The sequence below is a fragment of the Chromobacterium piscinae genome, from assembly GCF_021129175.1.
GTDB classification, from domain to species: Bacteria; Pseudomonadota; Gammaproteobacteria; order Burkholderiales; family Chromobacteriaceae; genus Chromobacterium; species Chromobacterium piscinae.
Map to the genome: position 1 here is coordinate 1 of NZ_JAJOHV010000092.1, position 57,671 is coordinate 57,671.

Below are 57,671 nucleotides of genomic sequence, written 5' to 3' on the forward strand. Positions count from 1 at the left end.
GGCCAGCTCCGCCACCTGGGCGCGGCGGCCGCCGGACGCGGCCGCGCCGGACTCGCGCTGTTGAAGCGAGTGGGTGACGTCGAAGATCACCGGGCGGTTGCCGCTGACTTTCTTCATCACGCCGAAGCCCAGCATGTCTACCACCAGGTTGTCGTAGCCGAGGCAGGTGCCGCGGTCGCACAGGATCAGTTGCTCGTTGCCGGCTTCGACGAACTTCTCCACCACGTTCTGGATCTGCGCCGGGCTCATGAACTGCGGCTTCTTGATGTTGACGGCGCGGCCGGTCTTGGCCAGCGCTTCCACCAGGTCGGTCTGGCGGGCGAGGAAGGCCGGCAACTGCACCACGTCTGCCACTTCGGCCACCGGGGCGGCCTGCCACGGTTCATGCACGTCGGTGATCACCGGCACGCCGAAGGTATCTTTCACCGCCTGCAGGATCTTCATGCCTTCTTCCAGGCCCGGGCCGCGGTAGGAATGGATAGACGAGCGGTTAGCCTTGTCGAAGCTGCCCTTGAACACGTAGGGGATGCCCAGCTTCTGGGTGACGCGAACGTATTCCTCGGCGGCGCGCAGCGCCAGGTCGCGGGATTCCAGCACGTTGATACCGCCGAACAGCGTGAACGGCGCTTCGTTGCCGACGGTGACGGACGGGGAAAGTGTGACGTTGATCAAGGGATTCTTCCTGTGTTCGTGCGCGGCCGCAGGCAAGCGGCGGCCGATTGGGCAAAGCGACATGATATACCCGCGGCGCGGCGCGGGCCATCCTGGCGCTCAGGCGCCGCCTTGCGCCACCGTTTCGGGTACCGCGTCGCGCGAGCGGACACAGGCGTCGATTGAGTCGGCCGCGCCGCTTTTCTTCAGCTCCGCGCACCATTTCTTTTTCAATTGCAGATTGATCGCGCAGGCGTTAGCGACCGGTTTGCCTGGTTCAATCTTGTACGATTTTGCGGTCGAGAAGATGCAGGACTGCATCTTGGGGCTTTCGATCTCGTCCGTTTCGTAGCGCTGCTGGCAGATGGCGATGGCCCAGTGCAGCGGCTCGCCCGGGGCGTTGGCCGGACAGGCGGCGAGGGCTGGCAGGCTGGCCGATGCCAGGGTGAGGGCGGCGAGGAGGCTGCGCATGGTGTGTTTCCCGGCGGGTACGGATGATCGAGGGCGGGATGGTAGCATGGACGGTTTGTCGCCGCGAGAGACGCAGCAATGCCGAGCGGGTATAGTGGGCGCTTCGCTGTTTTACCAAGGATAACGCCATGGCAGACCTGTCCGCTTTCCCGATCGCCGGCAAATGGCCGGCCAAGCATCCCGACCGCCTGCAGCTGTATTCGCTGCCGACGCCCAACGGCGTCAAGGTTTCCATCATGCTGGAGGAAACCGGCTTGCCGTACGAGGCGCATCTGGTCAGCTTCGAGCGCAACGATCAGCTGTCGCCGGAATTCCTGTCGCTGAACCCGAACAACAAGATCCCGGCGATCCTGGATCCGGATGGCCCGGAAGGCGAGCCGCTGGCCTTGTTCGAATCCGGCGCCATCCTGATCTATCTCGCCGACAAGACTGGGCAGCTTCTGCCCAAGCATCCGGCCGCGCGCTACGAAGCCATCCAGTGGCTGATGTTCCAGATGGGCGGCGTGGGGCCGATGTTCGGCCAGCTAGGCTTCTTCCATAAGTTCGCCGGCAAGGATTACGAGGACAAGCGCCCGCGCGACCGCTACGTCGCCGAGTCCCGTCGCCTGTTGCAGGTATTGGAGGGCAGAATGGCCGGCTGCGCCTGGATCATGGGCGACGAATACACTATCGCCGACATCGCCATCTGGCCGTGGGTGCGCAATCTGGTGGGGTTCTACGGAGCAGGCGAGCTGGTGGGTTTCGATGACTTTCCCAACGTACAGCGCGTGACGCAGGCCTTCGCCGAGCGGCCGGCGGTGGTGCGCGGCCTGGCTATTCCGGCGCGGGATTGAGACGGAAGAGATACGGAGCGGCGATGAGATTCCGATAACTCGCGGTGCTGGCCGCATTCTGCTGCGCCGCCGCGCAGTTGGCTGGGCGATGTCGGCAAGGTGGAGTTAGAGGAGGTCCATCAGCTGGCGCTGAAAGGCGGCGAGAAGGCCTATCTGGCGTCGGCGGAGTTTCCCCGATCGGGGGCGCAACTTCATGCAAGGCTATGTGTTAGCCCGTCCGGCGCTGGGCAAGGCCATCGTGCTGGATGGCTTTGGCGGACAAAGCAGCGATGTGACTGTACTGTCCCATGACGGCGGCAAAGGCTATATGGTGATTCTGGGCAGTTCGATCTCCGGCCAAGGCAATTTCGACGCCACGTATAGCGTGGTGCTGTTCGACGGCTGGAAGCCGCGGATGCTGTTCAAGGCCGAGGAAGGAAATAATTTCGGCGATTGCGGCGACGAGGGCAAGGTCTGCGAAGGCCGCCAGGTGTTCCAGAACCCGCTGGCGGGGCCCGGCGGCCAGCCTCAGCTGGCGGTGACCGCCGTCCGTTACTCCGGGCCGGATGGAAGACGGACCAAGGCCAGCGTCAGTTCGAAGGTCGTCACGCTTGCCTACCCTAACACCCGCCAGTCCAACCCAAGATGTTCCACTCGGTTCTGTCAGAGGGGCTGAGTGATGCCGGAAGGACCGGCGTCCCAGCACAGGCCCGCTTCCGGCGGCGTCAGCGCAGCGAGCTGCGCTTCACGTGCGGCTCGCGCATGCTGTCGCTGTCGATCTTCCAGCCGCCGCCCTGTTTGACCACCACGTAGCGGGCCTTCTCCTCGCCGCCCTTGGGGTGGGGTTTGGCCTGTTCATCGGACTGCCGGGTCGGGTCCAATTGATAGCGGACCACGAATTCGCAGCGGCGCGGGCCGCATTGCCGCGGCTGCACGCCATAGCCGGTGATCAGCGTCACCACGTCCCAACCCGGCTCGTCCTGATAGTTGGCGAAGTAGCGAGCGGCCGGATATTCCTGCAGCCGCATGCCGGCGGCGTCCTTGGCCAGATAGTTTTTCAGCATGGTCTGCGGCGAACCGGAGGCAGAGGCGAATGGCGCGGCCAGCGCCAGGCAGACCAATGAGGTGCTTGCGTTCATCATGGAACACTCCTTGTCATTATCATAAGGCCGAGTGTCAGGCGATGGTGAGCATGCTGGCGTAGCAGCGGGCCATGTCCATGATCGCGACTCGGCCGAAGCGGTCGAACATCAGCCAACAGTCCCCATGCATTTTCGTCCGGATATGGACGCCTGCAGGCCAGGAGAACGCGATATCCGGATACTGTTCGCCGTCGCGGGCCAGCACCACGCAGGCATCGTTCTCCTGCCGCAGCGATACGGCTAACCCTGTTCGGCCCAGAGTGGCGTTGATCGCTGCTCCAGACATCTGGGGCGGCAGAGCCAGACCATGTTCCTTCTCTTTTCCCTGGAACTGGACGACCAGCCAGGGGCTCTCCTTCTCATCCCACGCCATCCAGAAATAGCGATAGCCGCCCCATGGCGAAGGAATGACCGAGACCTCGGCCTTCTTCTCCAGCGCTGGGATATGGCCGCGCGACTCGAGCCGCCTGCCAGGCAGGCTGTATTGCCACAACAGCATTTTATTGTCTGGGTCGGCCAGCTCGTACTGTTCGCAGGACGGACTGCGCAGAATGCGGATTGCGCGGCCCGGCAGCTTGTCTATCTGCCATAGCACGCGGCTGAGCCCATGTCCGGTATCTAATATCCGGATCGCGTCTCCCTGGCCGACCGTCCAGCCGACGCCGTCGAAGCTTGATGCGTAGCAATCGACGAGGATGGCGCCCAGGTCGCGTTGTTCGCGCGTTACCAGGTCCAGCCGTTGCACGCATAGCATCTCGCCGCGGTAGATCGCGGCAAGGGCGACATGGCCGCTGTCGGCAAGCACGATGTTGTCCGCCGGCGCCGCGAAATGGTGGAGGACCTTGCCTCTGTCGTCGCGCAGGGTTACGCCGGCCTCGCCTTGCGCGACTAGCAGGCGGAGATCCGGCAGCAAGGCGATATCGGATACTGCTTGGCCGATGGCGGCGGGAACGGATATCCAGGATACCTCCTTTTTGTCGGCAAAGGGGTTGGGTTTGGGCGATGGCAGCTTCCCAGGCAGATCCGCGCACAACAAGGGATCCTGAGCGATGTCCAGCAGACGTTGCAGCTGCTGAGCGCTGAGTCGGCCCATGCCCTTGTCTTGATCGACCAGCCAGGCGTTGAACAAGGCGCGCGCAAGCAGACGGGTTTCATCGTTATGGCTGTCCAGCGCCAGCAAGGCGTGGGCGATCGCGGCGCGTTCCATTCCGCGGTCGTCGTCGTCGCGTATCGATAGGACGTGCTGCTCCTGGCTGTCCAGAGAATGAGGCAGCAAGCGAGCCCGTCTTACCAGCGCTTCGGCGGCCAGGCTGCCGCCGGCCTCTTCCGCACGCTGCAGCCATTCAATCGCGCGTTCCCGCATCGACTCTATTGGCCAGATCGCCTGCGCGGCGTCCAGCCAGCGGCCCTGGTCGACCAGAGCTAGAGCCCACTCCTCGCGAAGCTGCCGCGCGGCTACCGGCCAACGGGACTCCAGCAGGGCGATGGCTTCGGCGAAGGCGTTGTCGCGCCTCGCCACCGCCATCGCGCGCGGCAGATCGCCGGCTTTGCACATCAGGCGAACGATCAACCCGGCTTCCATGTCCCAGAGCAGGGCCAGTTCCGCAGCCTGGCTGTAGCGTTCGTGCCGTTCCAGATAGTTGATCGCTTCTGCGTGGGATTGCAGCAGCTCGGCCAGCACGAATACCGCTTGGTCGACATTGCCTTCCCGGTCCAGTTTTTCAAAGGTCTTGCGGTAAAGCTGGCGCAGATGGCGGCTTAGATCATCGCCAAAATACATGGAGGGACCGGCGGCGCCGTTTCTTATCCCCAGCTTAAAGTCATGGCGGGCATGCGGCACGCCGAAGGCCTGGCCGGGGCTGCCGCCTTCTCCTCCCAGCGGGATGGCATGGCGCAATGCGTCCTGCAGGCGGCCATTTTCAAACATCTCCAGCATCTGGCGCATATAGGCGGCCTGGCGGCGGCCCAGAATGCCCGACAGATGGCTGGTCATCGCCGCGCGGGCCAGCCAATCGCGCCAGGCTTGGGGCATCGCGCGCTCCACAGTTCGCCTGGCGGGAATCAGGGCTTGGGCGATGGCGCCGGGCTTTCCTGTCTTGCCGGTTCTGCCAGCCTGTTCCGGACTGGGGGGCCGGGCAGGGGTAGATGCCTTCTGCGGGGCGGATTCTTGTCCTTTTTGCCATGAACGAACGGCCAGCGCGATCAGCATCAGCCAGGGGAAAAAGTGGGGGGAGGATGAATCAGATACTCTAGACGCGGATCCGCCGTCGTCACCGGAAGAGGCGATGAAGGCGCCCAGAGCCAAGCAGGCGCTGAGCATGGCCACCACGATCAGCGGTTTGCGCCAAGCGGGCGTGCTGGCCATGGCGGCCGGCGGTGGAGCGCTTTCTCCTTGCAGGGAGCGGAGAAACTGCTTTTGCTCGTAGCTGGCGACGGGCACCTGTTTTCCCAGCAACTGGCGGATACCTTGCGTGGTGGCGGCCAGCGGCTGTTCCAGTTTTGCTTCGGCGATGCGGCAATCGTACATCGCATGAATGACGGGAGCCGAAACGTCCAGCCATTCACCAGGTTTGAGGATTTCGGCGTTGGCCAGCAGCATGCCTTGCACCTGGCCGCCCCGAACCAACCACAGGTCAGCCAGGGGCAGTTTTTCATATTCGTCGGCCTCTATCTGCGCAGAGGACAACGTGCGGCCTAGCCGTTGCAATGGCCAGCCAGGCACGCGTTCGCAATCCTGTTCCATGGGCGCTGCATAGCGCAGCAGATCGCCTTCCGGAAAACGGTAAGCGGCGGCGCCCGCGTGCCAGTTGGCCAGGATGCGCATTTTGCGCTCGGCCTCTCCGTATTGATCGGCGGGGAGCCAGATGCCGGACAGCCATGCGCGGCCGCGCAATACTGGGTGGCGTATTTCGGAGCCGAAGGCGGGGGTTTCAGCCATGTCCTTTCCCTTCGGTCTGGTTTTGCAGATGGAGAATCACGGCGCGTGCGGAGAGGGAGTACACAATCAGCTCTCTTTGTTCGGTCAACAGAGCGATGCCGGCGCATGACGGGGTATAGCTTAGCCGGACGATCGGCGATGCGGTCTGGTGCAGGGGCAGTATTTTGTCCTCGTCCAGCAGGGCGATCTGATTCTGTTTGTCGTGTACCAGCAGCAAACGGGGTTTGTCGGTCAATTGCACGCCTATCGCGCGCCAGCCTGGGGGGAGCCGGCATTCGCGGCCATCGATCGCGCCGCCGGCGCCTCCGGCATGGAGCCGCCAGGTTTCCGGTTCGCCGCCGTGGGCCAGGACCGCGCAGGCGAAGCGCCGGTCTTGCGGCAGCGCGTGCAGCAGCACCCGGCTATCGGCGAGGCAAGGGATGCCGGGCGCGGCTTCCGCCGTTTTCCGGCCGGGACTGGCGTCCAGCCTGCCTAGACGGAGTTGGCCGTCCTGGCTGCGGGCATACAGCAGGGAGACGGCATCGATCTGGCAGAGGGCCAGCACGCCGTCGCATTCTCGCCGCATGGGGCCGGTTTCGGCTGAGCGTCCGCTTTCCCAATAGACAAGGTTGCCGCTCAAGTCGCGCAGATACAGCCGGCCGCCGGATTTGCCGGACAGCCAGGCTGCATCCAGCAGGGCCGCGGAGCCTGGAGAGGCGTGGAATTCGGCTTGCGGCGGCAGAGGTACCTTGCCGATCCGCGGAAACTGCAAGCAGCTAAGCTGGGCGCCATGCTGAACCACGGCGCCTAGGGTCTTGGAGGTGAATGCCTGCGCCAGCAGGCAGCCGGCCTTGTGCCATTGCAGCTGGCGCGCTTTCTGTTTTGAAGTTTGTCCCGGTTTGGATACCGGCAGCATCAAGGCCGCATAGCCGCCCTGAAGCGAGACGGCGACGTGGCGGCCATTGGGAGACAGCAGCGGCGCGTGGCGAAGGGAAAAACGCCGCGTCTCGGTCTGCACGATAGCCTGGCCGGGTTGGAAGCGGCCTTGCAGCAGCGCGGCGCCTGCATCGCCGGACGGCAGCGGCAGGGTCAACGACCGCTCGCCGCGGCGATCGCGGATGGCGACTCGCAGCGCTTCGCCGCGCAGAGTGGGCGCGATGTCGACCTGATGGGTGAACTGCGGCGCGAGCAGGCCTTGTTTGTCCAAGGGGTAGCCTATCAGCCAGCACTCGTCGACTAAGGGCAGTTCCGACAGGTTTTTATGCCATTCCTGATACAGCGGCTGGTCAAAATTGCGGTAGGCGCGCGCGCGTAATAGCCGTTTCAGCTCATCGGGTTCGGCGCCTACCCGCCATTCGCCTGGAGCTTGCAAGCTGCCCCAATGGAATTCGCCGCCGGCGGCCTTCGCGCGGCGATCCAGCAGGATGCACAGCGCCAAATGGGCGAGCCTGGGGGCGCCTAGTTGCCAGTTTCCTGCATGGAAGAGCGCGACGATGCGCCGGTCAGCCTGGCGTTCGCGAGGCGTGGGCGACAGGAACAGATGTTCGCCGCTGGCAGCGCGGCGCAGGAATTCGTCAGGGATTTCGTCGGCCAGCAGCCATTCAGATGCCAGCAGATGTTCATAGGGACCGCGGCGGCGCAGGTCGTCCAGGCCTTGCGGGGCCAGCTCGTCGCCGCGACTGGCGTCATGATAGCCGCCCAGGGCCGGAGCAAGGCGCCGCAGCAGTTCGCCCAGCTCGGCAGCGAGCTCGGCGGAAAAGCCGCTCAGACAGTCATGCCACGGCATGAGCGCTTCGGGTAATCGCATAGGTATTGTCAGCTGGAATTCAGGAGCGGTATGCGCCGCTCCATCGACGGCGGATGTCGGCCAGCAAGTCGTCGCTGGCCGGCAATTGCCGGTTCAAGGGAATGATGAGCGCAGGCTCGCGCCAGATCAGCATCGGCCAGACCGGGGCGCGGGCGTCGAGCGCGCTGGCCAGCGCGTCGGTGGAGACGTCCGGCTGCCACTTCGTCGGCAGCCACAGCTGTCGGATCGAATCGTCCGGACGGGCGTATTCGACGCCCTCGACCCATGGCAGCGCGGTTTCCGGCCCCAGCGCTACCAGCAGCCGTTCGCCGGCAGTCAGCATCAGCGCGCTGCGCCGCTCAGCCGACATGGCTTCCAGCCGTTTCAGCAGGCTCTCGGCGACATCCCCGAAAGCGACCGCTGCCTGGGGGGCGGCAATGCCGCTCTCCGGAACAGGCTGCCAGCGCCAAGGGATGGTGGAACCGTTCATGCGGGCTCCGCCAGGCGCGCGGTCAGCTTTTCTCGCGAGGCGGCCAGTTCATCAGGCATGCCATCCGCGCTGAAGTTAGCGTCGATCTCGCGCAGCAGGGCTTCGATGGCAGACCGGTCGGTCTCCGCGTTCAGCGCGGATTGAGCGTTTTCCATCAGGCGGCTGACGCGGGACAGCGGCTGCACGGCCGCGGTTTCCACCGCGCTGGCCAGCACGCCATTGGCGCAAGCCGCCAACTGTTCGCGCAAGACTTCCCGGGCTTGCTGCTGAGCTTCCTGGGTCGGCAGCGCGTACAGCAGCGGCCACAGGTCGGAGGCATCGGCGCTCATGCGCCCGGCAAGCACTGCGGCGGCGGCGATCAGACGTTGGGATTTGACGATGCGCCGGTCAGACAAATTGATGCCGGCGCCGCGCAATTGACGGATCGCCTGCGCCAGGATGGGGCGGACCGCGCTCATGTCCGCTTCGCGCGCCGCCGCGCACAGCAGGTCGATGTCTGCGAGGCTGATTTCGGTTGCCGCAGCGGGCTGATCGGCTTGCCAGCCGCCCTCAAGCATCGCTTCCAGTTGATGATCCGCAGCGGGCTCGACGAAGGCGTGAAGCAGGAAGCGGTCGCCGAAGGCAGCCAGCGAGGCGTCGTCAGGCAAACTGTTGGCTGCGCCGATGCAAACCCGCAGTGGGCAATGCAGCTGGGTATGGCCTCGACGGAAGCGCCGCTCGTTCAGGATGCCCAGCAGGGTGTTGAGGATGGCGGTGGAACCGAGGAATACCTCGTCGAGGAAGGCGACTTCGGCCTCCGGCAGCATTCCGGCGGTGTCGGTCTCTACTGAGCCTTCGCGCAGCTTGCGCAGGTCTACCGGGCCGAACAGCTCGGAAGGCTCTGTGAAGCGGCCGAGCAGGTATTCGAAGTAACGGCCGCCCATCGTCTGGGCGACCCGGCGCACAACGGCGCTTTTGGCTGTGCCGGGAGGGCCAATCACCAACAGGTGTTCCTGGGCAACGGCGGCCAGCATGATCAGTTCTGCCAACTGGTCCCGGCCGACCAGGCCACGGGTTGCGGTGCGGATGCCGGCTCGCACCTGTTGGGCGGCCTGTTGTGACGGAGAGGTCATGATGTTGACATTTAAAAATTAGTAATGATCCCAAACTTTCCGCATCGCGTCAAAATGTTAATGTATTGTAACGATATGTTAATTGGTGTGTTCGCGAGCGGGGCTAGACCGGCGCGCGACATGCCTTGATTTAATTAAGTACTTAGTGTTTTAATCGAGCGACCGCTGAAAGATTTAAATAGGCGGCAATAATATGCGGGTTAATGTATCAAATCAGCCTGACACAAGGTGCAGGCAAAACACTACAAGGTGCATGCATGAAACGAAAGATTGCTGTCTTGCTGGCCGGCCTGGCTTTTTCTTCCGCCGCGGCTTCGGCGGCTCCGATGGTGCTGACTTATTACTCGGATTATCAGGGTAATTATGCAGCGCTGACCAAGTACTACTCGAACTTCAACGCGGTTTCCGTCGACTTCTACAACATCACCAAGGAAGGCGTGATCACCGGCAATGGGGCGGCCACGCCGACTAATGCGCTGTCATTCTTGCGAGACAGAAAAATCGCCGCCTATGGCTGCATTTCCAATGTCGACAGCGATTGGAGCGCGGATATCGCCCATGCGGTTTCGACCACCGCGTTGAATCAGTCGGTGGCCAATCTAGTGAAGTTCGCCCAGGCCAATGGCTTTGCCGGCATCAACATCGATTTCGAGGCGGTGGCGCAGGGCGACCGCAACAATTTCAGCAACTTCATCCAGGTTTTAGGCCGGGCATTGCATGCCAATGGGCTGAAGCTGATCGTCAGCGTGCCGGCTTTCTCCACCAAGGATGAGAACCACGAGGCCAATTATGGCTACGATCTGCGCGCGCTGGGCGCAGCGGCCGATTATCTGCAAATCATGACTTATGACGAAGCGATTCCTACCTGGCCCCCGGGGCCGGTGGCGGGGTCTGACTGGATGGAAAACGATCTGGACTACGCTGTATCGCTGGTGCCGGCGAGCAAGATATTGAACGGCATTCCCGCCTATGGCTATGACTGGAAGTCCGACAACAGCGGCAAACAGCTGTTCTGGAGCAAGACCCAGGCCTTGATCGCCCAGTATGGCGCCAAGCCGCGCTACGATGCCGGCACTCATTCCGTCAAATTCACCTATGCGGCGAAGGATGGCAGCGGCCTGCATACCGTCTGGACGGAAAACGCGCGCAGCGTGGCGCTGAAGGCCAGCCTGGTGAACGCTTACGGCCTGGGCGGCACTTCCTTGTACGCGCTGGGTATGGAAGATGCCGGCTTCTGGGCCGCGGTGAAGCAGGGCCTGGCGCAGCAGTAGCCGAGTGTCGGTAATGAAAAACCGGGCCTAGGCCCGGTTTTCTGTTTGGGGCGGCGGGATTACCAGCGGCCGCCCAGCGCGGCGATCAGCGCCACGCTGCCGGTGTACTGGCGGTTGACCACGGTCCAGAGGTTGTTCTCTGCCGCGATGCGGGCGTTTTGCGCCGACAGCACGTTCAGGTAGGCGACGGTGCCGGCCTGGTACTGGTTCATCGCGATGGTCTCCGCCCGCTTGGCCGCGGCCAGCGACGCGGTCTGCATGCCATACTCTTCCTTCAGCAGGCTCTGCGCCGACAGATTATCCTCCACGCCTTGCAGCGCGGCGAGCACGGTCTGGCGGTAGCTGGCCACGCTGGCGTCGTAGCTGGCGATCGCCTGGTCGGTCTGGGCGCTGCGCAAGCCGGCGTCGAACAGCGTCAGCGCCAGCGAGGGCCCGATGGACCAGATGCGGTTGGGCAGCGTCACCCAGTCGGCGAAGCTGGAGCCGCGGTAGCCGCCGCTGGCGCCCAGCGTCAGCGTTGGGAAGAAGGCGGCCTTGGCGATGCCGATCTGGGCGTTGGCGGCGGCCATATTTCGCTCGGCCGCGGCCACGTCGGGCCGGCGCTCCAGCAGCGCCGACGGCAGGCCAGCCGGAATCTGCGGCAGGTGGGGCGTTTCCGTGGCCGGGGGCAACCCGAAGCTGGCCGGCGCCTGGCCCAGCTGGGCGGCGATTGCGTGCTCCAGCTGGGCGCGGGTCAGCCGCTTGTCCACCACCGCGGCTTGCGCGGTGTGCCATTGGCTTTCGGCCGAGGCCACGGCGTCGTCGCCGACGATGCCGGCGGCGAACTGGTTGCGCGTCAGCTTCAGCGCTTCGCCCAGCGCCTTCTCGCTGTCGCGCAGATTGGCCAGCTGCCGGTCGGCCACCACCAGCTGCAGGTAGGCGGTGGCCAGCTGCGCCTGGCTGCTCAGGCGGATGGCGGCCAATTGGGCTTCCGATGCCTGCTGTTTTGCCTTGCCGGCCTCCACCTCGCGCCGCACGCCGCCCCACAGGTCCACTTCCCAGCTGGCGGACAAGCCCAGGTTGTAACTGGTGGATGCGCCGGCGCCCGGGGAGGAGACGCCGCGGTTCTGGGAAGCGTTGGCCGACAGCGACGGGAACAGCCCGGCCTGGGCCTGGCGCAGCTGGGCCTGGGCCTCGCGGTACTGCGCCTCGGCCTGGGCGATGGTGGGGCTTTGTTTATTCAGCGTGTCCATCAGGCCGTTCAACGTCGGGTCCTGGAATGTCGTCCACCAGTCGCCGCGCGGCATCGCGTCCTGCGGTTCGGCGGTTTTCCAGCGGCCGTCTTCCTTGAAGCTGGCTGGGATGTCCAGCTTGGGTTTGACGTAGTCGGGGCCGACGGCGCAGCCGGCCAGCGCGGCGGCGATGAAGATGGCGCTCAGGCCGTGTTTCAGCGGTGTTGTTGTTCTATTCATGGCAATCATTCCTCTTTGCCGCCGGCCAGCGCGTGGCCGCGGCTGCCGCGCCATTTCAGGCACCACAGGCGGAAGCGGTCCAGATACAGGTAGACGATGGGGGTGGTGTACAGCGTCAGCAACTGGCTGAGCAGCAGGCCGCCGACGATGGAGATGCCCAGCGGGGTGCGCATTTCGGCGCCGTCGCCATGGCCCAGCGCCAGCGGCAGCGCTCCGAACAGCGCCGCCATCGTGGTCATCATGATGGGACGGAAACGCAGCAGGCAGGCCTGCAGGATGGCCTCCTGCGGCGGCAGGTTCTGTTCGCGCTCGGCGGTGAGCGCGAAGTCTATCATCATGATCGCGTTCTTCTTGACGATGCCTATCAGCAGCAGGACGCCGATCAGCGAGATGATGTTGAACTCGCCGCCGGTGGCCATCAGCGCCAGCAGCGCGCCGACGCCGGCGGAGGGCAGGGTGGAGATGATGGTGATCGGATGCACCACGCTCTCGTACAGCATGCCCAGCACGATGTAGACCGCCACCAGCGCCGCCAGGATCAAATAAGGCTGGCTGTCCAGCGAGGCCTGGAACGACTTGGCTGTGCCCTGGAAGCTGGCGTGGATGCTGCTGGGCAGGCCGATGTCGGCGATGGCCGCGTCTATGGCCAGGGTGGCGTCGGACAGCGAGTAGCCCGGCGGCAGGTTGAAGGAGATGGTGGTGGCGGCGAACTGGCTTTGGTGGTTGACCGACAGCGAGGTGTTGGTCGGCTTCCAGCTGGCGAAGGCCGACAGCGGCGTCGGTTGGCCGCCCGGCGTTTGCAGATAGATGTCGCGCAGGCTCTCCGGGCTCTGCCAGTACTGCGGCGCCACTTCCAGCACCACGTGGTACTGGTTGAGCGCGTTATAGATGGTGGAAACCTGGCGTTGGCCGAAGGCGTCGTTCAGCACCGAGTCCACCTGCGCCTGGGTCAGCCCCAGCCGCGCCATCGCCGCGCGGTCGAAGTTCAGCGTGGTTTGCAGCCCCTTCACTTCCTGGTCGTTGTTGAGGTCGGCCAGGAAGGGGATCTTGCTCATCGCCTGCTGCACCTTGGGCGTCCATGTGCGCAGCTCGTTCAGATCGTCGCCCTGCAGCGTGTACTGGTATTGCGCGTTGCTGGAGCGGCCGCCGATGCGGATGTCCTGCACCGACTGCAGGAACAGCTGGGCGCCGGGTTCCGCGGCCAGCTTCTTGCGCAGCCGGGCGATCACCTGGTCGGCGTTTTCCTTGCGCTCGGACAATGGCTTCAGGCTGACGAACATATTGGCGCCGTTGCGCTGGCCGCCGCCGGTGAAGCCCACCACCTTGTCCACCGCCGGATCGGCGCCGACCACATTGATGAAACGTTGCAGTTTGACCTGCATCGCCTGGAAGGAAATGCTCTGGTCGGCGCGTATCATGCCGGTCAGGCGGCCGGTGTCCTGCTGCGGGAAGAAGCCCTTGGCGATCACCACGTACAGGAACACGTTGAGCGCGATGGTGGCGCCCAGGATCGCCATCATCAGCCGGCTGTGGCGCAGCGCCCAGGACAGCGAGCGGCGGTAGCCGTCCAGCATCGCGTCGAACACGCGCTCGCTCCATCGGAACAGCTTGCTCGGCTCCTTGCGCGCGTCATGCGCCTTCAGCCAGCGCGCGCACAGCATGGGCGTGGTGGTCAGCGACACCACCAGCGACACCATGATCGCCACCGACAGCGTGACCGCGAACTCGCGGAACAGGCGGCCGATGATGCCGCCCATCAGCAAAATGGGGATGAACACCGCGATCAGCGAAATGCTCATCGACAGCACGGTGAAACCCACCTCGCGCGCGCCTTGCAGTGCCGCCTGGAACGGCTTCATGCCGTCTTCGATGTGGCGCGAGATGTTCTCCAGCACCACGATGGTGTCGTCGACGACGAAGCCGGTGGCGATGGTCAGCGCCATCAGGCTGAGGTTGTTCAAGGAAAAACCGGCCATATACATCACGGCGAAAGTGCCCACCAGCGACACCGGCACGGTGATGGCTGGAATCGCTGTGGCGCGGCCGTTGCGCAGGAACATGAACACCACCAGGATCACCAGCGCGATGGAGATCGCCAGCGAACGCTCCACTTCGGACAGCGAGGCGCGGATGGTGGGCGTGCGGTCCATCACCTGGTTGATCTTGATCGCCGACGGGATGGAGGCTTGCAGTTGCGGCAGCATCGCCTTCACCCGGTCCACCGTCTCGATGATGTTGGCGCCGGGTTGGCGGAACAGGATCAGCATCACCGCCGGCTGCTTGCCGAGCATGCCGGCGTTGCGCAGGTCCACCACCGAATCCTTGACCTCGGCCACGTCGGAGATGCGCACAGCGCTGCCGTTCTTGTAGCTGACGATCAATGGCAGGTAGTCGCTGGCCTTGCCGGCCTGGTCGTTGGCCTGCACCTGCCAGTGCTTGTCTTCGTTTTCCAGAAAGCCCTTGGGCCGGTTGGCGTTGGTGCTGGTGATGGCGGAACGCACCGTTTCCATGCCGATGCCGTAGTGGTTCAGCTGCGTCGGGTTCATTTCCACCCGCACCGCCGGCTGGGCTCCGCCGCCGATGATCACGTTGCCGATGCCGTCCACCTGCGACAGCTTCTGGCCCAGGATGGAGTCCGCCGCGTCGTACATCTGGCCGCGGGTCAGGCTGTCCGAGGTCAGCGCCATGATCATGATGGGCGCGTCGGCCGGATTCACCTTGCGGTAGGTCGGGTTGGACGGCATGCCGGTGGGCAGCAGCGAGCGGGCGGCGTTGATCGCGGCCTGCACGTCGCGCGCGGCGCCGTTGATGTCGCGGTCCAGGTCGAACTGCAGCGTGATGTTGCTGGAGCCCAGAGAGCTGGTCGAGGTCATCTCGGTGATGCCGGCGATCCGGCCCAGCGCGCGCTCCAGCGGCGTGGCCACGGTGGCGGCCATCGTCTCCGGGCTGGCGCCGGGCAGCTTGGCCGACACCGAGATGGTGGGGAAGTCCACCTGCGGCAGCGGCGACACCGGCAGCAGCTTGAAGGCGATGGCGCCGGCCAGCAGGATGGCCAGCGTCAACAGCGTGGTGGCCACCGGCCGGCGGATGAAGGGGGCGGACGGAATCATGCGTCCACCTCTTCCGCCAGCTTAGGCTTGTCCTTGCGGCCGAAGCGCCGCGCCAGCCGGTCGAAGGCCAGGTAGATCACCGGCGTGGTGAACAGCGTCAGCACCTGGCTGACCATCAGGCCGCCCACCATGGTGATGCCCAGCGGCTGGCGCAGCTCGGAGCCCATGCCGCCGCCCATCATCAGCGGCAGCGCGCCCAGCAGCGCCGCCATCGTGGTCATCAGGATGGGGCGGAAGCGCAGCAGGCAGGCTTGGTAGATCGCTTCGCGCGGGCTCATGCCCTGTTCGCGTTCGGCCTCCAGCGCGAAGTCGATCATCATGATCGCGTTCTTCTTCACGATGCCGATCAACAGGATGATGCCGATGATGGCGATCACCGACAGGTCGGTGCCGGACACCATCAGCGCAAGCAGCGCGCCGATGCCGGCCGAGGGCAGGGTGGAGAGAATCGTGATCGGGTGGATATAGCTCTCGTACAGCACGCCCAGCACGATGTACATGGTCACGATGGCGGCCAGGATCAGCCACAGGGTATTGGACAGCGATGCCTGGAAGGCCATCGCGGCGCCCTGGAACTTGGTGTCCATGCTGGCCGGCAGGCCCAGCTCGGACTCGGCCTGGCGGATGGCGTCCACCGCCTCGCCAAGCGACGCGCCCTGTTTCAGGTTGAAGGAGATGGTGGCGGTGGGGAACTGGCCCAGATGGTTGATGGCCAGCGAGGCCGGACGCTCCTCTATGGTGGCCACCGCGTCCAGCGGCACCGGCCCGCCGCTGGCGGTGGGCACGTAGATGCCCTTCAGCGACAGCGGATCGCGCTGGTGGTCCTTGTCCACCTCCAGCACCACGCGGTACTGGTTGGTCTGGGTGAAGATGGTGGAGATCAGCCGCTGGCCGAAGGCGTCGTACAAGGCGTTGTCGATGGCCGCGGTGGTGACGCCCAGGCGCGAGGCGACGTCGCGATTGATGTTGACGTAAGCCTGCAGGCCCTTGTCCTGCAGGTCGCTGGCGACATCGGCCAGCGCCGGCTCCTGCTGCAGCCGGTGCACCAGCTTGGGCACCCAGGCGGACAGATCGTCCTGGCTGGTGGCCTGCAAGGTGAACTGATACTGGGTGCGGCTGACGCGGGCGTCGATGGTCAGATCCTGCACCGCCTGCAGGTACAGCGACATGCCCGGCACCTCGTCGGCGCGTTGCTGCAGCCGAGAGAGCACGGTGCGGATGTCGTCGCGCTCGCCCTTGGGCTTCAGATTGATCAGCAGGCGGCCGCTGTTCAGCGTGGCGTTGGTGCCGTCCACGCCGATGAAGGACGACAGGCTGTCCACCGCCGGGTCTTTCAGCAGTTGCTCGGCCAGTTTTTCCTGGCGGTCGGCCATCGCGGTGAAGGAAATGGACTGCGAAGCCTCGCTGATGCCCTGGATGGCGCCGGTGTCCTGCAGCGGGAAGAAGCCCTTGGGCACCCAGACGTACAGCGCCGCGGTCAGCGCCACGGTGCCGACGGCCACCAGCAGCGTGGTTTTTTGGCGATCCAGCACCCAGGTCAGCATCTTGCCGTAGCGGGCGATGACGTCGTCGAAGAACTTGCCGCTGGCGTGGTAGAAGCGGCCCTGCTTTTCCTCCGGCACGTGCTTGAGCAGCCGCGCGCACATCATCGGCGTCAGCGTCAGCGAGATGAAGGCGGAGATCAGGATGGACACCGCCAGCGTGACGGCGAATTCGCGGAACAGCCGGCCCACCACGTCGCCCATGAACAGCAGCGGGATCAGCACCGCGATCAGCGAGATGGTCAGCGAGATAATGGTGAAGCCGATCTGTTTGGAGCCTTTCAGCGCCGCTTCCATCGGCTTCTCGCCTTCCTCGATGTAGCGGGCGATGTTCTCGATCATCACGATGGCGTCGTCGACGACGAAGCCGGTGGCGATGGTCAGCGCCATCAGCGTCAGGTTGTTGATGGAGAAGCCGGTCAGGTACATCACGCCGAAGGTGCCCACCAGCGACAGCGGCACCGCCACCGCCGGAATGATGGTGGCCGGCACGTTGCGCAGGAAGACGAAGATCACCATCACCACCAGCGCGATGGCCAGCATCAGCTCGAACTCCACGTCCTCCACCGAGGCGCGGATGGTCACGGTGCGGTCGCTCAGCACGTGCACGTCCACCGAGCCGGGCAGGGTGCCCTGCAATTGCGGCAGCAGCGACTTGATGCGGTCGGTCACCTGGATCACGTTGGCGCCCGGCTGGCGCTGCACGTTGAGAATGATGGCCGGCGTGGCGCCGGACCAGGCGGCCAGCCGGGTGTTCTCGGCCGACTCCACCACCTTGGCGACGTCCCTGACGTAGACCGGAGCGCCGTTCTGATAGGCGACGATGACGTTGCGGTACTCCTCGGCCGACTGCAACTGGTCGTTGCCGTCCACGGTGGAGGCCTGGTTCGGGCCGTCGAAGCTGCCCTTGGCCTGGTTGACGTTGGCGGCGGCGACGGCGGTGCGGATGTCTTCCAGCGTCAAGCCGCGCGAGGCCAGCGCCTTGGGGTTGCTCTGGATGCGCACGGCCGGCCGCTGGCCGCCGCTGATGCTGACCAGACCTACGCCGGGCACTTGCGACAGTTTCTGGGCCAGGCGGGTGTCGACCATGTCCTCCAGCTTGGTCAGCTCCAGGGTGGGCGAGCTGATGGCGACGGTGAGGATGGGCGTGTCGGCCGGGTTGACCTTGTTGTAGACCGGCGGGCTGGGCAGGTCGGACGGCAGCAGGTTGCCGGCGGCGTTGATCGCCGCCTGGACTTCCTGCTCGGCCACGTCCAGCGTCAGGTCCAGGCTGAATTGCAGCGTGATCACCGAGGCGCCGCCGGAGCTGGACGAGGACATCTGCGACAGGCCAGGCATCTGGCCAAACTGGCGTTCCAGCGGCGCGGTGACCGACGAGGTCATCACGTCTGGGCTGGCCCCGGGGTAGAGCGTCACCACCTGGATGGTTGGATAGTCGACTTCCGGCAGCGCCGATACCGGCAACATTCTCCAGGCGACCAGGCCGGTCAGCAGGATGGCCACCATCATCAGAGTGGTGGCCACCGGCCGCGTAATGAACGGACGGGAAGGGTTCATGCGCAGTCCTCCCGTTTAGTTGGCCGCCGAGGCGTGTTTCTTGCCCCAGGCGCCGGCGCCGTGCTTTTTCTGTCCCTTGGCCTCGCCGACGGCGGCCGAAGCGGCTTCGCGCGCCTGTGCTGCGCGGTCTATCACCTTGACCTGGGCGCCGTTGCGCAGCTTGTCCACGCCGTCTATCACCACGCGCTGGCCGGGTTTCAGGCCATCCTCGATGATGGTGTCGGTGCCGGACACCGGACCGGTCTTGACCTTGGCGATGCTGACGGTAGAGTCGCCGCCCACGGTGTAGACGTAGCTGCCCACCTTGCCCAGCTGCACCGCTACGGTGGGCACCACTACCGCGTCCTTGCGCACGCCCAACTGCAGGTTGATGTTGACGAACTGGTTGGGGAACAGCTGCTGCTGGTCGTTGGCGAAAGAGGCCTTGATGTTGATGGTGCCGGTGCTGGTGTTCAGCTGATTGTCCAGCGCCAGCAATTTGCCGTCGGCCAGCTTGTGGCGGTTGTCGCGATCCCAGGCTTCGACCTTCAGCGCCTTGTTGTCGCGGGCGGCCTGCAGCACCGAAGCCAGGCTGGTTTCGGGAACGGCGAACACCGCGTTGATCGGTTGAGTCTGGGTGATGGTGACCAAGCCATTCGCGTCGCTGGCGTGAACGATATTGCCCGAATCCACCTGGCGCAGGCCGACGCGGCCGCTGATCGGCGCGACGACGCGGGTGTAGTCGACATTGATGCGCGCGGCGGCTACCGATCCCTGATCAACCTTGACCGTGCCTTCGTACTGGTGGACCAGCGCCTGCTGGGTGTCCACCTGCTGTTTGGCGATGGAGTTCTGGCTGGCCAACTGCTTGTAGCGGGCCAGATCCAGGCGGGCGTTTTCCAGCAGCGCCTGGTCGCGCAGCAACTGGCCCTCGGCCTGGGTCAGCGCCGCCTGGTAGGGGCGGGCGTCCAGCTCGGCCAACAGCTGCCCCTGCTTGACCTGCTGGCCCTCGGTGAAGTGGATCTTGTCCAACTGGCCGTCGACGCGGCTGCGCACGGTCACGGTATTGGTGGACGTGACGGTGCCCAACGCATTCAACTGCAGGGGCGCGTCCATGGTCCGCACGTCCGCCACGCCTACCGCCGTCGGCGCGGCACCCTTGTTGCGGGCGGCGGCTTCCTTGGCGCTTTGATTGTGCTGGTGCCACCACCAGCCGCCACCCAGCGCGGCGAGCAGGATGAGTATCAGGGGCAGGCGTTTGGATTGGGCTGGCGCGGCGGTGGACATGCGGAAAGCTCCGGGCGGACGTTGAGTGTTGTTGTAGGCAAAGCATGACATTTTTACATGCTTTGTGCTGCGCTTACGCGTGAAAACAGCGATTTAGTGCTGAATACGCATGTATAAGAGTGAGCGCATTGTATTAGCCTGGTTTGAGTGGGGAATGGCTTTGTGTTGTGAATTGTTAATGAAAAACGAGTGTCCGCTTTTTAATATTGGCTTAGGGTAAAAGCTCGATGGGCTAAGGCTTTGGCTGCTATGACATTCTGAAGTTGCCGCCCATGGAATGGCGAGGGCGGTGTTTTTACCATTTGTTTACATGCGCCGGGTGGAATCTCTACCCGGCTTTTATTTTCGCGGCCCTAGCATGCTGAATGAAGCGTCAATTATCTGGACGATAGCGTTGCAAGGAGAAAACATGTTGGCTGCATTCAGAAGCATGGCCATTTCGGCTTCCGACCGAAAACGCAGGAGCCAGCCCATGGCCATGCTGGCGTTGGCAGCGCTGGGCGTGGTGTTCGGCGACTTGGGCACCAGCCCGCTGTACGCTTTGCAGGAGGCGTTCAATGGCGATCACGGCGTGCGGCCGACGCCCGACAATGTGATCGGGGTGGTGTCGCTGTTTTTGTGGTCGCTGATCCTGATGGTCAGCATCAAATACGTGCTGGTGCTGATGCGGGCCGACAACCGGGGCGAGGGCGGCATTCTGGCGCTGCTGGCCCAGATTACCGGCGGACGGGCGGATGGTCGGGGGCGCGCCGCTTGGGGCTGGGTGTTGTTGGGCTTGGCCGGCGCGGCGATGCTGTACGGCGACGGGGTGATCACGCCGGCGGTGTCGGTGTTGAGCGCGATGGAAGGGTTGCAGGTGGCGACGCCGGCTCTGGCCGCCTATGTGGTGCCCGCCACCGTCGTGATCCTGGCCTTGCTGTTCATGGTTCAGCCTTTCGGCTCCGGGCGGGTGGGCGTGGCTTTCGGTCCGGTACTGGCGGCGTGGTTCGCGGCAATCGCCGCGCTGGGCCTGGCCCAGTTGTGGCGGAACCCGGCCATTCTGCAGGCGGCCAATCCTTGGCACGGCATCGCGTATTTTCAGCGCAACGGTTTCGCCGGTTTCGTTTCGCTGGGCGCGGTGGTGCTGTGCCTGACCGGCGCTGAAGCGTTGTACGCCGATATGGGCCATTTCGGCGCGCGGCCGATCCGGCTGGCCTGGTATGGCCTGGCGCTGCCGTCGCTGATCTTGAGCTACGTGGGGCAGGGCGCGCTGTTGCTGGCTCACCCGCAGCTGTCCGGTAGGCCTTTCTATTCGATGGTGCCTGAGTGGGGGCTGTACCCGATGGTGGCGCTGTCCACCCTGGCCACCATCGTCGCCTCGCAGGCCTTGATCACCGCGGTGTTTTCGCTGACCCACCAGTCGGTGCAGCTGGGCTTCTTCCCCCGGGTGAAGGTGCTGCATACCTCGGGCAGCCACAAGGGCCAGATCTATCTGCCTTTGCTGAACTGGGTTTTGATGCTGGCCACGATCGCGGTGGTGCTGGGCTTTCGCGAGTCGGGCAAGCTGGCCGCGGCGTTCGGCTTAGCCGTCTCCACTACCATGGCCATCACCACCGTGCTGTTCGCGGTGCTGGCGCGCCGCCGCTGGCATTGGCCGTGGTGGGCGGTGGCGCTGGTGGCGGGGGGATTGTTCGCCATCGACCTGGCTTTCTGGCTGGCCAATGTGCTCAAGTTTCTGGATGGCGGCTGGCTGCCGCTGCTGCTGGGTCTGGCGGTGTTCGCGATGATGGGATGCTGGTTCGGCGGCCGAAGGCTGCAGCGGCATGAAAGCCGCGGCCGCCAGTTGCCGGTGGAGGCTTTGCTCTCCAGTCTGGAGACGAATCCGTTGATGCGGATTCCGGGCGTCGGGGTATTTCTGTCCGAAAGCGCGGACGGCACGCCGTCGGTGTTGCTGCACCATCTGAAACACAATCAGGCGCTGCACGAAACCGCGGTGCTGCTGACGTTGCAGATGCTGGACGTGCCGCGGGCCGCCGGCGAGCGCGTGTCGGCGCAGTGGCTGGGGCAGGGGGTGGCCAGGGTGGCGGCGAGTTACGGCTATATGGAGGAGCCGGACGTGCCGGAGGCGATGGCGCGAGCGGCGGAGCTGCTGCGCCTGCCGCCACTGGAGCCGTTGAGCACCAGCTATTATCTGGGGCGGCAAACGCTGGTGGCCGCGCCGGGCAGCGGCGGCTTCAAGCGCTGGCTGGTCGGCGTCTTCGCCTTTCTCAGGCAGAACGAGCGCAGCGCCACGCTGTACTTCGGCCTGCCGCCCAACCGGGTGGTGGAGCTGGGCGCGCGCATCGAATTGTAGCGTGTCGGCCTCATGAAATTTCCGATCCGGCAGAGCGCGCCGCAGCGCCGGCTTCGCCTTGCCTGCTCTGGTTTTTGCGTTCATTTCCGAACATGACATCTTCGTTTTTTGCGTAAATCGCCTAATCCGGGCTAGGCAATGCCGGCGATCGATGTCATTCTTTGCCGCTTTGATTGTCACCCGCCCGGCGCAGAGCCTGGGCGACGCCGGTTCAGGTCCGCGCGGCAGAACAACAGAGTGAGTTGGATATGAGCAAGAAACAAGACGCGCCCGAGCTGCGGCGCACGCTGCAGGCGCGCCACCTGTCGATGATCGCCATCGGCGGCTCCATCGGCACCGGCCTGTTCCTGGCGTCCGGCGCCACCATCTCGAGCGCAGGCGCCGGCGGCGCGCTGCTGGCTTACGCGCTGGTGGGCCTGATGGTGTACTTCCTGATGACCAGCCTGGGTGAAATGGCCGCCTTCATGCCGGTGTCCGGCTCCTTCCAGGCTTACGGCTCGCGCTTCGTCGATCCGGCCTTCGGCTTCGCCCAGGGGTGGAACTACTGGTACAACTGGGCGATCACCGTCGCGGTGGAGCTGGCCGCGGCCGCCATCATCATGAACTATTGGTATCCCGGCGTGCCGGGCGTGGTGTGGAGCGGCGGCTTCCTGGCCATCATCTTCGCGCTCAACTACTTCTCGGTGAAGGGCTTCGGCGAGGCCGAGTTCTGGTGCTCGATGCTGAAAGTGGCCACCATCATCGCCTTCATCGTCATCGGCTTCCTGATGATTCTGGGCATCATGACCGAGCCGAACCCGAGCCGCATCGCGCCGGGTCTGAATGTGATGATGCAGGGCGACGGCGCTTTCGTAGGCGGCCTGGCCGCCTTTGTCGGCGTCGCCATGGTGGTCGGTTTCTCCTTTCAGGGCACCGAGCTGATCGGCGTCGCCGCCGGCGAGTCTGCTAATCCGGGCCGCACCATTCCGCGCGCGGTTCGCCAGATCTTCTGGCGCATCCTGATGTTCTACATGCTGTCCATCCTGATCATCGGCCTGATCCTGCCGCACAACGATCCGTCTCTGCTGAAGAACGACATGAAGGACGTCGGCGCCAGCCCGTTCACGCTGGTGTTCAACCGCGCCGGCCTGGCCTTCGCCGCCAGCCTGATGAACGCGGTGATCCTGTCCGCCATCTTGTCGGCCGGCAACTCCGGCATGTACGCGTCCACCCGCATGCTGTATGCGATGGCCAAGAACGGCATGGCGCCCAAGGTTTTCGGCAAGCTGACTGACAACGGCGTGCCGCGCAACGCGCTGTACGCCACCACGCTGGTCGCCTGCCTGTGCTTCCTGACCTCGCTGTTCCAGAGCAACGCGGTCTACATGTGGCTGCTCAATTCGTCAGGCATGACCGGCTTCATCGCCTGGCTGGGCGTGGCCATCAGCCACTACCGCTTCCGCCGCGCCTATGTGAAGCAGGGCTACAGCCTGGACGATCTGCCGTACAAGGCCAAGTGGTTCCCGCTGGGTCCGGTGTTCGCCTTCGTCTTGTGCCTGCTGATCATGCTGGGCCAGAACTATACCGCCTTCACCGCGGCTAAGGTGGACTGGAACGGCGTCATCGCCACCTATCTGGGCATTCCGCTGTTTGTGGCGCTGTGGTGGGGATACCGCGTCAAGCACAACACCCGCATGGTGCCGCTGGACAAGGTGGAACTGGCCGAGGCGCATCGCAACGCCTTGATGCTGCGGGAAGAAAACCGCGGCGGCAAACCGGTTTCCGTCCAGGTGTGATCGCTCTGGAAAAATGCTTGGAAAAGCCCGCTGGCAAGCGGGCTTTTTTTATGGTTTCATCCGCTATCCTGACAACATTTTAAACCTTCCAGGCGGGGTGCCGTATGCAGTTGCTGTCCACCTTCATTACCAAGTTTCTGTTCGTGATGGCGGCGCTGCTGCCCATCATGAACCCGCCCGGCCTGGTGCCCATCTTCATCTCGATGACGGCGCGCAACACGCCGCAGCAGCGGCGCTACCTGGCGCGGCGCATCGCCGTCTATTGCGCGCTGCTGTTGATCGGCAGCATGTTCGTCGGCGGCTACGTGCTGTCCTTCTTCGGCGTGTCGCTGCCGGTGGTGCAGATGTCCGGCGGCCTGCTGATCACCTTCGCCGCCTGGCGCATGCTGAACGACACGCCGGCGGAATCCAGCCAGCCGTCCACCGAGCAGGCCAGGGTGGACAGCCAGGCCGAGCTCAAGCAGCGCGCCTTCTATCCGCTGACCTTCCCGCTGACGGTGGGGCCGGGCTCGGTGTCGGTGGCCATCACCATCGGCGCCACGCTGACCGGCAGCGGCAAGGGCCTGGTGCGTTTCGTGATCAGTCCGGTGGCGGGTCTGACCGCGGTGCTGGTGTGCAGCACGCTGGTCTACCTGTGCTACGCCAACGCCGACAAGCTATTGCGCTACCTCGGCCAGACCGGCTCGGTGGTGTTCCTGCGGCTGTCCGCATTCATCCTGCTGTGCTTGGGCGTGCAGATCATGTGGGACGGCTTCGGCGAACTGGCCAGCCAGTGGCTGCGCGACAACGCCGCGATGCTGCATTGATCAGCATTCCATCCGCGTGCCGCCGGGCCGGCATTTATTGACTTGAGGCAAGGTTGACGAAGGGAGAAGGCGGCAGACTGTGTTCAATGGCAATCCACTGACTGGAGACGGACATGAGCACAAGCGCTTTCTTCATCCCCTCGCTGAACCTGATGGGCGCGGGCTGTCTGCAACAGGCCGTCGACGCCATGCGCGGCCACGGCTTCCGCCGCGCGCTGATCGTCACCGACCAGGGCCTGGTCAAGGCCGGGCTGGCCGGCAAGGTGGCGAAGATGCTGGGCGACGCCGACATCGAGCCGGTGATCTTCGACGGCGTCCATCCCAACCCCAGTTGCGCCAACGTCAACGCCGGTCTCGCGCTGCTGCGGGAAAAACAGTGCGACGTGGTGGTGTCGCTGGGCGGCGGCTCGCCGCATGATTGCGCCAAGGGCATCGCGCTGGTAGCGGTGAACGGCGGCAAGATCCAGGACTACGAAGGCGTGGACAAGTCGGCCAAGCCGCAACTTCCGCTGGTGGCGATCAATACCACCGCCGGCACCGCGTCTGAAATGACCCGCTTCTGCATCATCACCGACGAGTCGCGCCACATCAAAATGGCCATCGTCGACAAGCACACCACCCCCATTCTGTCGGTCAATGATCCGGAAACCATGGCCGGCATGCCGGCCGCGCTGACGGCGGCCACCGGCATGGACGCGCTGACCCATGCGGTGGAGGCCTATGTGTCCACCATCGCCACTCCCATCACCGACGCTTGCGCTTTGAAGGCGGTGGAGCTGATCGCCGGCTTTCTGCGCCGAGCGGTGAAGGACGGACAAGACATGGAAGCGCGCGAGCAGATGGCTTACGCCCAGTTCCTGGCCGGCATGGCTTTCAACAACGCTTCCTTGGGCTATGTGCACGCGATGGCGCATCAGCTGGGCGGCTTCTACGATCTGCCGCATGGCGTGTGCAACGCCGTGCTGCTGCCGCATGTCCAGGTTTTCAACGCCGCCGTCGCCGGCGAGCGGCTGGGCGATGTGGCCATCGCGCTGGGCGAGAAAGCGCGCAGCGCCGAGGCTGCCATCGCTGCGATCAAGCGCTTGGCCGCCGATGTCGGCATCCCGGCGGGCTTGGCCGCGCTGGGCGTGAAGGAGGCCGATATCCCGACGCTGGCGGACAATGCGCTTAAGGATGCTTGCGGGTTGACCAATCCGCGCAAGGGCAGCCATCAGGATGTCTGCTCGATTTTCCGCGCGGCGATGTAGCCGATGACGGGGCGGAGCGGCCGATGCGTGAGATCGGCCGCTCCGCAGAGAAAAATTTTTTGCCAGTATATATCGCACTACGATATTTTAATTAAAAGCTAAAGTAGGCGGCTGGGGCTGGAGGAGCTGGTTTGCGCATGCGAAAGCAAGACAGGAGGTAACGATCATGGGAATCGAAATACGTTTGGAAAGAGTGGAGGGCTGCCGGAATCCACCGGCTGGCGCGTTTCTGGTGGACAGCAAGTGGCCGCGAGGGCTGCCGCGTTCCGCGCTGGCGGCCGGGCACTGGCTGCCCAGGGTGATGCCGACCGATGAATTGGTGGCCTGGATGCGTTTGCAGCCGCTGCGTTGGGCGACCTTCTGCGATATCTACTGGGCCGATATGGGCAATAATCCCGCGCGCTGGCTGCCTTTGTTGAAAGCGATGGAGCAGGGCGAGCTGGCGTTGCTGCATAGCGGCGAGCCGGACGAGCATAGCCCGGTGATGGCGCTGAAAGCCTTTTTGCAGCAGCGCTACCGCGAGCGGCAGGATGAAAAGGCGGAAGCGTGAGCAGGATTGCCATCGGCGGCGGGCCGGCGATGCGTTAGACTGCCGCGCATGATCCACTGTCATTGAAGCGATGGCATGAGCTTGAGCAAGGAAGATTTCGAACGTCTGGCGGATTTCCGCTATCGGCTGCGCCGTTTTCTGCGGTTCAGCGAGGATCTGGCCCAGGATAGCGGCATCACGCCGCTGCAGTATCTGCTGCTGCTGCAGCTGAAGGGCTACCCGGGCCGCAGTTGGGCCACGGTGGCTGAGCTGGCGGAGCGGCTGCAGTCCCATCATCACAGCGTGGTGGGGCTGGTCAGCCGCTGCGAGGGGCAGCAGCTGGTGCGGCGCCAGCCTGGGCGCGAGGACAGGCGCTGCGTGGAGGTGCACCTGCAGCCCAAGGGCGAAGAGCTGGTGGCCAGGCTGGCCGGCGCGCACCGGGACGAATTGATCGCCTTGCAGGAGGATGGCGGCTACCTGTCGCTGGACTTGTTGCTGCAGACCAAGCGCCAATTGCAACTGCCGGAGGAGCTGGGCTAGGCAAATAGCGCGGAGCCGTGTTGCATATGGCTTGATGGCATTTAGTAAACTCGCCGTTTTCAGGCAAGATGTCGGGATGCGGTCCGCCGAATGGGCGGACAAGAAAGCAAGAAAGAGAGAATCATCATGGCATCCGACGCGCCGCATCTTCCGCTGCATCCCGAAACCCTGGCCATCCGCGCCGGCCGGGAAACCAGCCAGTTCAACGAGCACAGCCAGGGCTTGTTTCTCACTTCCAGTTTCACCTACGATTCCGCGGCCCAGGCCGCCGCGATGTTTCTCGGCGAGGTGGACGGCTACACCTACAGCCGCTTCACCAATCCCACCGTCGCCGCGTTCCAGCAACGGCTGGCGGAAATGGAGGGCGGAGAGCGCGCCATCGCCACCGCCACCGGCATGGCGGCGATCCAGGCCATCATGATGACGCTGCTGCAGGCCGGCGATCACATCGTGTCGTCGCAAAGCCTGTTCGGCTCCACCACCAATCTGTTCGCCAATCAGTTGTCCAAGTTCGGCGTGGCCACCACCTTTGTCGACGCGCGCGACCTGTCGCTCTGGCGCGAGGCGCTGCAGCCCAATACCAAGCTGCTGTTCCTGGAGACGCCGTCCAATCCCTTGACCGAGGTGGCGGATATCTCCGCCATCGCCGAGATCGCCCACGCGCACGGCGCCTTGCTGGTGGTGGACAATAGCTTCTGTTCCCCGGCCTTGCAGCAGCCGCTGAAACTGGGCGCCGATCTGGTCATGCACTCGGCCACCAAGTTTCTGGACGGCCATGGCCGGGTGATGGGAGGCGCGGTGGTGGGCAGCGACAAGCTGATCGAGCAGATTTACCTGCATGTGCGCGCCGCCGGTCCGTCGTTGGCGCCGTTCAACGCCTGGACGCTGTTGTCCGGCATGGAAACGTTGCACCTGCGCATGGAAAAACACAGCGCCAACGCGCTGGAGTTGGCCCGCTGGCTGGAGGCGCAGCCCAATGTCGAGCGCGTTTATTACCCCGGCCTGCCCAGCCATCCTCAGCATGAACTCGCGCTGCGCCAGCAGAAGAGCGGCGGCGCGGTGGTGTCTTTCGTGGTCAAGGGCGGCAGAGAGGCCGCGTGGCGAGTGGTGGACGGCGTTCAGGTGATTTCCCGCACCGCCAATCTGGGCGATGTGAAAACCACCATCACCCACCCATCCAGCACCACGCACGCCCGCGTGACGTCAGAGGCGCGGGAGCGCGCCGGCATCGTCGAGGGGCTGTTGCGCGTCAGCGTCGGGCTGGAAAATGTACGGGACCTTCAACAAGATCTGTTGCGAGGCCTTGACTAAGCGCTTTTAACGCGTGTTTCATTCAAACGGCAGTCTAAAATTAGACTGCCGTTTTCTGTTTGCCCTGGGGATGGGTGGCGAGGCTGGCGGGACATGCCTTGACATCGATCAAGTTAAAACGTAAGTTTGAAACGCTTGTTCGAAAGCTGAGATGAGCAAGACCAAATCACAAAACACAATAAAGGCTCTGGAGATCATGGAGGGCAACCGTCCCGATACCGCAACCCGCATCCTGGACGTCGCGGAACGTCTGTTCGTGGAGCACGGCTTCGAGGCGACTTCTCTGCGAATGATCACCCAGCAGGCCGAGGTGAATCTGGCCGCGGTGAATTATCACTTCGGCTCCAAGGATGCGTTGTTCGAATCCGTGTTTCTGCGCAGGCTGGCGCCCTTGCTGGAAGGGTGCTTGGCGGAACTGGATACGCTGGAGGCGCGGGAAGGAGACTTGCCGCTGGAGCAGCTGGTGCTGTCTTTCATACGGCCCTGTCTGGCCCTGTCCAAGGATCCGTCGCGCGGCGGCGCCATGTTCGTGCGCTTGCTGTCGCGGACCCTGGTGGAGAACCACCGCCTGCTGCGCGAGACCATCTCGCAGCAGTACAGCGTGTTCGTGCAACGCTATACCAGCGCCTTTCAACGGGCGCTGCCGCACTTGGAGCCGGAACAGCTCGCCTGGCGGATGCATCTCGCCTTCAGCGTCATGTTCAACGCCTTCGCCGGCAACGATGTGCTGAAAATCTTCACGCGCAGCCAGATCGTTACCGCCCGGGACCCGGACATGATCGTCAAATATCTGGTGCCTTTCGTGATTGCCGGTCTGGTCGCGCCCATCGAAGGCTGATTCCGCACCGCCAGCCCATTACAAGATCACGGCGGCGCATGCGGAACTGAGGGGTCAACACGAGGGTAAACACAATGATTGCTGCCATTCTTCTGATCGTGCTGCTCGGCGCGCTGGCGTATCTCGCCGCGCCGGTGCTGGCCTGGACCGTCGGTATCGCCGCCTGGCTCGCCGCGCTCCAGTTCGTATTCCACTGCCCGGTGCCTGTCGCCGCCTGGGTTGTTTTCGCCGTGGTCGCCGCGGTGCTCAACATCGTGCCGCTGCGCCGCGCCGTTTTCACCGGCCCGGTATTCGGCGTGTTCAAGAAAATCACGCCGGCGATGTCGCAGACCGAGCAGGAGGCCATCAACGCCGGCACGGTCTGGTGGGATCGCGACTTGTTCTCCGGCAAGCCGGATTACAACCGCCTGCTGTCTTTCCCGGATCCGAAGCTGACGCCTGAAGAGCAGGCCTTCATTGACGGTCCGACCGAGCAGCTGTGCGGCATGATCGACGACTGGAAGATCACCCATGAGCTGAAGGATCTGCCCCCGGAAGTGTGGCAGTTCATCAAGGATCATGGCTTTCTGGGCATGATCGTCAAAAAGAAATACGGCGGCCTGGAATTCTCCAACTACGCCCACGCTAAAGTCGTGACCAAGATCGCCACCCGCGGCGGCACCGCCGCGGTGACGGTGATGGTGCCCAATTCGCTCGGACCGGGCGAGTTGCTGCAGCACTACGGCACCGAGGCGCAGAAAGACTACTACTTGCCGCGTCTTGCCAAGGGCGTGGAAGTGCCGTGTTTCGCGCTGACCAGCCCGTACGCCGGCTCCGACGCCGGTGCCATTCCAGATTACGGCGTGGTCTGCCGCGGCTCCTATACTCACCCGCGCACCGGCGAGCGTTTCGAGAACGTGCTGGGCGTGCGCGTCAGCTGGGAAAAGCGCTGGATCACGCTGGCGCCGGTCGCCACCATCCTGGGTCTGGCGTTCAAGATGTACGACCCGGAGCACCTGCTGGGCGACAAGGAAGACATCGGCATCACCTGCGCGCTGGTGCCGACCGAGCATGAGGGCGTCGAGATCGGCCGTCGCCACTTCCCGGGCGGCTCGGCCTTCATGAACGGCCCGACCTGGGGCAAGGACGTATTCATTCCGCTGGACTGGATCATCGGCGGCCGCGAATACGCCGGCCAGGGCTGGCGCATGCTGGTCGAGTGCCTGTCGGTCGGACGCTGCATCTCGCTGCCGGCGATGTCCGTCGCCTGCGGCAAGCTGACCACCTACACCACCGGCGCCTTCGCCCGCATCCGCGATCAGTTCGGCCTGCCCATCGGCAAGTTCGAGGGCGTGGACGAGGCGATGGCCCGTATCGGCGGCTTCACCTACCAGATGGAAGCGTCGCAGGACCTGGCGTTGACCGCGCTCGACAATGGCGAAAAGCCGTCGGTGCTGTCCGCGATCCTGAAGTACCACAATACCGAGCGCATGCGCAAAACGCTGAATGACGCGATGGATGTGCATGGCGGCAAGACCGTGGTGCTGGGGCCGCGCAACTATCTGGCGCGCGGCTATCAGGCGGTGCCGATCGGCATCACCGTGGAAGGCGCCAACATCCTGACCCGTTCGATGATCATCTACGGCCAGGGCGCGATCCGTTGTCATCCGTTCGTGCTGCGCGAGATGAAGTCGGCGATGGCCAACGACGGCGCCGAGTTCGATAAGGCCATCACCGGCCACATCAATTTCGTGATCAGCAACTTCGTCCGTTCGCTGTGGCTGGGCCTGACCTGCGCTCGCTTCGCGTCCAGCCCGAAGGGCGGCGCTACCGCGGCGTACTACAAGCGCGTCACCCGTCTTTCCAGCGCCTTCGCGCTGCTGTCCGACATGGCGATGTTCAGCCTGGGCGGCTCGCTGAAGTTCCGCGAGAAGCTATCTGCGCGCCTGGGCGACATGCTGTCCGGCCTCTATATCGCCACGGCCAGCCTGAAGCGTTTCGAGCGTGAAGGCGCGCCGAAGGAAGATATCGCGGTGATGAGCTGGGCGGTGGAGAACGCGCTATACGATGTTCAGGTGGCGATGGACGGCTTCCTGGCCAATCTGCCTAGCCGCGGTCTGGCCTGGGTGTTGCGCCGCGTGATCTTCCCATGGGGCCTGACCCTGAAGCCGGCCTCCGACCGCGTCGGCACCAAAGTGGCCCGCGCGATGATGGAGCCGGGCTCCACCCGCGACCGCCTGACCCACGGCATGTATGTGCCGAAGTCCGAGGCCGATCCGGTGGGCGTGCTGGAGCACGCGCTGCACGCCATCCTGGCTACCGAGCCGGTGGAGCAGAAGCTGCGCAAGCTGACGCGCGACGGCAAGTTCAAGGCCATCACCGCACGCGAGCGTCTGGCTGAGGCGCTGCAGACCGGCTTGATCAATCAGGAAGAGTTCGACGCGGTCACCCGCGCCCGCAAGCTGAAGCGCGACGTGATCATGGTGGACGACTTCGACAAGAAGCTGGATCAGCATGACGAACAATTGCTGCAGCGCCTGATTTTCTAAATCAGGCAACGTGGTACCATGCGCCGGATGCCGCATGCATCCGGCGTTGAGCAAAGCGGCCGCGTCTGTTGCGGCCGTTTTCTCAGCGCTATGCTTTCAAGGGGGTGGGGGATGGAACAGCAGGAACACCGGACGCCGGTATTGCGGGTGCGCGCTTTGCCCACCAGCACCAATGCCTATGGGCGGGTCCAGGCGGGCTGGCTGATGAGCCAAATCGACATGGCGGGCAGCCTGGACGCCGAGCGGCTGTCCTGCGGCCCGGTGACGACGGTGGCCGTCAATGCCTTCCAGTTCGCCGCGCCCATTCTGCTGGGCGATGTGGTGGATCTGTACGTGGAGCGCCTGCGCATCGGCCAGAAATCCATCACGCTGAAGATCTCCGTCGAGGCCGAACGCATGGACGGTTCGCACATCCGCATCACCGAAGTGATCGCCACTTTTGTCGCGGTGGACGCAGACGGCAAGTCCAGATTGCTGGGTGACGCCTAGTCTAAATGTGGTGGCGAAAACAAATTGTTGTGGAAATGTTGCATTAAACGAACGTTTGGAACAAAAGCTCTGATATCTGGTTGGATTGCTCTAATTCTCTGGTAGCATCGATGATGATGCGGTCAATGACCAAGTCATCGTTAATGAAAATATTCAAGCTACAAAAGAGAGGGAAGCATGAAGCTCAAGCATCTCAGCCTGTCCGTGATGATCATGGGCACCGCGCTCGGTCTGGCATCGACTCAGGCTGCGGCCTCGGGTTATCAGTTCGGCTCGCAGAGCGTCTCCGGCCAGGGCACCGCCCACGCCAACGGAGCAGAGGCCAACGATCCTTCCACCATCTTCACCAACCCGGCCGGCCTGTCCCGGCTGGATGGCACCCAGCTCGTCATCGGCGGCACCCTGGTGGTTCCGCATTCCGAATATACCGACAACGGCTCTACCACCACTGGCGCTCTGGGTATTCCTGCGCACGCTACTGGTGGCGGCAATGGCGGCACTTTCGCGCCCAAGGCCGTGGCCGCGCCGACCTTTTACCTGTCGCACAAGATCAACGACAAGATCACCGCAGGCATCGGCATGTATGTGCCTTACGGCGCCAAGCTGGACTACGGCTTTGATTGGGCTGGCCGCTATGCGTTGAAAAGCGTCAACCTGCAATCGTTGAACATCAACCCGTCCATCTCTTTCAAGCTGGATGACCGCCACTCTTTTGGTTTCGGCGTGTCCGCCCAGTACATGGATGCGACGCTGGAGCAAATGGCGGATGCGACCACTGGCATCAATGCCAAGCTTGCTAGTCAGGGATTGCCTGCAGCCGCCATTCGGGCGTTGGGTGTTCAAGGCGATGGTCTAGCTCATGTGGAAGGTAATGATTGGGGCTTTGGCTGGAATATTGGCTATATGTTCCAGCTAGATGAAAATACCCGGTTTGGCTTGGCGTACCGCTCTAGCGTCAAACAAAAGCTTAGCGGCTCATCTACTTGGACTTTTAACAACGTAACCAATAATGCGTTAGTTTTACCTGCGCCGTATAACATCAACATCCCTGCGAATTCGTTGGGAGCGGTGGCAAAAGGCTATCATCCAAATGCATCCGCTTCTGTTGACTTGTCCACACCGGAAACCGTGTCCGCCAACTTCTTCCATCAGCTGAATCCCAAGGTGGCGCTGATGGGCGACGTGACCTGGGTGCGAAACTCGCGTTTGAAGCAGATCGACATCAAGCAGTACAGCACGCCGGTTCAGGGCGATCTGGTGCTGCACCAGAATTGGAAGGATACCTGGCGCGTGTCGTTCGGCTCCAACTACCAGCTGAACGATTCCTGGATGCTGCGCGGCGGTGTGGCTTGGGAGCAGTCTCCGGTGCAGAGCGATCAGGATCGCCATCCCGCTCTTCCGGACAGCGACCGCCTCTGGCTGTCGTTTGGCGCCAATTACAAGATCAACAAGCAAAGCTCGATCGATCTGGCCTACAGCTTCATTGACTTCAAGAACGCCAATGTCAACTACACGGATACTTGTAATCCGAGCGGTAATAATGGAACCTGCACTGGCAATGGCGGCACGGTCAAAGGCAGCTACAAGACTTATCTGCAGCTGATCGGCGTGCAATACAACTACCGTTTCTAAGCGGCTGCATGCCGGCATGAAAACGGTTCGGGGCGGGCGCGCAAGCGTTCGCCCCGCTTGCTTTGGGCGATCTGGCGGCATTGTTGCGCTCGCGCCAGCGCCGCATGCGATTTTTTTGCAAAACCTGCTTTGATTTTGCCCAAAATGGGTTAGACTAATCCAACATAAAAGCGAGTGTTTGATATTTTATCTACATCCGCGACATGGCCGCCGTCGGCGCGTGCAAAACGCCGGTTGCGGTTGAGGCCGGAACAATAGAGATTATCCCCGGTCGTTTCTATCAAGCAGTACCCGCCAGCGCCGCGCCAGCCCCTGCCGGCGCGGGCAATGGGCAAGGACGATTTCAACGCCCGTCCTTGAAGCAAGCAGGACAGGTTGAGAGGGGCCTGTCTCATGTGTGTTTCAACAAAACGAGGAAACCATGTCTCAAACCAAATTCAATGTACGCAAGGTTGCCGTGCTCGGCGCCGGCGTGATGGGGGCGCAGATCGCCGCCCACCTGGTGAACGCCAAGGTACCGACAATTCTGTTCGACCTTCCGGCCAAGGAAGGCGACAAGAACGGCATCGCGCTGAAGGCCATCGACGGTCTGAAGAAGCTGAAACCCTCTCCGCTGGCCGGCAGCGATGTGGTCGCCCACATTCAGCCCGCCAATTACGATGATCACCTGCACCTGCTGAAGGACTGCGATCTGGTGATCGAAGCCATCGCCGAGCGCATGGACTGGAAGGTGGACCTGTACCACAAGGTTGCGCCGCATTTGGGCGAGCACACCATCTTCGCCACCAACACTTCCGGCCTGTCAATCAACAAGCTGGCCGAAGGCTGCCCGGATTCGGTGCGCCCGCGCTTCTGCGGCGTGCACTTCTTCAACCCGCCGCGCTATATGCACCTGGTTGAAATCATTCCCTGCGTGACCTCCGACGCCCACATTCTGGACAACCTGGAGCGCTTCCTGGTGTCCACGCTGGGCAAGGGCGTGGTGCGCGCGAAAGATACCCCTAACTTCGTCGCCAACCGCATCGGCGTGTTTTCGATGCTGGCCACCATCGCCAATGCCGCCAAGTATGGCATCCGCTTCGACGTGGTGGACGACCTGACCGGCCCGCGCCTGGGCCGCCCGAAGTCCGCTACCTTCCGCACCGCCGACGTGGTGGGCCTGGATACTTTCGCCCACGTGGTGAAAACCATGCAGGACACGCTGCCGCAAGACCCGTGGCACAGCCTGTTCGCCACGCCTGACTGGATGCAGCAACTGATCGCTAACGGCGCGCTGGGCTCCAAGACCCGCGCCGGCATCTACAAGAAAGACGGCAAGCGCATGCTGGTGCTCGACCCGGCCAAGGGCGAGTATGTCGGCTCCGGCGAAAAGGGCGATGACGCGGTCAAGGACATCCTGAAGATCGCCAACCCGGCCGAGAAATTCCAGAGACTGCGCGACAGCGAGCATCCGCAGGCGCAATTCCTGTGGGCTTGCTTCCGCGACGTGTTCCACTACATTTCCTTCCATCTGGGCGACATCGCCAACTGCGCGCGCGACGTGGACTTTGCCATTCGCTGGGGCTTCGGCTGGTCCGCCGGTCCGTTCGAAACCTGGCAATCCGCCGGCTGGCAGCAAGTGGCCAAGTGGCTGAAGGAAGACATCGCCGCCGGCAAGTCCCTGGCTAAGGCCGAGTTGCCGGCCTGGGTGCTGGAAGGCGACCGCGCCGGCGTGCATTTCGCCGACGGTTCCTACAACGCCGCCGACAAGAAACTGGTTGGCCGCTCCACGCTGGACGTGTATCAGCGCCAGTTGGCTCCGGCCAAGGTGCTGGGCGAGAAGTCCGAGCTGCTGGGCGAGACCGTGTTCGAGAACGAGGGCGTGCGCGCCTTCACTACCGGCGACGACGTGCTGGTGGTGTCGTTCAAGTCCAAGGCCCACGCCATCGGCCCGGCCGTGCTGGATGGTTTGAACACCGCGCTGGACATCGCCGAAGACCGCTTCAAGGGCCTGGTGATCTGGCAGACCGAGGAGCCGTTCTCCGTCGGCGCCGATCTGCAATCGATGATGCCGGCCTTCATGATGGGCGACTGGGATGCGATCGATGCGATGATCGGCCGCTTCCAGTCCACCGCGCTGCGCCTGCGCTACAGCCAGATCCCGACTGTGGCCGCCACCCAAGGCTACGTGTTCGGCGGCGGTTGCGAGTTCGCGATGCACTGCGACAAGACCGTGGCCGCGCTGGAGTCCTATGTCGGCCTGGTGGAAGTGGGCGTCGGCCTGCTGCCGGGCGGCGGCGGCTGCAAGGAGTTCGCGCTGCGCGCCTCGCAAGAGTCCAAGGGCGACCTGCTGGCCGCGCTGAAGGACTACTTCATGAACATCGCCACCGCCAAGGTCGCCACCAGCGGCGTGGAAGCGCAGGAGCTGGGCTTCTTCCGCAAGGGCGATCCGGTGGTGTTCAACGCTTACGAGCTGCTGTACGTCGCCAAGAAGCAGGCGCTGGCGCTGGCCGAATCCGGCTACCGTCCGCCGCTGAAGGTGAAGGGCTTCCCGGTTGCAGGCCGCTCCGGCGCCGCGTCGATCAAGGGCCAGCTGGTCAACATGCTGGAAGGCAATTTCATCAGCCAGCACGACTTCTTCATCGCCTCGCAGATCGCCGACGTGATGACCGGCGGCGACTTGGAGGCCGGCACCCTGGTCAACGAGCAATGGATTCTGGAACTGGAGCGCAAGGCCTTCATGACTCTGCTGAAGAACTCCAAGACCCAGGACCGCATCGCCAATATGCTGACCACCGGCAAGCCGCTGCGCAACTAATACGAACCGTCCACAAGGCACCTGATGCTGCGTTGCGCCGACTTGCCGTACTAGATGTACTGTCTGCGTCGGCGCGCCTTGCCTCAGGCGCTTGTGAACTGTTCGAAAATCCAAGAATGCAAAGGCTGGCGGCAGGTATGAAGACCTAGCCGCTGGTCGCGAAGGAGCAAAAGAATGGTTAAGCAAGTACAAGAAGCTTACATCGTCGCCGCCACCCGCACCCCGGTGGGCAAGGCGCCGCGCGGCATGATGCGCAATGTGCGTCCGGACGACATGCTGGCGCATGTGATCACCGGCGCGCTGGCGCAAGTGCCGAACCTGGATCCGAAGCTGATTTCCGACTGCGTGGTCGGCTGCGCCTTCCCGGAAGCGGAGCAGGGCTTGAACATGGCGCGCATCGGCGTGCTGCTGGCCGGTCTGCCCAATACCGTGGGCGGCATCACCATCAACCGCTACTGCTCGTCCGGCATCAACGCCGTGCAGATGGCGGCCGACCGCATCCGCCTCGGCGAAGCCGACGTGGTGATCGCAGCCGGTTCCGAATCGATGTCCCTGGTGCCGATGATGGGCAACAAGGTTTCGCTGAACCCGGAAATCTTCGCCAAGGACGAGAACTACGGCATCGCCTACGGCATGGGTCTGACCGCTGAAAAAGTGGCCCAGCAATGGGGCGTGTCGCGCGAAGACCAGGACGCGTTCGCGGTGGAATCGCACCGTCGCGCGCTGGCGGCCATCGACGGCGGCAAGTTCAAGAACGAGATCACGCCGTTGGAAGTGACCTACCGCACGCCGAATCTGGAAACTGGCGAAGTGGTGAGCAAGACCCGCGTGCTGGACACCGACGAAGGCCCGCGCCGCGAGACTACGCTGGAAGGTCTGGCCAAGCTGAAGACTGTGTTCGACGCCAAGGGTTCGGTCACCGCCGGCAACTCTTCGCAAATGTCCGACGGCGCCGGCGCGGTGATCCTGGTGTCCGAGCGGGTGCTGAAGGAGTTCAACCTGGTGCCGTTGGCCCGCTACGTGACCTTCTCGGTCAAGGGCGTGCCGCCGGAAATCATGGGCATCGGTCCGAAGGAAGCCATCCCGGCCGCGCTGGCCCAGGCCGGCCTGAAGCAGGACGACCTGAAGTGGATCGAGTTGAACGAAGCCTTCGCCGCGCAGGCGCTGGCCGTCGCGCGCGATCTGGAGCTGGACATGTCCAAGGTGAACCCGCACGGCGGCGCGATCGCCCTGGGCCACCCGCTGGGCGCGACCGGCGCGATCCGCACCGCCACGCTGGTGCATGGCATGCGCGACGCAGGCCTGAAGGGCCACGGCATGGTGACGATGTGCATCGGCACCGGCATGGGCGCCGCGGGCATCATCGAGGTGCTGTAAGCCAAGCTCATTGAGCTGACGGTTTGCGGAAACGCCACAGCCTTGAGCTGTGGCGTTTTTTTATTTCAGTTTGCGCGACGTGAGAGCGAGGGTTCTCGGCGGTCGTTTGCGCAAGACGGAAAAAGCCCCGATCGATGATCGGGGCTATTGGCCGAGCGGCGAGCCGGGGCTTATTCAGCCTGCTTGTCGTTGCTGGCCAGCTCCAGCTGGGCCTTTTTCACCCGTTTGTCGGCGGACAGCTTTTGCTGCAGCGCCAGCAGATCGGCCTGGGCCGGCGTGTTGAAGATGACGATGCTGGCGGTGCGGTAGCGCACGGTCAGGCCGTGATCGCGGGCGACGGCGGCTTCGTCGTTGGGCGATGCCAGTTGCACCAGCACGGTGCCGCTGACGGTGGCCGGCACGCGTTGCTTGGGCGCCTGCACCACGTCGCCGCGCTTCAGCGATGGCGCCGGGGTGCCGGTGCTGCGGGCGGAAACGCCGTTGGGGATCTTGGATTGCGGAACCTGCTTGTAGTAGGTCTTGCCGTTGATCACCACCGCCTGGCCGGCGGGTTGGGCCAGGAAGGGCGGCTCGGCGGCCTGGCTGTTGGCGGCCAGGGTCAGCAGGGCGAGGGGGATGAGTCGGATGATCTGTTTCATGCTGCGCTCCGGTGGCCGAAGAAGCGGATCGACCACGATTTCAGTTTGCCTTCCGCATTGGGAAGCGAGTAGACGTTGTTTTGGCCGTTGGCGCGATAGACGTACTGGTATTCGGCGCCATTGGTGTCGATCACGCGCAGCCGCCACTGGCCCTTGGCTTGTTCGCCGTAGAATTGATTGGACAGCAGGCGCTGCTGGTTCAGACCGTAGGTTTCAGCCACCAGCGCGGTGCGCGGAGACAACAGCACCGAGCGGGTGCCGGACGGCGAGATCAGTTCCACCGCCAGATCGTTGGCGCGGCCGTGCTCGGCGTCCACCAGGACTTGCACCGCCTCGACAGTCAGGTCGTCGGGTTGGTTGAACGCGCTTTCCACGCCGCGTTCGTCGGCATCCGGGATGGCGGCCTGGGCCGAGACAGTCTGCCAGCGGGTTTTCTGCAGCGGCGGCAGCGGCTTGCTGTAGAACAGCGCCTTTTCCACGGCCTTGTCGATGTTGATCAGGCCGAAACCGTAGAACTGGTGGAAGGGCAGGCCGGCGGCGTTTTTCTGCCAGCCGGGAATGGCCTGGTAGCTGTGCGCGCCGCCGCTCTTGTCCTTGAATGCCAGCGTCACGCCCGGTTGGGCGGCGTCCACCTGGCGGGCGGTGGTGATCAGGATATGGCGCACGTCGCGGGCGCTGAGCGCCGGATTGGCGGACATCACCAGCGCGAACGAGCCGGAGGTGGACGGCGCGGCGGACGAGGTGCCGTTCATGATGCCGTTGTAGTCGCAGTTGGGATCCAGCGCGGTGCCGCCGTGCAGGCCGTTGGCGGTGTTGCCGGTGACGTTGTAGCCGCGGGCGCAGCCCGACAGGTCGGTGGTGACCATCGCCGGCGAGTCGGTGCCGTACTCGCCGCCGGGAGCGGTGAGCAGCACATTGGCGCCGACTGACGAGTACGAGGAGCGCACGCCGTCGGCGTTCAGCGCCGACACCACCACGTTCCAGTAGTTGTTGTTGTCGGTGGACAGGTTGGCGTCTTGTACCGGCAGGCCGTTGTTCCCCTGGTAACCCAGTATCACCTCGGTGCTGCTCAGGCGGAAGGAGTTGTAGGCGTTGCCGGCCGACTTGACGAATACCGCTCCGCGGCCCCAGTGGCTGTTGCGGCTGACGTCTTCGTAGGTTTCTTCCTCGGTTTTCAGCTCGATGTCCTGATCCGGGTTGCCGGGGACGGAGGTGAGGGTGGAGGAGCCGTAGCTCTGGTTGAATACGCGGGCGTCGGTGAAGGCTTCCAGCGGGCCGCCATTCGGTTTTTTGCCGTGCGCCAGCAGCCAGCCGTCCAGGGTTTGAGCCAGCAGCCAGTTGAAGCCCTTGAGGCCGGCCGAAGGCGCGATGCCGCGGCCGCCTATGCCGTTGAAGGCTACCGCCGCGGCGATGCCGGCCACTGCCGTGCCGTGGCCGTTGCCGCCGGATTCGGGCGTCGGGTCGTTGCTGCCGTTCACCAGGTTCTTGGAGCCGGGCACGATGTTGGCGGCCAGGTCGGGGTGTTTGATTTCCAGACCGTCGTCGATGACGGCGATGGTGGTGCCGATGCCGCGGATGCCGCGCAAGTGGGTGAAGGCGAGATTGAGATCGACGCCCTTGACGCCGCCGCGCTTGGAGAAGGCATTCTGGCCGGTATTTTTCAGGTGCCATTGCTGGTTGACCAGGGGGTCGCCCGGCAGCAACGGGACGCTGCGATCCGGCGCGGAAGGGGCGGCATGACTGGCCAGGGAGGCCAGCGCCAGCATGACTGCGCTGCTGGTGATGCGAACGTGCATGATTGAGATCCTCTATTTTGCCTTTGTGTTTTGCGGTTGTGGCCGCCAGAAGATCATATTTGTTAATTTTTATTGCGCAAATATCTTTTTGTCATATTGCGATCAGCGGCAAGAATTTGCGGTTCGCGCGCTTAAGGGCGAGAGAGGATGAAACCGGCAGAGCGGCAGGGGAGGGAACGCCGGCCCAGGCAGGGCCGGCGGCGGGTCAGTCCATCTTGGACAGCGTGTCGAAATTGCTATGGCTGCAGTCTTCGAATTCCTGCTGCGGATCTTTCAGCTTGATCTGGTAGGATTTGCCTTGGGCGCTGAGCACCAGTTGTTTGTCGTCGTTCAGCAGCATTTTGGGCATCAGGAACCAGCGCTGGCCTTTGCGTGAATTAGGCTGCGTGATGTAAATGGCTGAAAAGGGCGAGCTGTCCGGTTGCGATGGGTCCTGCAGCGAGACGCCGACCGGCGTTTGTCCAAGGATCTCGATGCCCACCTTCGTGCCGTTGTTCTGGCGTAAAATGCGGCGGATCACACCGAGCAGCAGCGGGTGGGTTTCGGTCTTGACCAGAATCAGCCGGCCTATCGCCAGTTGGTCTATGGTTTTGCCGATGAAGGTAAGCCCCATGCCGGTGCTGCTGATGTCGTTGATCCGCCATTCGTCGGTGCGGTCGGCTTCCAGCCCGCCGACATCCTGGACCTTGATGTGGAAAGCCACGCGGTCGAAACCTATCGATACCTGGGCACCGGACGAGTGCAGCGAGCGCTCCGATTTGCGCAGTGACTTGCCGCCATCGCTGGACCAGCGCACCGCCAGCTTCTCGCACAGCACCGACCATTCCTCGCGTTCCAGCTCGCAGTCAAGGGCGGCGATCTGCGAGGGGATGCGGGTGTCTAGGTCGAACATCAGATCGGCCAGGCGGGTGGTGATCTCGTAGGATGACCAGTAACGGTGCCACTTGCCGGCCATGCCGCGTAGCATCGGCTGGGGGGGCTCCGGCAGGGACAGGTTGTAGACGAAGACTGGCATTTCGACCGGAGGCTGCTTGTCCAGCGGGATGTTCTGGCAAATCAGCATCAGCAGCTGGTCCACCGCGACGATTTCCTTGTGCAGCATGTTCTCGGTCTGAGCCAGGTGCAGCATGCCGGCCTGGACTAGCAGGTGCTCGCAGCTGATCTCCTGCTTGGCGTCCGGATACAGCAGGATGGGCGAGCGAGCGAAACCCGCTTCCTCGGCGTAGGTGTAGAAACGGAAACCTTGCTGCCAGGCGCTGCCCTCCGGTTTAAGATAGCGCAGCGCGTTCCAGGCCAGCAGCCGCATCTGGTGATGCAGGCCGCGGGTGGTGACCAGCTGCAGCTCCGCGTCGCCGGCTTGATTGGGAGAGCCGCGATACAGGCGCAGGCAGATCTGGTAGGCGCTGGCTAATTCGTGCCAGTAGGCGAGAATGGTGGGCAGATAGCCTTTGCTGCCGCCCCTGGAATGAAGATAATCCTGACACAGCTGGTGATGGATGCCGGCAGCCTTGTCGTCGACGTAGAGCAGCGTCTTGATGCGTTCCTTCAACGACATCTCGCTGTCTGCGTTGATTTTGGATACGGCCTTGATGATTTCCACCAGGGCGGTAAAGTATTCAGCCTGCGGCAGATCGCGCACCAGCAGGGTGGCAGATTGCGCCACGCCGGAGGCGGGCGTGTTCTTGCTGAGAAGTGAGCTGACTAGAGATTTGAAGTCAAACATTGAACCGGGCTTCTGGTTATGGGATTTATGTTCTCACTTATATGTCACTCTATCTTACGTCACGCATTGATGCTGGTGAAACCATAATCGCAAATTTATCGGGCATGCCAAAAAGCAAGTTTTTCCCCTATCGTCGTCTGATTCTCGCCTTGTGCGCGGCCGGACTGTTCATTTCGACAGCTGTGGAGGCCGCCGATGCGACGCAAGTGCCTGAGGGTGTTGGCGTTGTGCTCGGCGGCGGCGGCGCGCGCGGCTTCGCCCACCTAGGCGTTTTGAAAGAGCTGGAGCGTCTGCGGATACCTGTGGCCTGCATCTCCGGGACCAGCGCCGGGGCGCTGATCGGTGGCATTTACGCCAATGGCCTGCCGCTGGATGAGATGGAGCGCGAGTTCAATGCCGCTGACTGGGACCAGATGCTGTCCGGCAAGCCGGCGCGCACCGACATCCCATACGATCGCAAGCGCAACGACTACCAGAATTATCTGGACGTCAGCTTCGGGCTCAAGGGGGGCGCGCTGCGGGTTCCGCGCAGCGCGATCAACTCCCAGGGCATCGAGCTCTACATCCATAAAATGACGCGGGACCGCGACATCGACAGCTTCGACAAACTGCCCATTCCGTTCCGCGCGGTGGCGGCGGATTTGCTGACTGGAGACGCGGTGGTGTTCGACAAGGGATCGTTGTCGCGCGCCTTGCGCGCCAGCATGGCGGTTCCCGGCGTGTTCGATCTGGTGGAGGATGACAGCAAGCTGCTGGTGGATGGCGCCATCGCCCGCAATATCCCGGTGCAGGAAGTGAAGGGCCGCTGCGCCGAGCACGTGATCGTGGTGGACGTGAGCACGCCGTTGTTGAAGGCGGACGAGATCCATACTCTGTTCGACGTGGTCGATCAAAGCTCCAACCTGGCGGTGATGCGCAACGAGCAGGAACAGATGAAGCGGCTGGATAAGCGCGACATCGTGATCCGGCCGGATCTGAACGGCTATACCGTGGCGTCTTTCGGCGACCACAAGGCCATTGTCGAACGCGGCGCCGAGGCGGCCCGCAAGATGGCGCGGCAGTTGTCCACTTATTCGGTGTCGGAGGCGGAATACCAGGCCTGGAAGAGCAAGCTTGTCCGGCCGCGCTACCCGGTGCTGGACGAAGTGAAGGTGGACGGCAAGGACGGAGCCTTCACCAAGGTGTCGTCCCTGCAGGAGTCGCTGGCTTTCTCATCGAACACGATACCGGTGGGCGCGGCGCGCAATCGGCTGGCGGAAATCTTCACCGGCGGCGAATACGACAAGCTGGGTTATCGCGTGGACAGCGTTTCCGGGCGCAACGTGATGATGGTGATGCCGGTAGAGCGCAGCATAGGCCAGAATACCCTGCATTTTGGCCTCAATCTCAGCAGCGATACGCCGGGCGACAGCCGTTTCACGCTGCGCGCCGCGCATGAGTGGACATCGTTGAACGCTGCGGGAGGCTCCTGGCGCAACGACGTGGCCATTGGCGACGACAAGGCTTTCAAGACCGAACTGTACCAACCGTTGTGGCGCGGCAGCCCGATGTTCGTCGCCGCTTCGCTAGGGTATCAGCAGAGTCCGTTCAAATTGTTCAATGAAGACCACACGGTGTTTGCCACGTTCAACAACAGCATAGTCGAGACGCAGGTGAATGCGGGGGTGGCGCTGGGCAAGTATGGCGAGTGGCGGTTCGGCCTTTATCGGCAGGATAATGATTTCACCTTGTCGCAAGGCATTCCTGACGATGCTAACAATTTCCGTTTCCGCGATGTCGGTGTGCAGACTCGTCTGGTGGTGGACCAGTTCGATAACCCGCGCTGGCCGCGTTCCGGCTATTACTTCAGCGGCAAGCTGGCGGCCGGCGTGCCGGGTTTGGGCAGCGAGGTCAACCAGAAGCTTTATGATTTCACCGGGGAAGCCGCGCATACCTATGGGGATTTCACCGCGCGCTTCACTGCCAAGGCCAAAGGCTATGTCGATACCAAGTCGGACGACGAATTCATCCCGCAAACCCTGGGTGGCTTCTTGAATTTGACGGGCTATCAGAATGGCGAACTCCTAGCCAGCCAGGTAGCGCTTGCCAGGCTGATGGTGTATTGGCGAGCGGCATCGTTGCCAGCGGTGCTGGGGTCCGGCGTATATGCGGGTGTGTCGCTTGAGGCTGGCAAGCTTTGGGGCAATGATTTCCCTACTAACAAGCTTGCGCATCGCTGGATTCCGGCCGGTTCGGTTTTTCTGGGCGCGGATACCATTCTCGGGCCGTTCTTCGTCGGCATGGGCAGCGCGCAGGGGGGCAGGCTGACCGGCTACATTTATCTCGGCGTGGACTATTGATCCGTGCCATCCGCGCGGCTGATGTCGCGCGGATGGCCTGTCCTTAGGTATGGGGTCGCTCGATATCTGAGACAAACGTTTGAATTAATCCTGGATTTTGCCAATGTCATGATCTATCCCGGTAAGGGCCGCCATCCTGGTGGCCCGCAATCACGATATAACGGGAGAGATAATGAAACAGCTGTTGTCACGCACTGCCTTCTTGCTTGCCTTGTTGCTGCTGCCGTTCGCTTCGGCCCACGCATCCTCTGGCTATACCCAGACCCGCTACCCCATCGTGTTGGTGCACGGCCTGTTCGGCTTCGGCCAGGTGCTGGGCGTCGATTACTTCTACCGCGTACCGGCCGCCCTGAAGGAGGATGGCGCGCAGGTGTTCGTCGCCGAAGTATCGGCCACCGGCAGCAATGAGGCGCGCGGCGAGCAGCTGTTGCAGCAGGTGCAGCGCATCCTGGCCATCACCGGCGCGCAGAAGGTCAACCTGATCGGCCATAGCCAGGGCGCGCCCACTGCGCGCTATGTGGCGGGCGTGCGGCCGGATCTGGTGGCCTCGGTCACCACCGTCGGCGGCGTCAACAAGGGTTCGGTCGTGGCCGACATCGTTCGCGGCGTGGCGCCCCCGGGATCGGTCAGCGAAGCCGTGGCCGCAGCCGTGACGGGCGCGTTCGTCAAGGTGCTGGCCTTCTTCTCCGGCACCAGCGATCTGCCGCAGCAGCCTATCGATGCGCTGAACTCCCTGACCACGGCCGGTTCGCTGGCGTTCAGCGCCAAGTTCCCGGGCGGCGTGCCGACTTCGGCTTGCGGCGAGGGCGATTATCAGGCCAAAGGCGTGCGTTACTACTCGTGGACCGGCGCCGCCACCACCACAAATGTCCTGGACCCGCTGACCGTGCCGATGGGCGCGCTGGGGCTGGCTTTCGGCTCCACGCCGTCGGATGGCTTGGTCAGCGTATGCTCGGCCCACCTGGGCCAGGTGATCCGCGACGATTACAAGATGAACCACGTCAACGAGATCAATCAGAGCTTCGGCCTGGTCAGCCTGTTCGAGGTGAGCCCGGTTTCGCTGTATCGCCAGCAGGCCAACCGGCTGAAGAACGCGGGACTGTGAGATGCGCCGCCTCGGCTTGACGCTGGCGGCGGCCTGCGCCGCCTTGCTGGTTTGGTGGGTCTGGCCGGATGGCGCGCACTTGGAGGCCGCCGCCGCCCGCCAGGCTTCGCGCGGCGGCTTCGCTCCGTCGCTGATCGGCACCCGGCCTGACGGCGCCGCCGCCGAAACCGGCGGGAAGCTGGTGGTCGATCAGCAGCTGCGCCAGCTGTTCGACTACTACCTGGCCACGCTGGGCGAGCGCGATCTGGCCACCATCCGGACCGAGTTGCAGAGCCAGCTCAAACGAGCGCTGGGAGGCGGAGCGCTGCCGCAGGCGATGGGGCTGTTCGACCGCTATGTCGCCTACAAGCGCTCGCTGGCAGGCAAGGAAGCCGCGGCGGCCACCGACTTGTCGCGCAGGCTGGTGCTGGTGCAGGCGGCCAGGCGGCAGTATTTCAGCCAGCTTGAACTGAACGGCCTGTTCGGCGACGAGGACCGCTACGATGACTTCACCGTCAGGCGGTTGGCGATCGAGGCCAACCCGGCGCTGAGCGCCGCCGACAAGCAGCGGTTGGTCGCGCAGCTGGAGAACCAGTTGCCGTCCGCGCTGCGAGCCGCCCGGCAGGAGCCGGTCAAGCATCTGGCGTTGGCTGATGCCGAGGCCCGGCTGCGGCAAGGGGGTGGCGACGAGCAGCAGCTCTATCAACTGCGCTCCGGCATGGTGGGACAGGCGGCGGCGGACCGGTTGAGCGAGCTGGATCGGGAGCAGGCCGGCTGGCAGAAGCGGCTGGACGATTTCAAGAGCGAGCGGACGGCCATTCTCGCCAACGGCGGACTGAGCGCGCAGCAGCGGCAGCAGGCGGTCGCCCAACTGCAGTCTCAGCGGTTTTCGCCGCAGGAGGCGTTGCGCCTGCCGGCGTATTTGCCCAACTGACCGATGCGGCAAACGAAACAGGCGCCCAAGGGCGCCTGTTTTTCGTGGAGCGGCTTCGCTCAGGCGTGGGTGAAGAACAGACGGCGCAGCGCCTCGCCCGGCTCGGCCTCGCGCATGAAGGCCTCGCCGACCAGGAAGGTGTGCACGCCGCTGGCCTGCATCAGCCGCACGTCTTCGATAGTGGCGATGCCGCTCTCGGTGATGGCGATGCGGCCGTCGGTGATGCGCGGCAGCAGCTTCAGCGTGGTGGCCAGGCTCACTTCGAAAGTGCGCAGGTTGCGGTTGTTGACGCCGACCAGCTCGGTTTTCAACTGCAGCGCGGCATCCAGCTCTTCTTCGTTGTGGACCTCCACCAGCACCGCCATGCCCAGCTCGTTCGCCAATGCCTCCAGCGCCTTCATCTTGGGCAGTTCGAGAGCGGCGGCGATCAGCAGGATGCAGTCGGCGCCCATCGCGCGGGCTTCGTACACCTGGTAGTCGTCGACGATGAAATCCTTGCGCAGCACGGGCAGGTGGCAGGCGGCGCGCGCCGCCTCCAGGTAGCTCGCGTCGCCCTGGAAATACTGGCGGTCGGTCAGTACCGACAGACAGGCCGCGCCGTGGGCGGCATAGCTCTCGGCGATGGCGGCCGGCTGGAAGTCCTCGCGGATCACGCCTTTGCTGGGGCTGGCTTTCTTGATCTCGGCGATGACGGCGGCTTTGCCCAGCGCATGCTTGGCGCGCAGGGCGGCGACGAAATCGCGGCGGTCGCCGCGCGCTTCGGCGTCGGCCCGTACCAAGGACAGCGGCCGGCTGGCCAGCGCGGCGGCGATTTCCTGATGTTTGGTGGCGATGATGGTGTTGAGAATGTCGGACATGCTGGCTTCTATGTTGACAACAACGAATGGGCCATCATGCAGAACATCAGGCGGGATGGCAAGCCCGGCGGGGCGGACATCGTTTCGGATGCTTGATTCAAATCATTCTCGTTCTCTCCGCCGGGCCGGATACTGCGGGCACACCCACCCGTCGGAGTTTCGCCATGGCGCGCGCTCATCCTTTCTTTTCCGCCCCGCACCGGGCGGCGTTCCTGCCCGGCATGCTGCTGGCCATCTTGCTGCTGGCGGGCTGGAGCGCCGAACTCGCGGCGCGCCTGTTCGGCCGCGGCCTGCCCTTGGCGCTGCCGGCGATGCTGGTCCACGGCTTCCTGATGCTGTTCGGTTTCTTTCCCTTGTTCATGACCGGTTTTCTGTTCACCGCCGGACCGCGCTGGCTGAATGTGCCGCCGCCCGGACGCGGGGCCTATCTGCTGACGCCGGCGTTGCTGGCCGCGGGCCTGCTGCTTTGGCTGGCCGGCGCGGCAGTCGGCGGCGTTTGGCTGCTGGCTGGCCATCTGGTGTACAGCCTGGGTTTTCTCGGCCTCGCCGGCGGCTTCGCGCGCTTGCTGCTGACAAGCCCCGCGCCGGACCGGCGCCATGCCTGGGCGGTGCTGTCGGCCTTCGGCATCGGCATTGTGGCGCTCGCCGCCGCCGCTTACTGGCTGCTGAGCGGCGACGTGCGCGGCTGGCTGTGGATGCGGGATCTGGCCTTGTGGGGCTTTCTGTTGCCGGTATTTCTGACCGTGTGCCATCGCATGCTGCCGTTCTTCTCCTCCAGCGTGCTGGCGCCGTATCAGCCCTGGCGGCCGTGGTGGCTGTTGGCGGCGATGCTGGGCGGTTCCCTGGGGCATGGCTTGTTGTCCATCGCAGGCTGGCCGTCCTGGGGCCTGGATCTGGCGCTGGCCGTCATGTTTGGCTACACCAGTTGGCGCTGGGGGCTGGCGGCTTCGCTGCGGGTGAAGCTGCTGGCCATGCTGCACCTGTCCTTCGCCTGGCTGGCGGCGGGTTTCGCGCTGTACGCCTGGCAAGGCGCGTTGGGCGGTCTGGCCTGGGCGCCGTTGCACGCAGTCTCAGTCGGTTTCTTCCTGACCATGATGATCGCCTTCGTGTCGCGGGTATCGCTGGGCCATTCCGGCCAGCCGCTTGAGGCCGGCAAGGCTTTATGGGGGCTGTATCTGGCCGCGCAGTGGCTGGCGCTGGCGCGGGTGGCGGCGGATTGGCTGCCGGTCGGCTGGCGCGCCGGAATGTATGGCTTGGCCGCGGCGGGTTGGCTGCTGACCCTGCTGCTGTGGGGCAGCCGCTTCCTGCCGGTTTACCTGCGTCCGCGCGCCGACGGCAAAGACGGTTGATCGGCTTACAAATTTCAAACTGGAGACCATCATGACCCCATCCGAACTGTTGACCGGCCAGCACCGGGATTGCGACGCCCGTTTCGCCGACGCCGAGCAAGCCGCGCGCGCGCAGGACTGGCCCGCTGCCGAATCCGCTTTCGCCGCGATGCGCGGCGAGATGGAAGACCATTTCCGGCTGGAGGAGGACAGGCTGTTTCCCGCCTTCGAGCAGGCCAGCGGCATGCGCGCCGGCCCGACCGCGGTGATGCGCGCCGAGCACGCGCAAATGCGGCAGCTGCTGGACGGCATGGCCCAGGCGCTGGCCGCGCGCGACGGCGACAATTTTCTGGCCGAGGCCGACACGCTGCTGATCCTGACCCAACAGCACAATATGAAGGAGGAGAACATCCTGTATCCGATGTGCGAGCAATCCGTGCCGGATCTGGGGCGCTTGCTGGAGGAGGCGGGCCATGCCGCTTGACCTGCGAGATCTGCCGCCGCCGGAGCCGATGGACATCGTGCTGGGCGAGGCCGAGCTGTTGGCGCCGGGCCAGTCTGTGAGCTTCGTGCTGCCGCATTTCCCGACCCCCTTGCTGCCTTTGCTGGACAGGATGGCCGGCTTGGCTTACCGCTTCGAATTATCGGGCGACGGCGGCGTGCTGCTGATCATGGAGCGCAGCTGATGCAGGGATGGCCGTCCTATGACCGGGCGCCGCCGCTGAGCCTCCCCCTGCCTTTTCTGCTGGCGTCGCCGTGCTGGCTGTTCATCGCCGGCTTATGCCTGATGTTGGCGGGGCCCGGTCAGCTGGACCGCTTCGACCCGGCGGCGCTGGCGGCCGCGCATCTGTTGGCGCTGGGCGTGCTGGGCAACGCGATGTTCGGGGCGGCGCTGCAGATCCTGGCGGTGGTGGCCGGAGTCTCGTTTTCCCGCCCCCGTTTGCTGCTGCATGCGCTGTTCTGGCCATTGCAGCTTGGCTGCGGCCTGCTGGCTGCGGCTTTTCTGAATGGCTTCCTGCCGGCGCTGTTGCTGCCGGCCGCCGCGCTGCTTGGCTGGGCCTTGCTGGTTTTCGCCGGCTTTGGCCTGCATGGCATCGCCAAGAGTCCGGCGCGCGACGCGACCACCCGCGGCATGGCGTCGGCGCTGGCCGCGCTGTTGGCCGCAGCCGGTTTGGGCATCGCTCTGGCGGGCACCCTGGGCGCGGCCTGGCCGCTGCCTTGGAAAACCTTGCTGGATTGGCATGCGCTGTGGGCGCTGGGCGGATGGCTGCTGGGCCTGATCATGGCGGTGGCGGCCACGGTGGTGCCGATGTTCCAGATCACGCCGGCGTATCCGGCGCGTTGGATGCGGCATGCCGCGATGATTTGGCCTGCGTCGTTGCTGGCGTCCGGTTTGGGATGGCAACTGACGGCGAGTTGGCTGGCCTGGCTGCCGGCATGGATGGCGGCGCTGGCTTTTGCTGCCATGACCTGGCGCTTGCAGCGGCGAAGCCGGCGTCCCGGAGACTGCGGGCGGCGCTTCTGGCAAATGGCGATGGCGGCATTGGCGCTTGGGTTGCTGGCGGCCTGGCTTGTCGCCGCGGATATGCTGGCCGCCGGCTGGGCGGCGTTGAGCGGCTGGCTGCTGCTGTTCGGACTGGGCGCAGGCGCGGTGCTGGGCATGTTCTACAAGATATTGCCCTTCCTGTTGTGGCTGGATCTGCAGCGCAAGGCGCAGCACGGCGCGCGGCCGCCGGCCACGCTGGCGCTGTTGCCGGAATCGGCGCAGCGGCGATGCCTGTTTGTGTTTTCAGCCTGCCTGGCGATGGGTTGCGCGCTGGCCTTGGGGAGGCTGCCGGGAACGGCGGCAGGCGTTGGAACATGCGCGCTGGCGGCGTTAGTGGCTTGGGACGCGGGCAGGGCGGTATGGCGCTACCGCGCCTGCGCGCGAAACTGGAGAGAGACTCAGGCCGCCGGCGTCATGCCGTAGTCGGCGAGCGCGGCGGGGTCGAGCAGGGCGACGTCCTTGCCATCGACCTCCACCAGGCCGGCCTTGCTCAATTGCTGCAGCACGCGGGAGAAGGTTTCCGGCGTTAGGTTCAGGCGGGAAGCGATCAGGTTTTTGTTGGCTTCCAGCGTCAGCACGACTTTCTCGCCGGCGGGCGCGTCGTCCATTTGCTGCAGCAGGTAGCCGATCACGCGCTGCAGCGCGGTTTCCACCGAGTAGCGCTCCACGTCCCGCACCATGCCGTGCAGGCGCAGCGACATGCCGGCCAGCATATTGCGCGCGAAGCCCGGGTCCTCGGCCAATGCCTGGAACACGCCGGCCGCGCCGATGTGCAGCAGCAGGCTGTCTTCCAGCAGCTGGGCCAGCACCGGGTAGGGCTTGCCCAGGAACATCACCGCCTCGGCGAAGCTCTGGCCGGGGTGGATGATCTCCACTACCTTCTCCACGCCCTGCGGCGAGGGAATCGCCAGCTTCACCTTGCCGTATACCACCACGTACATGCCGTCGCATTCGTCGCCGCGCTGAAACAGCAGCTGCCCCCTGTCGCCGCGCTTGGCGTGAACGTGAGGCTCCAGCGTGGCCAGCTGCCTGTCCGACAGCCGCTGGAACAAGGGTTGGTGGCGCAGGTGCTGGATGATGTCGATCTGGGACATGGCGGGGCTTTCGGAATCGGTGTGGCGATGGTGGATGCTAACTCATCCCGCGAATTATTAGCAAAGCGCGATATTTGCCAGCCGACAGGTTTTATCGGGCGCTCGGCGCAAGAGAGCGCGATGCGGTGGCGGGCCTTTGCCCAGGCCGCATGAATGAGAAAGCCGCCTGGCGGCGGCTTTTCTGAGCAGAGGGGGGTTAGCGGGAGACGAAGCCGCCGTTGATGAACAGGGTCTGGGCGGTGGTCCAGCGGTTTTCCGGGGAAACCAGATGCTTGACCAGCGGCACCAGGTCGGCCACCTGGCCCAGCTCGCCGTTGATGCTGGCGCGCTTCAGATAGGCGACAGCCTCCGGCGTTTCCGCGGCGTAGAAGAACTCGGTGTCCATCGGCCCGGGAGCGACCACGTTGACGGTGACGCCGCGGTGGCCGATTTCCTTGGCCAGCGCGCGGGTGAAGTCCTCCAGCGGCGCCTTGCTGCCGGCGTAGGCGCCGTAGTGGCCGGTGGTGGCGGCCAGCAGCGAAGTGCCCACGCTGACGATGCGGCCGTTGTCGCGGATGCGGCGGCCGGCTTCCTGCAGCGCGAAGAACGCTGCCTTGGCGTTCAGCGCGAAAATGGCGTCGAACTCTTCCTCGCTGACCTCGGTGATCGCTTTCTTCACCATCATGCCGGCGGTGTTGATCAGGATGTCGACGTGGCCGAAGCGGTCTTCCACCGCGTCGAACAGGCGGCGCACTTCCGCCACCTTGGTGACGTCGGCCTGGACCGCGAAGGCCTGGCCGCCGGCGGCTTGAATCGTGGCGGCGGCTTCTTCCGCCCCGGCGCGGGAGCCCGCGCTGTGGTAGTGGATGGCGACGGCGGCGCCGTCGGCGGCTAGCGCTTCGGCGAAGGCGCGGCCCATATTGCGCGATGCGCCGATGATCAGTGCGACTTGTCCTGCAAAGTTGGCTTGGCTCATGTCAGTTCTCCGTTGGGTTCGCCGCTGGCGCGGCTTGCTGTTGACGCTTTGCAGTGTATTGCTGGGTTTGATCCGGATAAACGGCGCTTTATTGTTTACACTATCCAGAAAATCGTACCAATTGGAGCGGTGATGGATAGAGTCATGGCGATGCGGGTTTTCGCCGCCGTCGTCGATTGCGGCGGCTTCACCCGGGCGGCGCAGCAGTTGCAGCTGCCGCGGGCGACAGTGTCCAGCGCGGTGCAGCAACTTGAGGCGCAATTGGGGGCGCGGCTGCTGCATCGGACTACGCGGCGGGTGCAGCTGACGCTGGATGGCGGCACTTTCTACGAGCGCTGCCAGCAGCTATTGGCGGATTTCGACGAGCTGGAGTCTTTGTTCAGCCAGCAGGGCGCCAGCCCGCGCGGCAAGCTGCGGATAGACGTGCCGGGGCCGATCGGGCGGCAGGTGTTGGCACCGGCGCTGCCGGCTTTCTTTGCGCTCTATCCCGACATCGAGCTGGAGCTGGGGGTGACCGACAGGCCGGTGGATTTGATTCAGGAAGGCGTCGACTGCGTGATCCGCGTCGGCGCGCTGGCCGAATCGCGGCTGGTGGCGCGCCGGATCGGCATGCTGCCGCAGGGCAATTACGCCAGTCCGGACTACCTGGCCCGCTTCGGCATCCCGGCGTCGCCGGACGAGTTGGTCGGCCATCGCGCGGTCAACTACGCATCGCCGTCCACCGGCAAGGTGTTTGCCTGGGAGTATCTGCAAGAAGGCGAACGGCGCGAGCTGGCGTTGCAGTCCCAGGTCAGCGTCAACCAGGTGGAAAGCTATATCGCCTGCGCGCTGGCCGGACTGGGGCTTATCCAGTTGCCGCGCTACGACGCGGAGCCTCATGTCGCCGTCGGCCGACTGTTGGAAGTGCTGGCCGATTGGCCGCCGCCGGCAATGCCGGTATCGGTGCTGTATCCACACCGCAGGCATCTGTCGCGGCGGGTGCAGGTGTTTGTCGAGTGGGCATCCGCGCTGCTGCGCGAGCGTTTGCGGTTGGAATAGTGGCTTTATGCGAATGTGCTTAATCAGGTGGGGGTGGAACTACTTTGTAACTAAATTGCCTGACAAAGTTTGCTTTTGTTAATGAATTGTTGGTGATGATGCGGTTCAGGCAATGGTTTGGCATTTTGTTGCGCCCCGCGCGCGGGTTGGCCGCCCTGTGGCGGCGCTGCCGGAGTTGGGGATTCGGCAAGCGGCCGTGGCGCAACGCCACGGCGTTGTTGGCGGTTCTGGCGCTGGCGGGCTGGGGCGCGCATCGCTGGTTGGCGGAGGCCCCGCCGCCGCCGGTGCTGACCGCCAAGGTGGAGCGCGGCGAGCTGGAGGATCTAGTGCTGGCCAGCGGCGTGATCCAGGCGTTGCGGCAGGTGGATGTCGGCGCCCAGGCCAACGGCCAATTGAAGTCGCTGAAGGTGGAGGCGGGCGACAAGGTGAAGCAGGGCGAGCTGCTGGCCGAGATCGACCCGGAGGACAGCCTGAACGATTTGCGCGCCGCCGAGGCCTCGCTGGACGCGCGCGTCGCGCAGCGCCAAGCCAAGCAGGCCGCGCTGCGGCAGGCCGAGCAGGAACTGGCGCGCCAGCGCCGCATGCATGCCGAGGGCTCCACCTCGGACAAGGACCTGCTGGCGGCCGATACCAATTATCAAACCTTGAAAGCCGGATTGGCGGAGCTGCAGGCGCAGATCCGCCAGGACCAGTCGCAGCTGGATGGACGGCGCACCAAATTGGGCTATACCCGCATCCTGGCGCCGATGAGCGGCGAGGTGCTGGAGATCGTCACCCAGCAGGGCCAGACCGTGATCGCCACCCAGACGGTGCCGGTGATCCTCAAGCTGGCCGATCTGAGCAAGGTGACGGTGCGCGCCTATGTGGCCGAGGCCGATGTGATCAGGGTGAAGGCCGGCCTGCCGGTGTATTTCACCGTGCTGGGCGCGCCGGACCAGCGTTACTGGGGCAAGCTGCGCGCCATCCTGCCGATGCCGGAGAAAATCAACAACGCCATGTTCTACAAGGCGTTGTTCGACGTGCCCAACCCTGACGGCAAGCTGCGCGTGGACATGACCACCCAGGTCAGCATCGTGTTGTCCCGCGTGGACGGGGCGCTGAGCGTACCGCTGTCGGCGCTGGGCGCGGCCGGCAAGGATGGGCGCTACGCGGTTAAGGTGAAGGGCAAGGACGGCAGGCTGGAGGAACGCCAGGTGCGCATCGGCCTGAAAACGTCCACCCGCGCCCAGGTGCTGGCTGGATTGAAGGCGGGCGAACAGGTGGTGACCGGCGAACAGCCCGACAAGCCCGAAGAGGGCAGTGCCGTGATGGTGAGCGCATGAGCGGCGCCGGCCTTCAGTTGGATGGCGTTTGGCGGCGGTTTCCGTCCGGCGAGGACGAGGTGGCGGTGTTGAAGGATGTGTCGCTGAGCATCGCTCCCGGCGAGATGGTGGCCATCGTCGGCGCGTCCGGCTCCGGCAAGTCCACGCTGATGAACATTCTGGGTTGCCTGGACCAGCCGTCCGAGGGAAGCTACCGCGTGGGCGGCCGCGATGCCGGCAGCCTGGACAAGGACCAGCTGGCCGCGCTGCGGCGCGAGCATTTCGGCTTCATCTTCCAGCGCTACCACCTGCTGCCGCATTTGTCGGCCTTGGACAATGTCGCCATGCCCGCCGTTTACGCCGGCATGGCGCTGAAAGAGCGGCGCGAACGGGCGCAGGCTTTGCTGGCGCGGTTGGGGCTGGCGGGCAAGGAGCATCATCGGCCCGGGCAGTTGTCCGGAGGCCAGCAACAGCGGGTGTCCATCGCCCGCGCGCTGATGAACGGCGGGCGCATCATCCTGGCCGACGAGCCGACTGGCGCGCTGGACAGCCGCAGCGGCGAAGAGGTGATGCGCATCCTGAAGGAGCTGAACGCCGCTGGCCACACGGTGATCATCGTTACCCACGATCCGGCCATCGCCGCGCAGACCGACCGCACGATCGAAATCCGCGACGGCGAAATCCTGCGCGACAGCGGCGCAGCGAAGCCTGTTGCCGATGCCGGAGGCGAGGAAGCGCGGGCCGATGGCGGTCCGTCCTTGCGCGAACGAATGGCGGAGGCGTTCAAGATGGCGATGCTGGCCATGCTGTCCAATCGCCTGCGCACCGCGCTGACCATGCTGGGCATCGTCATCGGCATCACCTCGGTGGTGTCCATCATCGCTATCGGCGAGGGCGCGCGCGACTACGTGCTCAACGACATCCGCGCGATGGGTACCCAGACCATCACCGTGTTCCGCGGCAAGGACTGGGGCGACGACAAGGCCGAAGGCATCCGCACCTTCCTGCCGGGCGACATCGCCGCGCTGGCGGAGGAGGGCTACGTGGACAGCGTGACGCCGGAAACCTCGCAGGCGCAGCGCATCCGCTACCGCAATGTCGACGTCAACGGTTCGGTCAGCGGCGTCGGGCGCGAATTCTTCCGCGTGCAGGGCATGAAACTGGCCGAGGGCCAGGGCTTCAGCCGCGACGACATCCGCCAGCAGCGGCAGGTGGCGCTGCTGGACAAGAATGCCCGCCGCAAGCTGTTCGGCGACGGCGAGGCGGTGGGGCGGGTGATTCTGGTGGGCACGGTGCCGGCGACGGTGATCGGCGTGGTGGCGCAGCGCGACCGCGGCTTTGGCGGCAATTCGCTGCAGCTGTGGATGCCGTATTCCACCACCGCTAGCCGCTTGTTCGGCCAGCAGCATTTCGACCGCTTCGTGATCCGGGTGAAGGACGGCCAGCCCACCAAGCTGGCGGAAAAAGCCATCACCACGCTGTTGACCCAGCGCCACGGCGGCAAGGATTTCTTTACCCACAATATGGAAGACGTGCTGAAAACGGTGGAGAGCACCAGCCGAACGTTGGCCCTGCTGCTGACGCTGATCGCGGTGATCTCGCTGGTGGTGGGCGGCATCGGCGTGATGAACATCATGTTGGTCTCGGTGACCGAGCGCACCCGCGAGATCGGCATCCGCATGGCAGTGGGCGCGCGCCAGGGAGACGTGCTGCAGCAGTTCCTGACCGAAGCGGTGCTGGTTTGCCTGGTGGGCGGCGCCATCGGCGTGGCGTTGTCCTATGGCATCAGCTTTGTGTTCGCGCTATTCGTCAGCTCGTGGAAGATGTCGCTGTCGCCGACGGCGATTTTGCTGGCGGTGGCGTGCTCGTCGCTGATAGGCGTGCTGTTCGGCTTTTTGCCGGCTCGCAGCGCCGCCAGGCTGAACCCGATAGACGCGCTGGCGCGAGAGTGAAAATGGATAAGCACAAGAGATGGACATGGCTGGCGCTGGCCGCCTTGCTGGCCGGCTGCCAGGCCACGCCGTATCAGCGGCAGCCTTTGCTGACGCCGGCGCAGTGGGCACAGCCGGATGCGGCGGAACAGAACATGAGCCGCGAGGCGTGGTGGGGAGGTTTCGCCGATCCAGCGCTATTGCGGGTGTTGGAGCAGGCGCGCAGCCGCAATCCCGATCTGGAGATCGCGCTGCTGAAATTGCGCAAGGCGCAGCTGGAGGCGGGTCTGGCCGATGGCGACGCCCGGCCGACGCTGAGCGGTTCGCTATCGGGCAACCGCAGTCGCCCTTTGGATGGCGGCGCTTGGTCGAGCAGCCACAGCGCCGGCCTGAAAGTGGATTACGAGGTCGACCTGTGGGGACGGCTGGACGCCGCGCAGCGTTCGGCGGGAGAGGCTTTCGCCGCCAGCCGCTACGACCAGATCAGCGCCGATTTGCTGTCTGACAGCGCCGCCGCGGGCTTGTATTGGGACATCGCCGCGCAGAAATCCAGGCTGGCCCTGACCGAGGCCGCGCTGGCCGATGCGGTCCGCATGCAGGCGCTGGCGCATTCGCGGCGGAAGGCGGGCGCGCTGGCCGAACAGGACGCGACCCAGGCGGACAGCGAGGCATTGGCGCAGCGCGCCAGCCTGCTGAGCCAGCGGGAGGAGTTGCGCAAGAAGGAAAACGCGCTGGCGCTGCTGCTGGACGCGCCGCCGGGCGTGCAGCTGCCGGGCATCCCGCCGCTGGCCGCGCAACCGCCGTTGCCAGGCGTCGCCGCAGGCCTGCCGGGCGACTTGCTGCGCCGCAGGCCGGATTTACAGGCGGCCGAGGCGCGGCTGCGAGCCAAGCTGGCCGATGCGGACCAGCGCCGGGCGGATTTTTTCCCGCGCTTCAGCCTGAACGGAGACCTGAGCCGAGGCAGCGCTTTCCCGGCCGCGCAGCTGGGGCTGGGCGCGACGCTGTCCCTGCCTTTTCTAGACTGGCGGCGGCTGGATCTGAAACTGAAATCGAGCGAAGCCGATTACCAGCTGGCGGAGGCGGAGTTCCGCAAAACGCTGTACGGCGCTTATCGCGAGGTGGAAGAGGGACTGGACGGGCGCCGCCGCCTGGCCGCCAGCGCCGCTCTGCAAAGCGAGGCGCTGCGTTTGGCGGGGCGAAACGCCCAGTTGGCCCAGAGCCGCTACCGCGCGGGAGAGACCGATATGCAGTCCTGGCTGGAGGCCGCGCGCGGTGAGCGCCAAGCGAGGGAGAAGCTGTTGGATTTGAATCTGGAGCGGCTGAAGAACC

At 64.3% G+C, this 57,671-nt stretch carries 44 protein-coding genes (1 of these 44 running past the window's edge); 27 read left to right on the plus strand and 17 right to left on the minus strand.

From position 1 onward, the window contains the following. Both kdsA and LQR33_RS19985 read right to left on the minus strand, forming a co-directional pair. Window positions 1–672 (minus strand): 3-deoxy-8-phosphooctulonate synthase (gene kdsA, locus LQR33_RS19980; RefSeq protein ID WP_269326292.1); only part of this gene is annotated, 672 nt, incomplete at its 3' end. A gap of 99 nt (window positions 673–771) precedes the next feature. Continuing rightward, window positions 772–1,122: a hypothetical protein gene (locus LQR33_RS19985; protein WP_166440691.1), complete on the minus strand. Its 351-nt coding sequence runs from the start codon at window positions 1,120–1,122 to the stop codon at window positions 772–774. 128 nt (window positions 1,123–1,250) lie between these two features. On the opposite strand from LQR33_RS19985, the gene LQR33_RS19990 reads away from it, so the two are divergent. Continuing rightward, window positions 1,251–1,955: a glutathione S-transferase N-terminal domain-containing protein gene (locus tag LQR33_RS19990; RefSeq protein ID WP_231470185.1), complete on the plus strand. Its 705-nt coding sequence runs from the start codon at window positions 1,251–1,253 to the stop codon at window positions 1,953–1,955. A gap of 193 nt (window positions 1,956–2,148) precedes the next feature. Then, window positions 2,149–2,610 carry a hypothetical protein gene (locus LQR33_RS19995; RefSeq protein ID WP_221668025.1) on the plus strand — a complete coding sequence of 154 codons (462 nt, stop codon included), beginning with the start codon at window positions 2,149–2,151 and terminating at the stop codon, window positions 2,608–2,610. A gap of 49 nt (window positions 2,611–2,659) precedes the next feature. On the opposite strand, the gene LQR33_RS20000 is transcribed toward LQR33_RS19995, so the two are convergent. From LQR33_RS20000 to LQR33_RS20020, 5 genes are read right to left on the minus strand one after another with little or no spacing between them, the layout of a single operon-like run. Beyond that, window positions 2,660–3,076 carry a hypothetical protein gene (locus LQR33_RS20000; RefSeq protein WP_221664112.1) on the minus strand — a complete coding sequence of 139 codons (417 nt, stop codon included), beginning with the start codon at window positions 3,074–3,076 and terminating at the stop codon, window positions 2,660–2,662. Between the two features lie 34 nt (window positions 3,077–3,110). After that, entirely contained in the window at window positions 3,111–6,014 is a 2,904-nt protein-coding gene (locus LQR33_RS20005; RefSeq protein WP_231470186.1) for a bpX6 domain-containing protein, read from the minus strand. Then, complete coding sequence (locus LQR33_RS20010) at window positions 6,007–7,779, minus strand: hypothetical protein (RefSeq protein ID WP_231470187.1); 1,773 nt, start codon at window positions 7,777–7,779, stop codon at window positions 6,007–6,009. The genes LQR33_RS20005 and LQR33_RS20010 overlap by 8 nt, the downstream gene beginning before the upstream one ends. Before the next feature lie 40 nt (window positions 7,780–7,819). Further along, the gene (locus LQR33_RS20015) at window positions 7,820–8,269 is read right to left on the minus strand and encodes a bpX5 domain-containing protein (RefSeq protein WP_231177805.1); all 450 of its coding nucleotides are present in this window, start codon (window positions 8,267–8,269) and stop codon (window positions 7,820–7,822) included. Next, window positions 8,266–9,381, minus strand: coding sequence for an AAA family ATPase (locus tag LQR33_RS20020; protein ID WP_166440684.1), 1,116 nt, complete (start codon window positions 9,379–9,381; stop codon window positions 8,266–8,268). The genes LQR33_RS20015 and LQR33_RS20020 overlap by 4 nt, the downstream gene beginning before the upstream one ends. 257 nt (window positions 9,382–9,638) lie before the next feature. Between LQR33_RS20020 and LQR33_RS20025 the strand changes: the two genes are divergently transcribed. After that, the gene (locus LQR33_RS20025; protein ID WP_231470188.1) at window positions 9,639–10,652 is read left to right on the plus strand and encodes a glycosyl hydrolase family 18 protein; all 1,014 of its coding nucleotides are present in this window, start codon (window positions 9,639–9,641) and stop codon (window positions 10,650–10,652) included. A 59-nt stretch (window positions 10,653–10,711) separates the two neighbouring features. Here the strand turns inward: LQR33_RS20025 and LQR33_RS20030 are convergent, their stop codons facing one another. From LQR33_RS20030 to LQR33_RS20045, 4 genes are read right to left on the minus strand one after another with little or no spacing between them, the layout of a single operon-like run. Beyond that, window positions 10,712–12,103, minus strand: coding sequence for an efflux transporter outer membrane subunit (locus LQR33_RS20030; RefSeq protein ID WP_231470189.1), 1,392 nt, complete (start codon window positions 12,101–12,103; stop codon window positions 10,712–10,714). A gap of 5 nt (window positions 12,104–12,108) precedes the next feature. Further along, window positions 12,109–15,213 carry a multidrug efflux RND transporter permease subunit gene (locus tag LQR33_RS20035; RefSeq protein ID WP_231470190.1) on the minus strand — a complete coding sequence of 1,035 codons (3,105 nt, stop codon included), beginning with the start codon at window positions 15,211–15,213 and terminating at the stop codon, window positions 12,109–12,111. Beyond that, entirely contained in the window at window positions 15,210–18,311 is a 3,102-nt protein-coding gene (locus tag LQR33_RS20040) for an MdtB/MuxB family multidrug efflux RND transporter permease subunit (protein WP_231177794.1), read from the minus strand. Before LQR33_RS20040 ends, LQR33_RS20035 begins: the two co-directional genes overlap by 4 nt. A 15-nt stretch (window positions 18,312–18,326) precedes the next feature. Next, a complete protein-coding gene (locus tag LQR33_RS20045; protein ID WP_231470191.1) occupies window positions 18,327–19,577 on the minus strand; it encodes an MdtA/MuxA family multidrug efflux RND transporter periplasmic adaptor subunit in 1,251 nt (416 codons plus the stop codon). Between the two features lie 472 nt (window positions 19,578–20,049). Here LQR33_RS20045 and LQR33_RS20050 point away from each other — a divergent pair, with 472 nt between their 5' ends. The 13 genes from LQR33_RS20050 to LQR33_RS20110 all read left to right on the plus strand — a co-directional run bounded on the left by LQR33_RS20050 (window position 20,050) and on the right by LQR33_RS20110 (window position 37,778). Then, window positions 20,050–21,909: a potassium transporter Kup gene (locus LQR33_RS20050; RefSeq protein ID WP_231470192.1), complete on the plus strand. Its 1,860-nt coding sequence runs from the start codon at window positions 20,050–20,052 to the stop codon at window positions 21,907–21,909. Window positions 21,910–22,157: 248 nt separating this feature from the next. Then, on the plus strand, window positions 22,158–23,684 hold the full coding sequence (locus LQR33_RS20055) for an amino acid permease (protein ID WP_166440678.1): 1,527 nt from the start codon (window positions 22,158–22,160) through the stop codon (window positions 23,682–23,684). 104 nt (window positions 23,685–23,788) lie between these two features. After that, a complete protein-coding gene (locus LQR33_RS20060) occupies window positions 23,789–24,490 on the plus strand; it encodes a MarC family protein (RefSeq protein WP_021476030.1) in 702 nt (233 codons plus the stop codon). 113 nt (window positions 24,491–24,603) lie between these two features. Next, on the plus strand, window positions 24,604–25,737 hold the full coding sequence (gene yiaY, locus LQR33_RS20065; RefSeq protein WP_221665651.1) for an L-threonine dehydrogenase: 1,134 nt from the start codon (window positions 24,604–24,606) through the stop codon (window positions 25,735–25,737). Between the two features lie 166 nt (window positions 25,738–25,903). Then, window positions 25,904–26,287, plus strand: a complete 384-nt coding sequence (locus LQR33_RS20070) for a DUF488 domain-containing protein (protein WP_221665650.1) — start codon at window positions 25,904–25,906, stop codon at window positions 26,285–26,287. A 75-nt stretch (window positions 26,288–26,362) separates the two neighbouring features. Then, a complete protein-coding gene (locus tag LQR33_RS20075; RefSeq protein WP_021476033.1) occupies window positions 26,363–26,806 on the plus strand; it encodes a MarR family transcriptional regulator in 444 nt (147 codons plus the stop codon). A 126-nt stretch (window positions 26,807–26,932) separates the two neighbouring features. Further along, window positions 26,933–28,117 carry an O-succinylhomoserine sulfhydrylase gene (locus LQR33_RS20080; RefSeq protein WP_231470193.1) on the plus strand — a complete coding sequence of 395 codons (1,185 nt, stop codon included), beginning with the start codon at window positions 26,933–26,935 and terminating at the stop codon, window positions 28,115–28,117. A gap of 196 nt (window positions 28,118–28,313) precedes the next feature. Then, a complete protein-coding gene (locus LQR33_RS20085; RefSeq protein ID WP_046157005.1) occupies window positions 28,314–28,955 on the plus strand; it encodes a TetR/AcrR family transcriptional regulator in 642 nt (213 codons plus the stop codon). Window positions 28,956–29,029: 74 nt separating this feature from the next. Continuing rightward, window positions 29,030–31,483, plus strand: a complete 2,454-nt coding sequence (locus LQR33_RS20090; protein WP_166440674.1) for an acyl-CoA dehydrogenase — start codon at window positions 29,030–29,032, stop codon at window positions 31,481–31,483. 111 nt (window positions 31,484–31,594) lie between these two features. Beyond that, the gene (locus LQR33_RS20095) at window positions 31,595–31,972 is read left to right on the plus strand and encodes an acyl-CoA thioesterase (protein ID WP_166440673.1); all 378 of its coding nucleotides are present in this window, start codon (window positions 31,595–31,597) and stop codon (window positions 31,970–31,972) included. A gap of 177 nt (window positions 31,973–32,149) precedes the next feature. After that, on the plus strand, window positions 32,150–33,604 hold the full coding sequence (locus tag LQR33_RS20100) for an OmpP1/FadL family transporter (protein ID WP_231470194.1): 1,455 nt from the start codon (window positions 32,150–32,152) through the stop codon (window positions 33,602–33,604). Between the two features lie 421 nt (window positions 33,605–34,025). Next, a complete protein-coding gene (locus LQR33_RS20105; RefSeq protein ID WP_231470195.1) occupies window positions 34,026–36,401 on the plus strand; it encodes a 3-hydroxyacyl-CoA dehydrogenase/enoyl-CoA hydratase family protein in 2,376 nt (791 codons plus the stop codon). Window positions 36,402–36,575: 174 nt separating this feature from the next. Next, a complete protein-coding gene (locus tag LQR33_RS20110; RefSeq protein WP_166440670.1) occupies window positions 36,576–37,778 on the plus strand; it encodes an acetyl-CoA C-acyltransferase in 1,203 nt (400 codons plus the stop codon). A 170-nt stretch (window positions 37,779–37,948) separates the two neighbouring features. On the opposite strand, the gene LQR33_RS20115 is transcribed toward LQR33_RS20110, so the two are convergent. The 3 genes from LQR33_RS20115 to LQR33_RS20125 form a co-directional block, all read right to left on the minus strand. Beyond that, the gene (locus LQR33_RS20115; protein ID WP_021476042.1) at window positions 37,949–38,416 is read right to left on the minus strand and encodes a hypothetical protein; all 468 of its coding nucleotides are present in this window, start codon (window positions 38,414–38,416) and stop codon (window positions 37,949–37,951) included. After that, window positions 38,413–40,212, minus strand: coding sequence for a S8 family serine peptidase (locus LQR33_RS20120; protein ID WP_021476043.1), 1,800 nt, complete (start codon window positions 40,210–40,212; stop codon window positions 38,413–38,415). The genes LQR33_RS20115 and LQR33_RS20120 overlap by 4 nt, the downstream gene beginning before the upstream one ends. A 205-nt stretch (window positions 40,213–40,417) precedes the next feature. Beyond that, window positions 40,418–41,935: a PilZ domain-containing protein gene (locus LQR33_RS20125; RefSeq protein WP_166440668.1), complete on the minus strand. Its 1,518-nt coding sequence runs from the start codon at window positions 41,933–41,935 to the stop codon at window positions 40,418–40,420. A 104-nt stretch (window positions 41,936–42,039) separates the two neighbouring features. Between LQR33_RS20125 and LQR33_RS20130 the strand changes: the two genes are divergently transcribed. From LQR33_RS20130 to LQR33_RS20140, 3 genes are all read left to right on the plus strand, one after another. Then, the gene (locus LQR33_RS20130; protein ID WP_231470197.1) at window positions 42,040–44,274 is read left to right on the plus strand and encodes a patatin-like phospholipase family protein; all 2,235 of its coding nucleotides are present in this window, start codon (window positions 42,040–42,042) and stop codon (window positions 44,272–44,274) included. 172 nt (window positions 44,275–44,446) lie between these two features. Next, on the plus strand, window positions 44,447–45,379 hold the full coding sequence (locus tag LQR33_RS20135; RefSeq protein ID WP_021476046.1) for an esterase/lipase family protein: 933 nt from the start codon (window positions 44,447–44,449) through the stop codon (window positions 45,377–45,379). A 1-nt stretch (window position 45,380) separates the two neighbouring features. Further along, window positions 45,381–46,292, plus strand: a complete 912-nt coding sequence (locus tag LQR33_RS20140; RefSeq protein ID WP_221668010.1) for a lipase secretion chaperone — start codon at window positions 45,381–45,383, stop codon at window positions 46,290–46,292. A gap of 59 nt (window positions 46,293–46,351) precedes the next feature. Here LQR33_RS20140 and trpC read toward each other — a convergent pair whose 3' ends face one another. Beyond that, complete coding sequence (gene trpC, locus LQR33_RS20145) at window positions 46,352–47,149, minus strand: indole-3-glycerol phosphate synthase TrpC (RefSeq protein ID WP_231470199.1); 798 nt, start codon at window positions 47,147–47,149, stop codon at window positions 46,352–46,354. Window positions 47,150–47,313: 164 nt separating this feature from the next. On the opposite strand from trpC, the gene LQR33_RS20150 reads away from it, so the two are divergent. Genes LQR33_RS20150 through LQR33_RS20165 form a run of 4 tightly spaced genes read left to right on the plus strand, consistent with a single transcriptional unit; the run spans window position 47,314 to window position 50,446 of the window. Further along, window positions 47,314–48,498 carry an NnrS family protein gene (locus LQR33_RS20150; RefSeq protein ID WP_231470201.1) on the plus strand — a complete coding sequence of 395 codons (1,185 nt, stop codon included), beginning with the start codon at window positions 47,314–47,316 and terminating at the stop codon, window positions 48,496–48,498. 31 nt (window positions 48,499–48,529) lie between these two features. Further along, the gene (locus tag LQR33_RS20155; RefSeq protein WP_205692605.1) at window positions 48,530–48,961 is read left to right on the plus strand and encodes a hemerythrin domain-containing protein; all 432 of its coding nucleotides are present in this window, start codon (window positions 48,530–48,532) and stop codon (window positions 48,959–48,961) included. Then, window positions 48,951–49,163, plus strand: a complete 213-nt coding sequence (locus LQR33_RS20160; protein WP_231177754.1) for a DUF2249 domain-containing protein — start codon at window positions 48,951–48,953, stop codon at window positions 49,161–49,163. Before LQR33_RS20155 ends, LQR33_RS20160 begins: the two co-directional genes overlap by 11 nt. After that, window positions 49,163–50,446 carry a hypothetical protein gene (locus tag LQR33_RS20165; RefSeq protein ID WP_231470203.1) on the plus strand — a complete coding sequence of 428 codons (1,284 nt, stop codon included), beginning with the start codon at window positions 49,163–49,165 and terminating at the stop codon, window positions 50,444–50,446. Before LQR33_RS20160 ends, LQR33_RS20165 begins: the two co-directional genes overlap by 1 nt. Here LQR33_RS20165 and LQR33_RS20170 read toward each other — a convergent pair. Both LQR33_RS20170 and LQR33_RS20175 read right to left on the minus strand, forming a co-directional pair. Further along, window positions 50,422–51,117, minus strand: coding sequence for a Crp/Fnr family transcriptional regulator (locus LQR33_RS20170; RefSeq protein ID WP_021476053.1), 696 nt, complete (start codon window positions 51,115–51,117; stop codon window positions 50,422–50,424). The genes LQR33_RS20165 and LQR33_RS20170 overlap by 25 nt on opposite strands. Before the next feature lie 196 nt (window positions 51,118–51,313). Then, entirely contained in the window at window positions 51,314–52,072 is a 759-nt protein-coding gene (locus LQR33_RS20175) for an SDR family oxidoreductase (protein WP_231470204.1), read from the minus strand. A 132-nt stretch (window positions 52,073–52,204) separates the two neighbouring features. Between LQR33_RS20175 and LQR33_RS20180 the strand changes: the two genes are divergently transcribed. The 4 genes from LQR33_RS20180 to LQR33_RS20195 form a co-directional block, all read left to right on the plus strand. Next, window positions 52,205–53,110 carry a LysR family transcriptional regulator gene (locus tag LQR33_RS20180; RefSeq protein ID WP_231470206.1) on the plus strand — a complete coding sequence of 302 codons (906 nt, stop codon included), beginning with the start codon at window positions 52,205–52,207 and terminating at the stop codon, window positions 53,108–53,110. A gap of 95 nt (window positions 53,111–53,205) precedes the next feature. Beyond that, entirely contained in the window at window positions 53,206–54,432 is a 1,227-nt protein-coding gene (gene macA / locus LQR33_RS20185) for a macrolide transporter subunit MacA (RefSeq protein ID WP_231470208.1), read from the plus strand. Next, entirely contained in the window at window positions 54,429–56,363 is a 1,935-nt protein-coding gene (locus LQR33_RS20190) for a MacB family efflux pump subunit (protein ID WP_231177745.1), read from the plus strand. Before macA ends, LQR33_RS20190 begins: the two co-directional genes overlap by 4 nt. A gap of 2 nt (window positions 56,364–56,365) precedes the next feature. After that, window positions 56,366–57,671, plus strand: partial view of an efflux transporter outer membrane subunit gene (locus LQR33_RS20195; protein WP_231470210.1) — the 5' portion only. The gene runs 47 nt beyond the window's last position; only the first 1,306 of its 1,353 coding nucleotides appear in the window; it begins with the start codon at window positions 56,366–56,368; its stop codon lies beyond the right edge, outside the window.

Coding starts and splice junctions, on each gene's coding strand:
- LQR33_RS20115 (WP_021476042.1), bottom strand. CDS start 38,416: ATGAAACAGATCATCCGACTCATCCCCCTCGCCCTGCTGACCCTGGCC.
- LQR33_RS20000 (WP_221664112.1), bottom strand. CDS start 3,076: ATGATGAACGCAAGCACCTCATTGGTCTGCCTGGCGCTGGCCGCGCCA.
- LQR33_RS20190 (WP_231177745.1), top strand. CDS start 54,429: ATGAGCGGCGCCGGCCTTCAGTTGGATGGCGTTTGGCGGCGGTTTCCG.
- LQR33_RS20150 (WP_231470201.1), top strand. CDS start 47,314: ATGGCGCGCGCTCATCCTTTCTTTTCCGCCCCGCACCGGGCGGCGTTC.
- yiaY (WP_221665651.1), top strand. CDS start 24,604: ATGAGCACAAGCGCTTTCTTCATCCCCTCGCTGAACCTGATGGGCGCG.
- LQR33_RS19985 (WP_166440691.1), bottom strand. CDS start 1,122: ATGCGCAGCCTCCTCGCCGCCCTCACCCTGGCATCGGCCAGCCTGCCA.
- LQR33_RS20050 (WP_231470192.1), top strand. CDS start 20,050: ATGGCCATGCTGGCGTTGGCAGCGCTGGGCGTGGTGTTCGGCGACTTG.
- LQR33_RS20120 (WP_021476043.1), bottom strand. CDS start 40,212: ATGCACGTTCGCATCACCAGCAGCGCAGTCATGCTGGCGCTGGCCTCC.
- LQR33_RS20140 (WP_221668010.1), top strand. CDS start 45,381: ATGCGCCGCCTCGGCTTGACGCTGGCGGCGGCCTGCGCCGCCTTGCTG.
- LQR33_RS20020 (WP_166440684.1), bottom strand. CDS start 9,381: ATGACCTCTCCGTCACAACAGGCCGCCCAACAGGTGCGAGCCGGCATC.
- LQR33_RS20025 (WP_231470188.1), top strand. CDS start 9,639: ATGAAACGAAAGATTGCTGTCTTGCTGGCCGGCCTGGCTTTTTCTTCC.
- LQR33_RS20030 (WP_231470189.1), bottom strand. CDS start 12,103: ATGAATAGAACAACAACACCGCTGAAACACGGCCTGAGCGCCATCTTC.
- LQR33_RS20055 (WP_166440678.1), top strand. CDS start 22,158: ATGAGCAAGAAACAAGACGCGCCCGAGCTGCGGCGCACGCTGCAGGCG.
- LQR33_RS20075 (WP_021476033.1), top strand. CDS start 26,363: ATGAGCTTGAGCAAGGAAGATTTCGAACGTCTGGCGGATTTCCGCTAT.
- LQR33_RS20045 (WP_231470191.1), bottom strand. CDS start 19,577: ATGTCCACCGCCGCGCCAGCCCAATCCAAACGCCTGCCCCTGATACTC.
- LQR33_RS20175 (WP_231470204.1), bottom strand. CDS start 52,072: ATGAGCCAAGCCAACTTTGCAGGACAAGTCGCACTGATCATCGGCGCA.
- LQR33_RS20015 (WP_231177805.1), bottom strand. CDS start 8,269: ATGAACGGTTCCACCATCCCTTGGCGCTGGCAGCCTGTTCCGGAGAGC.
- LQR33_RS20090 (WP_166440674.1), top strand. CDS start 29,030: ATGATTGCTGCCATTCTTCTGATCGTGCTGCTCGGCGCGCTGGCGTAT.
- LQR33_RS20080 (WP_231470193.1), top strand. CDS start 26,933: ATGGCATCCGACGCGCCGCATCTTCCGCTGCATCCCGAAACCCTGGCC.
- LQR33_RS20130 (WP_231470197.1), top strand. CDS start 42,040: ATGCCAAAAAGCAAGTTTTTCCCCTATCGTCGTCTGATTCTCGCCTTG.
- LQR33_RS20170 (WP_021476053.1), bottom strand. CDS start 51,117: ATGTCCCAGATCGACATCATCCAGCACCTGCGCCACCAACCCTTGTTC.
- LQR33_RS19990 (WP_231470185.1), top strand. CDS start 1,251: ATGGCAGACCTGTCCGCTTTCCCGATCGCCGGCAAATGGCCGGCCAAG.
- LQR33_RS20125 (WP_166440668.1), bottom strand. CDS start 41,935: ATGTTTGACTTCAAATCTCTAGTCAGCTCACTTCTCAGCAAGAACACG.
- LQR33_RS20035 (WP_231470190.1), bottom strand. CDS start 15,213: ATGATTCCGTCCGCCCCCTTCATCCGCCGGCCGGTGGCCACCACGCTG.
- LQR33_RS20010 (WP_231470187.1), bottom strand. CDS start 7,779: ATGCCGTGGCATGACTGTCTGAGCGGCTTTTCCGCCGAGCTCGCTGCC.
- LQR33_RS20100 (WP_231470194.1), top strand. CDS start 32,150: ATGAAGCTCAAGCATCTCAGCCTGTCCGTGATGATCATGGGCACCGCG.
- macA (WP_231470208.1), top strand. CDS start 53,206: ATGATGCGGTTCAGGCAATGGTTTGGCATTTTGTTGCGCCCCGCGCGC.
- LQR33_RS20110 (WP_166440670.1), top strand. CDS start 36,576: ATGGTTAAGCAAGTACAAGAAGCTTACATCGTCGCCGCCACCCGCACC.
- LQR33_RS20165 (WP_231470203.1), top strand. CDS start 49,163: ATGCAGGGATGGCCGTCCTATGACCGGGCGCCGCCGCTGAGCCTCCCC.
- LQR33_RS20095 (WP_166440673.1), top strand. CDS start 31,595: ATGGAACAGCAGGAACACCGGACGCCGGTATTGCGGGTGCGCGCTTTG.
- LQR33_RS20135 (WP_021476046.1), top strand. CDS start 44,447: ATGAAACAGCTGTTGTCACGCACTGCCTTCTTGCTTGCCTTGTTGCTG.
- LQR33_RS19995 (WP_221668025.1), top strand. CDS start 2,149: ATGCAAGGCTATGTGTTAGCCCGTCCGGCGCTGGGCAAGGCCATCGTG.
- LQR33_RS20085 (WP_046157005.1), top strand. CDS start 28,314: ATGGAGGGCAACCGTCCCGATACCGCAACCCGCATCCTGGACGTCGCG.
- LQR33_RS20060 (WP_021476030.1), top strand. CDS start 23,789: ATGCAGTTGCTGTCCACCTTCATTACCAAGTTTCTGTTCGTGATGGCG.
- LQR33_RS20005 (WP_231470186.1), bottom strand. CDS start 6,014: ATGGCTGAAACCCCCGCCTTCGGCTCCGAAATACGCCACCCAGTATTG.
- LQR33_RS20160 (WP_231177754.1), top strand. CDS start 48,951: ATGCCGCTTGACCTGCGAGATCTGCCGCCGCCGGAGCCGATGGACATC.
- LQR33_RS20070 (WP_221665650.1), top strand. CDS start 25,904: ATGGGAATCGAAATACGTTTGGAAAGAGTGGAGGGCTGCCGGAATCCA.
- LQR33_RS20155 (WP_205692605.1), top strand. CDS start 48,530: ATGACCCCATCCGAACTGTTGACCGGCCAGCACCGGGATTGCGACGCC.
- LQR33_RS20105 (WP_231470195.1), top strand. CDS start 34,026: ATGTCTCAAACCAAATTCAATGTACGCAAGGTTGCCGTGCTCGGCGCC.
- LQR33_RS20040 (WP_231177794.1), bottom strand. CDS start 18,311: ATGAACCCTTCCCGTCCGTTCATTACGCGGCCGGTGGCCACCACTCTG.
- trpC (WP_231470199.1), bottom strand. CDS start 47,149: ATGTCCGACATTCTCAACACCATCATCGCCACCAAACATCAGGAAATC.
- LQR33_RS20180 (WP_231470206.1), top strand. CDS start 52,205: ATGGATAGAGTCATGGCGATGCGGGTTTTCGCCGCCGTCGTCGATTGC.